The following is a 57,671-nucleotide window of genomic DNA, read 5'->3' as shown; positions in this document are numbered from 1 at the left end:
TAACATTTACTTGTTCTTTTTCAAAAATTGGTAACCAATATTTTAGTCTCAGTTCATTTATTTCATCTTCTTTAAATTTAGTATTCTTCTTTTTATTCTTCATATGAATTTCCATGAAATAAGCTAGTGAGCGAATAAGAGGAAGAAATTTTATTTTTTGAGTTTTGTCTGCTTGGCAAAATATAACACGCAAAACTTCATACAAATTCACGATTTGAAGTGATTCTGAATTTGTTCTTTTGTTGGTAAGATAATTTTCTATCATCGGAAATGATAAATAATTGTGAGTAAAGGAACTCAATAATTCTCTCATGTCAGGAAGAACATCAAATAAAAGTTGAAAATTTTCTTCTTGCGTAAAATAAGCATACAACTCTTTAGGATTTTTGCCCATTGAAGAAATAGTAACAGCCAAATTTCGCTTATTACTAACAGCACCAGTAACTGAAATCACATAAGCTAGGGCAGTAGTAAGCAAGATAAATCCAGTAAAAGAAAGCAATCCAGTGACTACTTGTCCAAAATTAGTATTGGGCTTGTAGTCTCCAATTCCGACGGTAGAAAGAATATAACAGGTATAATAAAATCTATCTAAAAAAGTAGCAGGCTGATTGGTAGTCGAATTTACAACCATCGGTTCATTACTACTAAAAATAAATAAACACCCTACCAATAAAATAATAAGCCATAAATTAAGCGTAGCAGTAACATGTATAAAACCTGATATTTTACGTAGCCATTTCCAATTCAGTCCTAATATAATTTTGGAGAGAAGATTATTAAAATATTTTGTTAGAAAGCCAGAGCCATTTCCTGAAAGTGTAGTATAAAAAAAATCTATAAAAATGGCTATAATGAGAAGTAATCCGATAGGAAAAAATGAAAAATGGAGCATAAAATTTTTATAGAAGAATTATAAAACCAAAAATAAATTCAAAAATTCTAACCTTATAATTACTTTTTTGTTTAATTATAAAATGTTTTTGAGTGGTAATAACACACAAACATTTAACATAGAAATTAGCTCTCATCATTTGTAGCTATTATTTTTTAAACTTTTATTTTTCTCTAAATTTTATTTGATTATGTTTATTTTAGAAGTCAAAAACAATATTGAGGTCGAAACACCTCGTGGAAAAGGTAGAATCTTATATATTACAGAATATGGAATGGAAGTCGAAAAACTTTTTACTGTTGCTATCGACGAGAGTGGAGAGATTTGGGAATTTACCAACCGAGATATTCGTGTAGTTTCAAATCTTACTTTTGGAAGAAAACTTCCCAAACGTTCGCCTGATTTTTTTCAAAAGCAAGGCACAGTTTTTCCATCTCCAACTATTCATAAAAATCAGTCATTAAATGTAGATAGAGAAATTCCTATTCAGGCTAATGGCTTAAATGGACAAGCCAAAAAACAGGTTTAAAAGTCTAATATAGTGCATAAAAAAACCGTTTTTAAGCTATTTTTTTTTAGTTTAAAAACGGTTTTTTCTTAATATTACTTAGAAACTTTATAATTAAAAAACTCTACGTTTCTTTCTCCAATCACTCATTCCACTAGAATTATTATTGCCGTTGTTGGTATCTCCACCAACGACATTATTCTTACCTTTTCCATTTTCTAAAAGCTGACTTACAATAGCCACAGCAATTTCTTCTTCTTCTTTTGAAGTTTCAGCCTCTAAATATTCGGGTTTGAAATGATTTTCTACGAATTTTGTACTAAAATTTCCACTTCTAAAGGCTTCATGTTGCATGACAAACTTACAGAAAGGTAGTGTTGTCTGAATTCCAGAGATTTTGTATTCGTCTATTGCTCGTATCATTCTGTCCATTGCTTCTTCTCTGTCTGCTCCAAAAGTGATAAGTTTGGCAATCATCGAATCATAAAAAATAGGCACTTCCATTCCTTGCTCAAAACCATCATCTACACGAACTCCCAACCCTTTTGGCGTTTGATATTCTACTACTTTTCCAACATTCGGCAAGAAATTATTAGCTGGGTCTTCTGCATAAACACGCACTTCAATCGAATGACCATTTATTTTCAAGTCTTCTTGTTTGAAAGAAATTTCTCTTCCTTCTGCAATTTTGATTTGCTCTTTTACCAAATCAATTCCTGTAATCTGTTCTGTAATTGGATGTTCTACTTGCAGACGAGTATTCATTTCTAAGAAATAAAAATTTAAATTTTCATCTACAATAAATTCTACCGTTCCTGCACCATAATAATTACACGCTTTAGCTACATTTACAGCAGCTTCTCCCATTGCCTTACGCATTTTTTCATCAACAACAGCCGAAGGAGCTTCTTCTACTACTTTTTGATGGCGACGCTGGACAGAGCATTCTCTTTCGAAAAGATATAAAATATTTCCGTGTGTATCTCCTAAAATCTGAATTTCGATATGACGAGGCGAACCAATATATTTTTCAATAAAAACAGCACCATCTCCAAAAGCAGATTGTGCTTCACTAACAGCACGTTTCATTTGCTCTTCAAACTCTGACTCATTTTCTACTACACGCATTCCTTTTCCCCCACCTCCTGCGCTTGCTTTTACCAAAATTGGATAACCAATCTGTGCAGCTTCTTTTTTTGCTTCTGCAATATCCTCAACAGCATGATTAATTCCTGGAACCATTGGAATATCATATTTTGAAACAGCATTTTTGGCAGCCAATTTACTTCCCATTACCTCTATAGCCTCAGGAGAAGGAGCAATGAAAATAAGTCCTGCTTCTTTTACTTTTCGTGCAAAATCAGCATTTTCAGACAAAAATCCATAACCAGGGTGAATGGCTTGTGCGCCTGTAGTTTTGGCTGCTTCGATGATTCTATCTCCTCTTAAATAAGACTCGGACGAGGGAGACGCACCTACACAAATGGCTTCATCGGCAGCACGAACATGAGGAGCTTGTCGGTCTGCTTCACTAAAAACAGCTACCGTTTTGATACCCATTTCTTTGCAAGAACGAATAATACGAAGAGTGATTTCGCCACGATTGGCAATAAGAACTTTGGTAATGTTAGTAATATTCATGAGGTAGGCTAAAGGTCTTTTTTTATGTTGTAAATTTCTAGTTTTACAAAAGTCGACAAATTATTTAATAATTTAAAAAAAACTACGTTAGTTTTTCTTATTCTAAATGCTAAGCTATATCAGATTCGGTATTTCTAAATAAAATGTAGTCCCTTTTCCTAGTTCTGAATCTAGTTTTATTGTAGAATTTATTTTTTCTAAAGTTTCTTTGAGAATATAAAGTCCTAAGCCTGAGCCTTTACTGTTTTCACTAGCTCTATAAAACATTTCAAATATTTTTTGTTGGTGTTCTGTAGCTATTCCGATACCATTATCTTGAATTATAATATGAGCTTTATCTTTGTTTATATCACCTTTTATTTTGACAAAAGAATATTCTTTTTGTTTATCTGAATATCTAAAAGCATTTGATAATAGGTTATTAAAAATAATTCCTATTCTATACAAATCGGCATAAAACTCTTCTTCTTCTTGAGCAATAGCAATTTCTACTTCAACATACTTTGCTTTTGGTAAATACTCAAATTCTTTAGTAAGCTCAGTAATATATTCTTGCCAATTTATTTTTTGAGGAGTTACTTTAATACGAGAGTTACGGGAATAATCTAAAATATCTTTGATAAAAGAATCTAATTTTAAAAGACTTTTTTCTTTTAATATTTCATAATATTTAAGTTGATTAATATCACTCTCTGCTTTAGAAATATTAATCAAACCCAAAACAGAAGAAATAGGCGCACGCAAATCATGACTTACACTATAAACAAAGTTATCTAATTCTTGATTGGTTTTGGATAGCTCTATATTTTTAGATAAAAGAATTTTTTCAGATTCCATAAGTTGATTGAATATATCTTGATAAGACTTAATCAGTACCCAAGTTACGACAGGTAGAATAATAAATAAGAGCAACATATTTACTTTTCCAAACATATTCTCATAATAATCATCTATTTGTGGGAGGTGAGGAAAAATATCATAATCATATAACACTAAAATTAATGCAAATAATAAAGGAAAAATAGTATGAAAAATAACATATCGTTTGGAGCGAATATTAAGGATAGAAGGAATTAAAAGAATAGATACAAAAAACAAAAAATGAATATTACTATTTCTTCCTACACTACTTGAAAAGTAAAATACCATTATATTAAATCCTAATAAAAACCAATGAGCAGCCCAATCTGTTCCTAAATATACTTTTATTATAATGATGCTTATGAGATAACAAAAGGGAATTAACCAATACCATAAATTTTCCCATAACCCAAAATAAATATCAGGTACAAAGCTCAAACTCATTGAAACAAATAAAAAATACACTAAATAATTAATATTTTTACTGCGCTGTTTTTTTTCATTTTTTAAAAAATCCTGAATTGCATTTTCCATTCTCTTATAAAATATATTTATTAAAATAAGTCAATTTAATATTTTCATGGCATTTATAGTTTTCAATAGGAAATTAGGAATAAAACATTGATAATCAAATTTCTGTGAAAGCAAATTGGAAAAATTAAGGCAATAATAAACAACAAATTGTTTCGTGTTGGCACTAAAAAAAGTCAAAATTAAATATCTCTATACACTACAAATGATAATCTTTATGTATATTGCTTTTCAATTTTAAGAAATAAAAAATAGACAAAATGCACGCAAAAGGACTGAATATGAATATTGTTTTACTTACTGATTTTGGCTATCAAGATGGTTTTGTGGGAGTGATGAAAGGTGTTATCAAATCACTTTCTCCTCATGTAAACTTGATAGATTTGGCACATTCTGTTCCAGATTATGATGTTTTGCGTGGAGCTTTACTTTTAGAAGCACATTATAGTTATTTTCCGAAAGGAACAATTTTTTTGTGTGTCATTGACCCTGGAGTTGGGAGTGATAGACAGCCGATTATCGTCAAAAGTGGAGGGTATTATTTTGTAGCTCCTCATAATGGAATTTTGGATTTAATAACAGCCATTGAAGATATAGAACAATGTATCGAAATCACAAACAAAACCTATATGCTTGAAAGTGATTCGAATAGTTTTCATGGTAGAGATATTTTTGCGCCAGTAGCTGCACACCTTGCCAACGGAATTTCGATGGAAAATATGGGAGAAGAAATTCAGTACGATTGGTATCTCAATTATCCATTTAGCACTTACAATGAAGAAGAAAAAACAGTAACAGGAGAGATTTTGTCTTTTGATAAATATGGAAATGCCCTAACCAATCTTAGAGCAAGAAAAGGAATAAAGTATGGAAGGATATTAGAACAAGATGCCAAATTCTGTGATTTTTTCTTACAAGGAAATGAAAGAATGCCCAACCTTATCAATGGCTCTTTTGGTAGAGTAGAAATATTTGTTCCTGAAAAAAATGCAGAAAAACAGCTTCGTTTGAGAAAAGGGGATGAAGTAACTTTATATTTGAAATAGAATAAGGCTGAAAAATGAATTTTCTTCAAAAAATAAAAGAATTAAAATGGTTACAAATCTTCATCATTTATACTCGTTATTTGATAGGAGCAACATTTGTATTTGCTAGTTTGATAAAAATAAAAGGACATCGCTTTACTAGAGATAGTGGGGCAGATATGCCTGTTGATTCGGCTTGGCATTTTTTCGAAACGATGTATCAATCAGGTCTCTATTGGCAGTTTTTAGGTTTTGGACAGCTTGTAGCAGGTTTTTTCTTGATGACTCAACGCTATTCAAAACTTGGTGCAGCAGCTTTTTATCCAATAATTTTGAATGTTTTTGTGATTACTGTTTCGTATAATTTTGGAGGAACAATTTATATTACAGGAATGATGCTTTTAGCAAATACACTACTTATTCTTTGGGATTGGAATAGTTTTAGAATATTTTTTAATCAACCTCTTATTCAAGACAATAAAGACCGATTAGAATATGACTTGATTTGGCAAATAACAGGGCTGATTTTGTTTGTTTTTACAGCTTCTTACAGAATTTACACAGATAATTATGATATTTTATTTTGGCTAGGAACTTGTATTTTTATTGGATTAAGTGCTTTCCTAGTCTGGATTTGGAAAAATAGAAAAAGAACGTCTATTATAAAAAAACAGTTACAAAATTGAGTTTTTTATAAAATCTCTGTACCTTTGTGAACTTAGTCTGCCGATTAATCAATTCATAATCAGCAACTTACCAATTACAAAAAATACATTATACTATACAGAACAGTAGGGAAAGATATTCTTAGATTAAATCCTAAGTCTTTTTAAGACTCTTAAATTTTGGAAAACAATACTGTTCGTACTAAATTCATATACCATTTATGTCAATTTCCTCTTCTTCCTCTCGCATTTATTTAGACAATGCAGCGACTACACAATTAGATAAAGCTGTTTTAGATGAAATGATGCCATTTTTGACAGAACATTTCGGAAATCCTTCTTCTACACACAGTACAGGAAGAATTGTAAAATCTGCTGTTGAGAAAGCTCGCAAAACGGTTGCAAGTCTTTTAAATACATCGCCTGCCGAAATATTTTTCACGTCTGGAGGAACAGAAGCCGATAATACGACTTTACGCTGTGCTGTTCGCTCGCACAATTTAAAGCATATCATCACTTCGCCTTTGGAGCATCATGCTGTTTTGCATACCGTTGAAGAATTAGAAAAAAGAGGAGAAGTAAAAGTAAGTCTAGTAAATATTGATAAAAGAGGAAATGTTGATTTGAATCATTTAGACGAACTTCTCAGTAATCTTTCTACCAAAAATGAACGTGCTTTAGTTTCACTCATGCACGGAAACAACGAAATAGGAACAATCCTAGACTTGAAACAAACAGGAGAAATTTGCGAAAAATATAATGCTATGTTTCATTCTGATACTGTCCAGACGATGGGATATTATCCAATGGATTTGCAAGAATTACCTATTCATTATTTGGTAGGTTCGGCACACAAATTTCATGGTGCAAAAGGAATAGGATTTTTATACATTCGCCACGATGCAGGTTTTTGTCCCTTCCAAACAGGAGGAGCGCAAGAGCGCAACATGAGAGGAGGAACAGAAAATGTAGCTGGAATTGTCGGACTTGCAAAAGCCTTAGAAATTTCAATTTCAGAAAGAGATGCTCACAAAAAACATATTCTTTCTCTAAAAAGCAGAATGATAGACAAACTAAGAGCTATTTTTGGCGAAGATGTCAATTTTAACGGAGAATCTGGAAATCTTGAAACAGGACTTCCAAAAGTATTGAGTGTTCAGTTTCCAAAATCAGATATGGGCGATATGCTTTTATTCAATTTGGATATTCAAGGAATTTCGGCATCGGGTGGAAGTGCTTGTTCTAGTGGTTCAGAAATTGGCTCACACGTTTTGACAGCTCTCAAAAATGACCCTTCTCGTCCTTCTGTTCGTTTTTCATTTAGCAAATACAACACAATTGAAGAAATTGATTATGTTGTAGAAAAAGTAAATGAGATTTATGCGCCTGTATTAGCAAAATAGGGCGAAGTAGATTTTTGATTTTAGTTTAATTTTGAAACTCGTAAAGTATTGTGCTTTGCGAGTTTTTTTGTCTAAAAGATATATAAGTTCTTAAAGAAGAAAAACAATGAACCAAGAAAAAAATATTTGTGTTGAATGTGAATCAGAATACTATAAAGATAGTTCTAAAATGGCATGTTTATGCCCAGACTGTGCCTATCAACTATATCAATATCCGAATTGTCTTCACAAATTTGAGAATGGCAATTGCGTTAAATGTGGTTGGAATGGACAAACATCTGAATATCTAAAAAATAGAACAAAAGAAATGGAAATTAAAACACACAAAATAAACACTACACAAATAGCCGAGCTTATTTCAGATGCTATTCTTATTAATAATGATGAAGATAGTTTGAATTTATTAGGCAATTTATATTATCAAGGATTTGACAAAATGATTTTACATCAAAAAAATATTACTCCTCATTTCTTTGATTTAAAAAATGGAATGGCTGGAGAAATTCTTCAAAAATTTTCTAACTATAGAATGTCTTTGTTAATTATTGGAGATTTTTCTGAATTGACACAGCAAAGCAAAAGTCTGAAAGATTTTATTTATGAAAGTAATAAAGGAAAACAAGTTAATTTCATAAGTTCGATAGAAGAAGCAGTTGAAAAACTAGCAAAATAATATTCTCTTGGGTAAAAGCAAATACACATTTAGGGCATAAAAAAACAATCAAATTCAATATCAAATTTCTAAATCTGAATAATTTACTCTACTTTCGCTGTTTAATTGTTTTCTCAGTATATTTGAGAAAATGGATTTAAGAATTTGCTTTGCCGTTGTTGGTGTTTTCATCAACAACTCCTATTATAAAACTTTAATTGAATTATGGATTATTTGAGAGGATTGTTAGGAATGTTGGTTTTGCTAAGCGTGGCTTATGCGTTTTCTAGTAATCGAAAAGCTATAAATTGGAAATTAGTTGGAATTGGTATTCTTTTACAAGTAATTTTTGGAATATTGATTACTCAAGTTCCTCAAGTAGCACAAGTATTCCGAAGTGTAAGTGAAGGATTTGTGAAATTTTTGAGTTTTGCCAACGACGGAGCTAAATTTTTATTTAGTGATTTGGCTGATGTTCCCAAAAGTGGTTTTATATTCGCCTTCCAAGTTTTGCCTACTGTTATTTTCTTTTCTGCCGTAACAACAGGATTATATTATTTAGGAATTCTTCAAAAAGTATCTTATGGAATTGCTTGGCTGATGGCTAAAACAATGGGGCTTTCAGGTGCAGAAAGTCTTTCAGCAGCAGGAAATATTTTTTTAGGACAAACAGAAGCTCCTCTATTAGTTCGTCCTTTCATTGCCAAAATGACCACTTCTGAGCTTATGTGTTTGATGACAGGAGGAATGGCAACCATTGCAGGAAGTGTTTTGGGAAGTTATGTTGCTTTCCTTGGTGGTGCAGATTTAGTCAAACAAGCTGAAGTAGCTGCTCAACTTCTTAGCGCATCAATTATGAACGCTCCAGCAGGAATTGTATTTGCCAAAATGCTCATTCCAGAAACAAAACCAGAACTCATTGATTCAGAATTAAAAGTAAATAAAGAAACTTTAGGTGCAAATGTTATTGATGCTTTGGCAATTGGTGCAGGTGACGGATTAAAATTAGCTCTCAATATTGGTGCAATGCTTTTGGCTTTTATTGCTGTTATTGCTCTATTGAATTATATGCTTGAAGTAGTTGGAGATTATACTACATTAAATGCTATCATTGCAGAAAGTACAGATGGAGTTTTTAGTAAACTTTCTATGGAATATATTTTAGGACAAGTATTTCGTTTGGCAGCCTTTGTTATTGGTGTAGAGTGGGCTGATACACTTCAAGTAGGAAGTCTTTTAGGACAAAAAACGGTTATTAACGAATTTGTAGCCTATGTAAGTCTTGCAGACCTTCAAGAAAAAGGACTTATTTCCCCTAAATCTATTACGATTGCTACATTTGCGCTCTGTGGTTTTTCTAATTTTAGCTCAATCGCTATTCAGATTGGAGGAATTGGAGCAATGGCACCTAATCAACAAGCAAATTTATCTCGTTTGGGATTGAAAGCCTTATTAGCTGCAACACTTGCCTGTATGATGACAGCAACAATTGCAGGAGCTTTATTGTCATAAAGTTTTAATTTTAAAATTACATAAACATACTAGAGTACTGGACATGAATCTGTCAGGAAACTTTTAAAGTGTCAGACAATTCGTATATTTAACTGTCTTGACACCTTTGAGGTGTCCGACAGAGCAGAAAAAAAACATTTTATCTAATGTCCAGTACTTTATAAATATACACCCCTTAACTAATACTGTTTACAATTTACACAACAATTCAACTATTATGAATTTAATTAAAATTTCTGTATTTGCTATCCTTTCTTTTTTAGTAACTTTTCAAGCAACTGCCCAAATTCAATTTGGAGTTAAAGCAGGCTTAAATATTAGCAATATTGGTTTTGTCTCTGAAAATGAGGATGATGAATTAGATACAAAAATGTTATTTCGTTATCATGTGGGTGCTACAGCTAACTATGATATAAATGAGGCTTTGAGTTTACAACCTAGTTTATTATTTAGTGTCAAAGGGTTTAGAGTAAATGAATCTGCAAAAGATGATTTTTCTGAGTCTACACTGAAAGGTCATGGTAGTTTTTATTATTTAGAAATTCCTATTAATTTAGCATATAAAATTAATAATTTTCAAATATATGCAGGTCCTTATGCAGCTTTTGGAATAGGAGGAAACGGTAAATCAGAAACTACTCAAAAAATTAATTTTGGTGGTCTTGTTTCAGAACAAACTATAACGGATAAAATTACTTATAAACCTTATTACCGAGAAATTACTCAAGATGATGACTTTAAAGAAAGTGAAAATCCCTATAGTGGACTTGATTATGGTCTTAATATTGGAGTTGGCTACAAGGTAAATAGTCTTTTATTTAATGTAGGATATTCGTATGGGTTAGGAAACTGGCTTCCTAAAGTAGAAGGAAACAATGATTATAGAAAAGACAATAAAATTCAGAATCGTGTAATTACACTTTCAGCTAGTTATTTCTTTGGAGAATAAAAAAAACAAATTTTAAGAGCCTATGAAACTTACATTTTCATAGGCTTTTTTATTTTATATAAATTTTTATGTAAAACAATAGTAAATTTTATATCTTAGAGTATTCGTATGTACTTTGTGCATTATTTACTATTTCATTACTCTAATAAAACTATCCACAAAATGAATTTTTACTCTACTTTTAAAACCTCACAACTACCTATTTGGATATTCGTTTTGGGTTTTATCGGATTATATAGCATTTCAAACTCTTCATTTTCTCAAAACAATAATTTAGCAGAAGATATAGAGTTCTCCAAAAAATGGGAAGCAAGACTAAATCAAGCTCTTTCCCCTACTCATTCTCATACTAATAGAGGTGATAAATCTCATCGTTCTTGCTTATCTATGGTTCTTTTGGAAGGTAAACAGAATAAGCACAAACTCACAGAGCGTCTTCAGAAAGTTTTAAGAACACATGCTATACGTCCAGATCTTGATTTTTCGGTAGATTCACGTCATTTTCGTTTTCATTATGACAAAACAGGAAGCAATGCCGTCTCTTCTACAGATAATAACAATAATGATATTCCAGATTATGTAGAGTTTATGGCTTCTGAATTTGAGAGTGTTTATAAAAAAGAAATAGAAGAACTAGGTTATGTAGCTCCTCCAAGTGATGGTGATGAAGGAGGTGGAAATGGTTTTTATGATATTTATATTCAGAATCTACAACAAGGGTATTATGGTGCAGTAAACTATGATCAAAAAGTTGGAGATAATCCAAATTCCTCTGTAGTAGAAACAGAAGCTGCTACAAGTTGGATGGAAGTGCGTAATAATTATGATGGTTTTGGTTTGCAAAATGATGCACTTAAAGTAACGGCAGCACATGAGTTTTTTCATGCTATTCAGTATGGTTATAACGGTAGTGATTCGCCTTCTTATTTTGCTTTTGAAGGCTCAGCTTCTTGGATGGAAGAAGAAATTTATCCTCGTATAGACGATAATTTTCAATATCTAGATGGCGTTTTTGATGCTCCTGATGTAGCTATAAACTATAATGAAAAAGATGAAAATGACCCAGACTATTTTGACTTGCGAATAAACTGGTACGGCTCGTGGATATATTTCCAATATATAGGAGAAAATTATGGGAAAGAAGTAATCAGAACATTTTGGGAAAATTTGCGTTCTCAGTCAGAGTTAGAAGCTCTTAATGCAGCTCTTATTACAAAAGGAACAACTCTTAAAACTGCTTGTGAAGATTATTTCATAGCAAATATTGTTCTGTCTGCCAGTTCTGTTTCTCAACCTTTTACATATAAGAGAGCTGCTGACTATATCAATTATTTGAGAGAAAATACTGATTCTGAAAGAGTAAGAGTGGAAGGACAACTAGATTATTCAGGACAAAGTAAAGTATGGGATAGTAAGCAACAAGGAAATAGACGATTGATGAGATTTTCAGCCGATTATATAGAACTTACCACACAGCAAAGAGATTTTAAGGTTGAAATAACAACTACTGAAGGAATAGGTAGTGAAATAGGAGTACAGTTTGTGGCTTTGAAAGCAAATGGAGAAGTAGAAGTTATTAAAGATTATCCTAGTGTAGGAGAAGAAGCTAAAATTGAAGTACAAGATGTAAATCAGAATGATAAAATGTATTTGATTGTTTACCGATTAGGAAAATTAAATGATGATTTTACTTCTAAGCAATACAAATTGCGTATAGCAAATATCAATGAACCTTTAGGAATAGAAGATAATTTAGGAGAAAATAATTATTTCAAAATTGCATCAAATCCTATTTCAAATAATTTGCGTTTTATATATCAACTAGAAAATCAAAATCTAAAAGACTATAAAGTAAATATAACTGACGTTTTAGGTAGAAAAATGACTCAAAATAACTCAATTGAGAAGACTATTCCTACTTCAAAATGGGCAAAAGGAACTTATTTTGTTACCCTTTTGTATAATCAGAAGCCTGTTGCTGTTCGTAAAATAGTGGTTCAGTAATTCAAAAATAAATATATAAAACTACTTCCTGTTAAAAAGTCAGTTTAAATTCATATTGTTTTTTAAACTGACGTTTTGTCATTTTTTAAAAAATATGTATTTTATTTTACTTTCTTTTTAAATTATTTTTTGTTTAAAAAAATGTTTATTATTTATTTGTTTTAGCTGATAAAGAGAAAATTAAAGTTGGTTTGAGTTTTGATTATATTGTAGTAATCAAACAAAATTTAGATAATAAGCTAGTCTGAACTATTACCAGATACTAAAAATAGATATAATTATGATGACCATAGATAAAACCTTAACCAAAAAACTTGCTTTACAATCACAAGCAGAAAATATAGCTAGTGGAGGAACTGTTGCTACAAAGATGTTTCTTTCAGAAGAAGAAAATGGATATTTACTTCGTTTGACAGCAGCTTCTGTAAAGCCAAATTCATATAAAATAGAAATTCGTCAAGGACATTTAATTATTATGTCTCTAGTCAAAATTAGTGAATTTGAAGGTGTACCTCGTTTTATGCAAGCCTTTCCAATTCTGCCTCATGTAGATTCAAATGGAATTGAGGCTCGTTATACCAACGGAGAACTTCATATTTTTGCTCCTTTTAGTGAAGATAATGATAAAGGAGAAAACAGAAAAATTGACATAGATTTTTGAGTCTAAAACAATAACATATATAGACAAACCTTGCTTTTTTAAGAATATTCTTTAAAAGGCAAGGTTTTTTAGTTGTTTTGATAAAACAATTTGGAAAATGACACGACAACAACAACTTATTGCATGGACAGAATCTATACTAGACATTACTCAAAGATGGAAAAACAAAAATATACATGTCAAAATATCTCTAACAGATAGAGATTTTGATAGACACGGAACTAGTTTTACCCATTTTTCTATGATTTTCAACTCTTTTTATATCCGAACAAGTGGAGTAAGAATGATGTTTAGTGGAAAAAATAATGAACTTGTAGAAGTTTCAACAGATTTTTTGACACAAGTCGAAATCATAGAAAACAACTTAGAAAATCTAATTATTTTCACAGAAAAATTAGGCGAAAGTGAATTAAAACAAACTATCTTTAGAAAGACTACTTTGCTTTTACTATAAAATTTGAATTGATAATTATTTTTTAATTTTTTCCTTTTTATTGAAAAATATTGGTGTTAGTGTATATCCAGCTTCTTTCAATAGATTTACCATTCCTTCTTCACCTCCCAAATGACCAGCACCAACGGCTGCAAAAATAATATTTTTCTTACTCTTTTTATCTTCTTTAGTTAGTTCTTTTTTCATTTGTTCTTCCATTCGTTTTACCATCACAATATTTCTTCTAATAATAAGCGATTGATAAGATTCCTTTTCAAACTCACCTGAAATTTGGTTGTGCAAAAGCTCTATGTTTTCACTCAAATAAAGTGAAATTAAGGTTTCCATTGGGTTAGGAGAGTTTTTTAATTCGACTAAAGTGGTGTCATTTTCTTCTATAACAGCGACATCAATTTCTATATTTAGAGAATCTTGAACATCAAGATTTTGCTTTGCTTTATTTTTTTCTACAATATAATTATATAATTCTCTTGCTTGTTTATTGATTGGTGTAGAGTTCAGAGCAGTCATTTGTTCCTTTACAGTTTCTAATCCAATTACTTTTTGTTCATTTTTCCTTGCTCGGTTTTGTAGGTACATATCTAAAGCTGGAAATTTCTCTATTGTGGCATTTTCTTTAGTGGTATTTGCTGATTGTGCAAGTTTTTCTTGCTCTTTTTCTTGCAACATTGCCATAATAAAAATAGGACGAACCATATCTAAAAAGGGAGCTAATTGTCCTATGTTTTCTGCTAGATAAGGCTTTATTTCTTGATATTCTTCTTTTGTGAGTAGTTTGGAAAGTGTCGAATCTGATGGTGACATAATATAACCAATCGCCAAAATAGAAGTCATAAAATTCAAATCTAGCTCGCCAGCTACTGTCAGAGAATTATCCATATAAGGATAAACATTAGAAGCATAATCAATTACTCTTTCGTCACCTACATGCACAGTTCCAAAAAGATAAGATTTTTGTTTGAGGTTATTTCCACTTATTTCCCAAAGAAGTTGAGCCTTTACAAATGTAGAAGTAAAGAAAAATAGGATAGAAAAGAGTAAACCAATTAGATAGGAAGAGTTCGGCATAAGTAGAGATTTAGATTTGTAGTAAACTATTAAAGTTCATTATAAACTGACAAAAAAATAATTCTGTTTTTTTAATAGAACGGATAATTATGTTTTGTGTTCCCTACTTTTTTAAAAATAATGTTGATTTTGTTTTTCTACAAGTATAGATTGGTAAGTTTATAATGCAGTTAAGGAATATCCATAAACTTATGTGTTTGTAGTGATACTTGCCACCTAGGATTGTTTTTTACAAATTCTATCAAAATAGGTAAGTTTTTACTACTCTTACTCCATTCTGGTTGAATAAGTAACTTACAAGTATCAGAAACTTTTTCGGCTTCTTCTTGTGCCCATTCCAAATCACTGAGTGCATACACCACCATTTTTAGCTCATGTGCTTTCTGATAAATGTCCTCTAACGGTTTTTTGAATCTTTTTGGAGAAAGAGTAATCCAATCTAGAGTTCCTGAAAGTGGATGCGCTCCCGAAGTTTCAATATGAACTCTAAAACCTTCTTGTTTTAATGCTGCTGTCAGTTCATCTAAATTGTGCATTAATGGCTCTCCTCCTGTAATAACTACTAAACGAGCAGGAAAAGAACTAGCTTCTTTTACAATTTGAGTAATAGATTGTTGTGGGTGTGCTTCTTTGTCCCAAGATTCTTTTACATCACACCAAAAACAACCTACATCACAGCCCCCCAAACGAATAAAATAAGCTGCATGTCCCATAAAAACACCTTCTCCTTGAAGTGTATAAAATGCTTCCATTACTGGAAGAATAGAATCAGAAGGAGCTATGGATGGCTTTTGGGAAGTGGATAATGATTCAAAGTTTGGTTTAATCTGTTTTTTTGATTTCAAAATTGAATTTGATGGTTTTGATGAAGATATAGTACGCATTTTGATTTCGTAATTTAGAATGATAAAATGAAATAGAATACGGCGAAGGTGTGCAAACTCCACAGCGCAAAAAGAGTGCAAAGGTAGCTTTTTTTTTATAAAAAATTAAATAGTATTACTTACAGTCTCATAATATAGTTTTATATTTGTGTTATATTCTAGTTTTTTTAGCAAATAATGCTGTAGTAAAAATCCCTAATCTTAAAAATTAGGAATAATCCTAAGGGATAATGTTATTTATCAATATATATTTGTAATAATTATTCTATAAGAATTATGAACTAATTGCAAATTTTAAATTATTGATTATCAGTTTATTAAAAGTAAATAAATTACTACTACGAAACACTCAAATATTTGATAATCAGTGGACTCAATTCGTGATTTTTAATTAGCTTCGCTGCTTTAACAGGTTGTAATTGTTCCTAAGGTATATAATTTGTTAGAGCTAATTATAAGATAAATTTGATAATTAAAACAGATAAAATTTTATCTAAATTAAAGTATTACTGACCGAGATAAATTAGATTTTAATCGTAAAAAACAAACTCTATACGTAACTCTACGTATTTAAAACTAATAAAGGCATAAAATTTGGCTATTATCTATATAAATTAACTAATATAAATCTTATTGTTTATAATCAAAAATAAATATATAGTAATTTGATTTTTAATTAAAAATAGATTTTGATGAATTGCAAGAAGTGTAAAAAACAGAGAAATATATTTAATAGAAAAAATAAATCATTTATTTTAACCATGCTAACAACCTTACTTACAACCATTCTTATTACACTTTCTTCTTTTGCTCAAAACATACAAGAGAATGATGCTACCCTTGCCTACAAACAAGGAAAGCAACAGGAAAAAAGTGCTTCTACAACAGCACATTACGAAAAAGCATTTCAATTATATGAAAAATCTGCTGCTCTAGGCTATGATTCAGCACAGGTTGCACTGGCTCAGTTTTATGAGCTTGGTATAGGCACAAAAACAGACTTCTTGAAAGCTGCCGATTTGTACCAACGTGCTTTAGAACAAGGAAATGCACAAGCAGCTTTTCGCTTGGGAAATCTGTATGAAAAAGGAAATGGTGTTGAACAAAATATGGCACAGGCTGCCCATTGTTATTTGCAAGCTTGGGGAGGAAAGTATCCTCGTGCTTCGGAAGCTCTAGAACGCATAGATGCAAAACGTTGGTTGTCTTCAGACTTGCCTACCTATCGTTTTTATTTGGCCATGAATAATGATGAAAAAGCACAATATGAATTAGGAAAGATGTATTTGGATACAAAAACAACAGCAAAACCAAATTGGATAAAAGCAAAGTATTGGTTAGAAAAAGCAGCAAAAAATAATTTGGTAGAGGCTCAACTTCTTTTAGCAAAAACGTATGAAGAAGGACAAATTATAGAAAAAAATACTGATATAGCAACTAGTTATTATAATCAAGCTGCAAGACAGAATAATAAAATAGCTTTATTATGGCTAGAAAATCAGCAACTTCAAGAGAGTACTGAAAATATTAGACTTACAGCTACTACAAATAACTCAATTCAAAATGAAGTTGTAGTAATTAATCATTTTGAAGAAGGTGTAAAAGCGTGGAATACTAAAAATAATAAAGTTGCATATACTCATTTCCAAAAAGTATCTTCTAAAAAACAACCTCAAGTTTTGAAATATTTAGCCATTATGCATAAAGATAATTTGATTGCAACAGCAAATTTATCAGAAGCAATTTTGTATTTGAATGATTATACAGCAATTTATCCAGAAGATGCAGAAGCTTACAAACTCTTAGGAGAAGTTTATCTTGCCAAAAAGCAAAAATCAGAAGCAAAATATTATTTTGAAAAAGCAGAAGAAAAAGGAATCACAATAACAAAAGATGTTTGGGCTTCTTTAGATTAACAAACTAAATTGACATAATCCTTCATAAGAAATAAAAGCCGTTTTATTGATGTTTTTCAATAAGACGGTTTTTTATTTTTTTGACTTAGAAATACCCTTCTTTTTTACGATCTTCCATAGCTGCTTCCGAACGCAAATCATCTGCTCTTCCTGCTCGTTCAGTCAGACGCATGGCTGCAACTTCAGTCACTATCTCAGAAATAGTAGAAGCAGGAGATTCTATTGCTCCTGTACAAGTAGCATCACCTAATGTGCGAAAACGTACTTGCATCATTTTCTTTTCTTCCTCTGGGCGAAGTTCCATAAAATCTGTAACTCCCATAATTACACCATCTCTGACAAAACACTCTCTTTGATGAGTAAAATAAAGTGAAGGAAGTTCTAAATTTTCTCGTTCTATATATTGCCAAACATCTAATTCTGTCCAATTGGAAAGAGGAAATATTCTAAAGTTCTCATCGTATTGTTTTTTTCCATTAAATAAATTCCATAACTCTGGACGTTGATTCTTTGGATTCCACTCTCCAAAACTATCTCTATGGGAAAAAAAACGCTCCTTTGCTCTTGCTTTTTCTTCATCTCTTCTTCCCCCTCCAAAACAGGCATCAAGTTTTAATTCTTCAATGGCATCTAAAAGCGTGATACTCTGTAATTTATTTCTACTTGCATTATAACCTGTTTCTTCTTTTGCTTTTCCTTGATTGATAGAATCTTGAACATAGCGTACAATAAGTTTAGTATTTGTTTTCTTAACTAAATAATCTCTAAAATCAATCGCTTCTGTAAAATTATGTCCTGTATCGATGTGCAATAATGGAAATGGAATTTGGGCAGGATAAAATGCTTTACGAGCTAAATGAAGAAGTGTAATTGAATCTTTTCCTCCTGAAAAAAGCAATGCTATATTTTCAAATTGAGCAACTGTTTCACGCATTATATAAATTGCTTCTGCTTCAAGTTGGTCAAGGTGAAAAAAGTTATAATTCATTGTAAGAAAATTAAAAATGAGATTAAATTAGTTTGCTGAAATAACATGTGCGTTGATGTCAAAAAAGCCGTATGGAGCTGCTGGATTATAAGCCAACTCATCTTCATCTTTATTAGTAGAAATTTGAAGGGGAGGTAAAATAGCATCTACCACATCAAAAAACTTTTCAGGAGTTTCTCCTAGCCAAAAATACATATCGTATTCTCCTGCACGAAAAGGTGTATTTTCTAGTACAATAGAAAACGAAATGGTATAGTCTTTTTCATTTGGACGAAGAAAGACAGAAACATCTTGTTTTCTTGTATTGGTTATAATTTCTCCAGTAGGAGACTTGAAAATAAAAGATGCAAAAAGCAAAGATAAAGGTTGATTAATTTTGACTTCAAAGTTAAATTTAATATCCTGTCCACTCAAAAAATTAGGTGATTCGATGTTGTTTGTATCAGTAATTACAATTTTACTAAAACGAGCATTTCCATTTCCTCTTCTGTTCAGACTATTATGGATTTCACTATTTTCATCAAAAACTTGATCGTGCATAGAAGATAAATAGTTATTGATTACTTCACTTGTTGAGCCTGTCTGTTTAATTTGTCCTTTATCTAACCAAATTCCTTTATTACAAAGACTTCTAACAAATGTTGTGTTATGGCTAACAAACAAAATAGTTCTGCCTTGACTAGAAACCTCTCCCATTTTGCCCAAACATTTTTTCTGAAATTTACTATCTCCTACTGCCAATACTTCATCTACAATCAAAATTTCGGGTTCTAAGTGTGCAGCTACAGCAAAAGCCAAACGTACATACATGCCTGATGAATAGCGTTTTACAGGAGTATCTAAAAATTTTTCTATTTCAGAAAAATCAACAATTTCATCAAATTTAGATTTGATTTCTTTTCTGCCCATTCCTAAAATAGCCCCATTAAGAAAAATATTTTCTCTACCAGAGAGTTCTGGATGAAAACCTGTTCCTACTTCCAAAAGACTGGCTATACGTCCTTTGATAGAAATACTACCTGTTGTTGGTTCTGTAATACGGCTCAATACTTTCAAAAGAGTAGATTTCCCAGCCCCATTACGACCAATAATTCCTACTCTATCTCCTTGTTGTATATCAAAACTAACATCTTTTAATGCCCAAAATTCTGCAAAATCATCTTTTTGTTTTTGTTTAGAAAAAACAGATTTTACCTTATCTGTAATTACATCACGTAAAGACTGATAGTTTGCTTGTTGGTCATTTCCTATGATATATTTTTTTCCTAAATCTTCTACACGAATAACACTTTGACTCATTTTAATTTTGATTTTAAGAACATAAATTCTTTGATTCGTTTGATTCTACGCCTATTTTTGTAAGATAAAAATGTATGTGTAGATTAATTCTGATGTACAAAATCTGACTTTAATTTAAATTACATCTGCAAATGTTTTTTCTGTTTTTCGGAAATAATAAATTGCATAAGTCAAAATAAGTAAACACATAAGAATAGAAACACTAAACATACTCCAGTTCATCTGAGCATTACCAATAATAGACCAACGAAAACCATCAATAACTCCTACCATTGGATTAAGAGCATAAAGAGTAACCAGATAATCAGTTAGCCAAGCCAGATCCATTTCTATCATTTTTTTGCCTAGCTTCTCATAAACAATATTGCTACTAAATCCAACAGGAGAAACATAAACTCCAAACTGAATAATAAAAGGAATAATATACCTAAAATCTCTGTATTTTACATTCATAGCTGTCAGTAAAAGTCCTACACCAAAAGCAGCCAAAAATGCAACAAGTAAAAATAAAGGTAGAAAAATGATTTTCCAACTTGGAACATACTGATAAACAGCCATCAGAATGAGTAGAAGAACAAATGAAATCAGAAAATCTACACAAGCTGTAATAATGGAGGCTGTTGGAATAATCAAGCGAGGAAAATAAACTTTAGAAATTAGATTAGCACTACTAACCAAACTATTACTACTTTCTGAAAGTGCATTAGCAAAAAATTGCCAAGGTAAAAGACCTACATAAACCATAACTGCATAAGGAGCATTTCCCTCAGAAGGAAGACCAGCCACACCACTAAAAACAATTGTAAATATTATCATAGTAAGAAGTGGACGAATCACACTCCAAGCAACACCCAAAACAGTTTGTTTATAACGAACCTTTAAATCTCTCCAAGTTAGGATATAAAAAAGCTCTCTGTATCGCCAAAGATCTTTCCAATAATTCCCTTCTGTCTGACCTGCTTTAATAAATAAATCGTAATCTGAGGAGTCGTTTTTTTTCACAAGAAATATATAAAAGGATAAATGAAAGAGTTTGATAGACTCTTGTTAAAAACACTAAAAATAGATGAAGAACAATTTCATTATATGAATTATCTCAAAAATAGATTGCAAATATACAAAGGTTGATTGAAAATAGTAATAATTCAGAAAAATCAATTTTATTTTCCACCTTCTCCAATTATGAAAAATTATTGAACAAAGTAACTAGAAAGACATTATATACGTATAGAAATTAATTAATCTTTTCTGAAAAAAAGATGGTTTTTTGATTTAATTCTTAATGATATAGATATACTAATTTTAAAACAGATCAATTTTATCTCACTTTTTTATCGAAAAAATAATTTTTGTCTATAATTTTTAGTATTTTTGGGTTCAAATTTATTTTTGATCAATTTTTAATAAAAATTCCAAAAAGAAATAAAATGTTTTGGGAAAATCATTCTGATATAAAAACGAACTATTTCGTGTTTTGATGAAATTTTCTTGAAAAATCTTTTTAAGAGTAAAAACAAAGTGTAAAAACAGCAATTATTTTTTATTCAGAACAAATTTTTATTACTTTATTTTTTTATGTAAATTAACCTATTAATCTACTGTATTTCTTGCTCTATTTGACTTGTCAGCCAATAATCAAACATGGTTAGATAAGTTGAATTTGTATAGAAATAGAGACAAAATAGAATTCAATAGCTTTATTCATTCAAAATAAGTGAATAAAATTTGCGAAAAATCAAAAAAAATGCTTTCCTTTGCAGCAAAGTTTTCTATTTTGGAGAAAATTTATTTTTTTCGAACAAAATCCGTTATCTTACAACAACAACCTTTTAAATTATGAAAGTACCCTTTAACATTGAATTCTCTTTGAAACGTTCAATCCGTGCTATCGCTACTGCAGTATGTGCAGTTGTATTAACTTCAGGCGCAGCCTTCGCTCAAGACGGAGCTGGCGAAACTGAATCTAAACTTATGGTCGGCTTTAAAGCTGGTTTTAATCTTGCTGATATTCGTATTGGTGCTGATACAGAGTATTGGCAAGGACAAGAGGGAGCTGGAAAAAACTTCGGTCCTCAAATCCATGCATTTGGTCGTTATAACTTTACTAAATGGGTAGGTGCAGAATTGGAATTAGGCTGGACTCAAAATGCCTTCACTACTTTCACTGATAAAACAACTACTTACCGTACAAACAATTTTCAAGCAAATGCTTTATTGAACGTACGTATTCCTGTTCTTTCTGTATATCACCCACGTATTTACATTGGACCTTCTTACAACTACAATGCTTATACATATAGCCGTACAACAAGTAACGTATATGGATACAATGTTGATCAAACATATGATGTAACAAACAGCTTTGCACCTCATGATATTGGTGCGATAGTAGGTTTAGGTTTACAGTTTGATGTAAAATTTGCTACTTTATTAGTTGATGCTCGTTACCGTCACGGATTCTCAAAATCTGTACGTAGAGCAGGTGATATTACTAGTGTTACTCCATTAGTTCGTCAGGCAAGTTTTAGTGATGTTGCTTTTATGGTAGGTTTAGGTTTTGGTCTATAATCTAACCATTTATATCAGATTGATATAACAATAAGAATTTATAAAAATCCTGTTTGAGTAATCAGACAGGATTTTTTGTGTTATATAAAATTAGCTAAAGAAGGTTTATACTCAAATATATGCTATATAATTTTTATATCTTTGTAAACTATTTCAAATTTATACAAATTATTTTTCTGTATTAGTAATGACACTTTCTCATCGTAAAGCTGCTTTAATCGCACTTGGTAATTTTATAGACTCTCTTTCAAAAGAAGAAAAACAACCTATTTTTCATCAAGCCTATAGTCATAATAATTGGTTTACACCTGAAAATACAGAGTTTGCATTAGCTTCTATTCGCAGCATGCTTACAAAAGAAAGTTTAGAGGGTTGGCTCAAAGACTATGATACCGATAAATTAAATAAAATAGGAGTAGATTTTCCTGCAAAAAATATAGGATTAATACCAGCAGGCAACATTCCTTTTGTAGGTTTTCATGATATTCTGTCTGTACTTTTGAGTGGACATAAAATATGGATAAAGCCAAGTCAAAAAGATACAATTCTGATAGAAAGTTTAATAGAATGGGCTTTCGAAGTAGAACCAAAATTTAAAGACTATATTTCTCTTCGTCCAAATCTAAAAGGTGCTGATGCCTACATTGCAACAGGAAGTAATAATACTGCACGTTACTTTGAGTATTATTTTGGAAAATATCCAAGTATTATCCGTAAAAATCGTTCATCGGTTGCTATTATAAAAGGAGATGAAACTGGGGAAGAGTTAGAACGTTTATCAATAGATATCTTTCAATATTTTGGTTTAGGCTGTCGCAATGTATCAAAGTTATATGTGCCAGAAGGGTATGATTTTGGAAAGCTATTAGATACTGTTTATTTACAATGGAATTCTATGAAAAATCACAATAAATATGCTAATAATTATGATTATTACAAGGCTATTTATTTAATGGAACAGATTCATCACTTTGATGCCTTCAATATTCTGCTTACAAAAGATACTTCTATTTCTTCGCCTACTGGAGTTTTGTATTACGAAGTTTATCAAGAAATAGAAGAAGTAAATCAAACCATAAGAGAAAAAGAAGAGCAAATACAGGTAGTGGCTTCTGCAAATGCTTGGTTTGAAAACAGTATTGATTTTGGTCAAGCACAACATCCTAAAGTGTCAGATTATGCTGATGGTGTAGATACAATGGATTTTTTAATAAAATTATAATAATAAGATAGTTTAATATAAAAATACTTATATTTTTGTCTTACGTGTTTTAAATAACTTTTTTTTGTGAGAGTATAAGAGTAATATTAATCATGTCTAAGTCTAAAATTTTAATAAAATCTTTAAATATTTTCCAAATAAAATTTAAGTATTATAATAAACTGCTACACAAACATTTCATATACTAATTCAAACCCTATTATTTTACTTTTTATGAAAAAAGAAAAATTAATTATCTCGTTTATTCATTTTTTATTTATTGTTTTATTTGTATTTTATTCTTCCCTACTCTTTGCTCAAAAACCACAAACCTCTACAAATACAGATTATTGTCATTTTAAAGGCACAATAAATGGAAATTTATCTATCATAATGGATTTAATCCAAAATGGAGATTCTTATTCAGGAAGCTATTATTACACAAAATACAATTTACCAATAAATTTGGAAGGCAAAGTTAATGATAAAGGTGAACTAGAATTATTTACAATGGATAGTGAAGGGAAAAAAACAGAATTTATAACAGGAAAGATAAATCAAAATACTTTTGTTGGAAATTGGAAAAATCAAGACAAAACCAAAACACTACCTATTTCTTTAGTAGAAGATTATTCAAAAAGTATTGCGTTTGATTTTGTTGCTATAAAAGACAGTGTAAAGTTATTCAAAAATAGAAAAGATACACCTCAAGCTACTTTTTCAGATATAATTGTAGAAGTAAAACAAGTCCCACAAGGAAGTAGTTTAGCCAAAATCAAAGAACTTCTAATAAAACATCAATCAGTACAGAATGAATCATCTTCCCAAACAGCTAAACAAATAATTGAAAATAATAAAAAATCATTCTTTAAAGAGTATTTGGAAGTAAATAAAGACCAAGATGAAGACTATTTATATGCAGCAAATTGGATCAATCAAAGTGATGTAGAAGTCGTTTTTAATGATAATTATTTTGCTACTATTGCATTTTCTAATTATCAATATTTAGGAGGAGCGCATGGAATGTTTGGAGAAACCTATCTTGTTATCGATACAAAAAGTGGTAAAGAATTAAAGTTGAGTGATATTTTTGACAAACAAAATCTTGCCATTTTAGAAAAAAGAATGATAAAAAAAGCCTACGCATATACAGGCTTTGAAAATCCTGTTTCATTACAAGATGCTGGTTATTTAGTAGAGAAAATAGAAGTTACAGATAATTTTTCATTGACAGCCAAAGGAATAACTTTTGTTTATCAACCTTATGAAATTGCACCGTATGCAGCAGGAATGCCTGCTTTTTTGTTTACTTGGGAAGAATTAAAAGAGCTTATTAAATCAGATTCTCCTGTAAATTTATTACTTAAGAAGCAATAAAACGAATTATTTTTGAGTATTTTGGAGGGATTAAAATTTCTTTACACTTACTTACTCCTATAATTATGAAAAAAAATAATTCTTTGCTTGTTTTCTCATGTCTTGCTGTTTTTCTCTTTGCTTCTTGTGGTGGAAACACAAATGCTAAAGCAGAGGAAAATAATGTTGATTCTGTTACAACACAAACAAATCAGAATATCGAAACAGATAATAGTATCAAAAAAATAGCTTTTGAAATCTTTGTAGATAGTGGAACAATCGAACTTGCAGCAGGAGAAGAGGATTCGCCTTCAGCTCTGTTCAAAGAAGAGATTTTGGTAGTTACAGAAGTGCCTAGTCAGACTAATTTGGAAGAAATTCAAGCTATTTTACAGAAAAAACAGAATTATAGTGGAGATGCAAAACAAGCCTTAGCCAAAAAGAAAAAAGAATATTTGGAAGGCTATGTAGATGCAAATTCAGAAGAGGTAATAGGAATGTCAGCAGAGTGGGACAGAGATTTATCAGTCCAAGTAATTTTTAATGATGATTATTTTACTACCATTGGTTTTTACCTTGATGAATATGGAGGTGGAGCGCATTCTTATTCTACGGCTTCTTTCGTGATTTTGGATTTGAAAAATAGTAAGCAAATTACTTTGTCTGATATTTTTGATGAAAAAGGACTTGCTTTACTCAAACAAAAAATGTTAGATAGGGCTTTGGAAATAGCAAAGAATAATAATGCATCTTCTTTAGAAGAGTATGATTTTTTTGTAGATGCAATTGAGCCAACTGAAAGTTTTACAATTACAGAAACTGGTATTGAATTTTCTTATGACCGTGGGGAAATAAGACCTTATAGCAGTCCTGCACCGTCTTTTTTCTTTAAGTGGAATGAGATAAAAGATATTATCAAAACCGATGCTTCGGTTCGTTCTTTGATTGTAGAATAAATTAAAATATCATCTTTGATAAATCCTTTTTTTGAAAATTCTTCTTTCAAGAAAAGGATTTTTTATTTCAATCAATTAAGATTGATATTTGTATGATTTAGGCAAACACAGATAAAATCAATTAGTAATGAATAAAAGTCAATTTATAGACGGAATAATTTACCTCAAAACGCTTACTTTCAGACGTTTTTGGAATGGTGTTTTGCTATTGTTTAGTTATTACCTTTCCAAAATCACAAAGAAAAACTATCAAAAAGGATTTCCGATAAGTATTGCCTTTGAGCCTACAACAACTTGTAATCTGAAATGTCCTCATTGTCCGTCTGGACTTAGACAATTTTCTCGTCCTACTGGAAATGCTACAAATGCTATTTTTGAAAAATTATTAAATGAAGTTTCGCCTTATCTGACCTATCTTATTTTTTATTTTCAAGGAGAACCGTATATCAATAAACACTTTTTGGATTGGGTAAAACTAGCCAACGAAAAAAATATCTATACAGCTACTTCGACAAATGCTCATTATCTGACAGAAGACGTAGCAGAAAAAACGGTTCTTTCAGGTCTTTCTAGGCTTATTATTTCTTTAGATGGCGCAAATCAAGAAACCTATCAAAAATATAGAATTGGAGGAAATATCGATAAAGTTTGGAAGGGAATTGAAAATGTAGTTGCTTTTAAGAAAAAACACAAAAGCAAAACGCCTTTTATTATGCTTCAATTTATTGTCTTCAAACACAACGAACACGAAATCGAACAAATAAAAGCAATAGGAAAAGAATTAGGAATCGATAAAGTGGCAATAAAGACAGCACAGATTTATGACTATGAAAATCAAGCTGATTTTATTCCAGAAAATTCAACATATAGCCGTTATAAAAAGGAAGAAGGTAAAGTAACTCTAAAGAATAAGCTAGAAAATAGCTGTTGGAAAATGTGGCATTCTTGTGTCATTACATGGGACGGAAAAGTAGTTCCTTGTTGTTTTGATAAAGATGCAACCCATCATTTGGGCGACTTAGAGAAATATTCTTTTAATGAAATTTGGCAAAATGAAACCTATGCAGCCTTTAGAAATTCATTATTACAATCAAGAAAAGAAATTGAAATTTGTAAAAACTGTACCGAAGGAACGAAGGTTTGGGCATAAAAAAACTTATTCTATTTTGAAACCCATTACTAAAATATCATCTATTTGATTGTAGTTGCCTTTCCATTTTTCAAATGTTTCTTCCACATGTTTATGCTGTATTGCAGAAGGCAAATGATTAGTTTTGTAGAGTAAATCATATAGATTTCTGCTGCCAAATTTTAAGTTTTGTTCTCCTCCAAACTGGTCTTGATAGCCATCAGAAAACATATAAAACTGTGTGGGAGTATCTACTTTTATTTTGTGAGTAGTATAGTTTCGTTCTCTATCTATCATTAATCCACCAATAGGCAAATTGTCGCCTTTTATGATGTGAAACATGCTTTTCTGTACATATAAAAGTTTGTTTTTCGCTCCTGCAAACCAAACTTCTTTTTTGTCCTTGTGATGAATACAAATTGTGGCATCCATTCCATCTCTATTATTAGTTTTCTTTTGTTTGAGCGTTTTGACAGTTCCTTTATGAAGCAAATCTAATAACTGAGCAGGATCTTCAATAGTATTATTTGTAATGATAGCTGAAAGTAAATTAAAAGCAATCATACTCATCAAAGCACCAGGAACACCATGACCTGTACAATCAATAGCTGCAAGTATGGTTTTTTCTTTTGTGCTATGCAAGAAATATAAATCTCCTGAAACTACATCTCTAGGTTTGAAAAATACAAAAGCATCTGAAAAAGTTCGTTCGATACTTCGTATATCAGGCAACATGGCTTCCTGAATGCGCTTTGCGTAGGTTATACTATCAATAATTTTGCTCTGTTTTCTTCCAATTAATTTATTGATAGAATGAATTTCTTGTAGTTGATTTTGTAATGTTTTTTTATGATTATCAATTTCCTTTTTTTGAAATTCAAGCGCATTATTTTTTTCTAGAACAGATTTATTGGTTTGCTCTAAAAGGTCTCTTTGAGAAATTATTTTTTCTTGTTGCTGTTCTAATTCTGTGTTTTTTGAAAGTAAATCATCAGCTTTTTCCTGAATGTCTAGCATATATTGCTTCAACGAATTAATAAGAAATTGAACATCTTTTGAAAGTTGGCTTAGTTCATCGTTACCTCTAAGAACTACACTCTTACTTTCTCCTTCAAAATTATTATTTACTAAAGTATTAATCAGTCTAGATAATCGGCGAATAGGTCTACCCATTTTTTGAATAACTAAACCAGCCAAAAGAGCATTTACTAATAGAGCAACCAATAAAATAGAGCCTAAAATAACTCTCATTCTATCACTTTCTTGTTCACTTTTTTTATTTAATTGTTCTCTAGTAGTATCTAATTTGGTGTTAAGCTGTTCGGATATTTGATTGAGTTTGCCCTTTAATCCTGTAATATTGGTATAGCCTATAATTAGTTCTAGCTCTGCCATTTCTCCAAAATGATAAGCATACTGGTCTAACCATTTTATATAAAGCTCTCTTTTGTCTTTATTATAGACTTGTTGTTGTATTGTATTTTTTAGTAGCTCAACAGCTTGAGCATGTGTAGTAATATACTTTGTGTTTTTTCTGATAATGAAGTCTTTTTCATGTCTTCTTATCATCAATATTTTATCTAATGGAAGAGTAGGATTTTGAGCATTTTCTATATAATGAATTAGTGTTCTCATTTTTCCTGTTATACCAAAATCTTCAAATCCTTTTTTATAAATGAGCTTAGAAGCCGAATCAAATGTATTTTGATATTTTTTTGTTTGGATAAGAAGTGCTTCTAGTTCTGAATCTATCTCTTTTTCTTTACTAATTAGCTCTGTGTTTTGGACTTTTTTTATATTTTCTTCAAATTCTTTTATTAGGAAATTATTATCTGTCAAGAACTTACTTTTTCCACCAGAATCATAAAAACGAGGATTAATAGATTCATAACTAAAGAAATCTCTTTGTAATTTATCTATTTTTTGGAGTTTTAATTGAGCATTATTTAAGCTCATCCTCAAATCTGTTAAGCTATTTATCTGCCTGTCATACCAAAAAATGCCTATCAAGATAGATAAACTAGTAAGAGCCAATAAAATAATAGAAAATATGAGTTTTGACTTGATAGAAGAAAACATAATGTAAAAATGCTAAAAAATAGAACTTGATAACTTTTTTGATAGTCATCAAGTTCGCATTCTGTTTCTTAAATGATTTGATGTTAGTTATTCTATAATAGAAAAACAGAACATTTTGTTTTATATAATTTAAGACATAATTTTCTTTTTCATGCGTTCATATTCTTCGTCTGTCAAGATTCCTTTCGCTTTTAGGTCATTGAGTTCTGCAATTTTGGCTTCTTTTAAAGCCTTTTCTTCTTCATCTTCCTTTTGTTCTTTCGATTCTCGTATAGATTCATTTTTAGGAGCTTTCGTTTCTCCTGCTTTGTTTTGAAACTGATGTTCATATTTTCCGTCTTTGGGTGCATTTGGGTCAGTTTCCATGGCTGGCTTACCTTTTTTACCTAAATCTGTGTTTACTTTGTTCTCTTCATTATTCATAGAATTTTTTGCTTTGTCTTTCATTTCAGCAGCATATTCTTTTCCTTGTTCGAATTTTTCTTTGTAGAAATTTTTGAATTTTTCGGTATCAATATCAAATAAATCTCCTCCAGATTCAAAATGCTGAACAAATACACTTCCAATGGCATAAGTAGAAGCTCCTGATAAAACGACCATTGCGCCACCCCCTAAAAAAGAACCAATAATAGGAATCGTTTTGACTGCTGATGCACCCATTCTGACAAGCGTACCACCTGCAAGCATTGAAATAAGGGATTTTCCCATATTTTCGCTCATTTCAAAACCATATAAATTAGAAATTTGCTTTAACATTTCGTACTGCATAGCAGAAACAGCAATCGTATCTAAAAAAGGAATTGGAATTGCGCCCATTCCCATAGACCATAAAACATGTTTTTGAACGATTCCTTCGGCTTGAACTTTAACTTGACTCATAATATTTTTGTGATTGATAATTTTTTGATGAAATTTTTTATTGACAGTATAATAAATCCTTAACGGAATATAAGCAAATGATGTTTTGCTTTAATGAAAAAAATGAAAAAGCATATCTCTTTTCCTTAAATATCAATTATTTTATAAACTGATGTTACGCAACGATAAAAATTCTTGTATAAAACGAAACCCACGATTTTAACCGTGGGAAAATAAGCACAGAATAGTAAAAAACAGCATGTTTTTATTTTCCCATAACTAAAGTTATGGGTTTCGTTTTTGTCGTTGTGTGTGGTTTACTGGCGACATTATCACCTAATTATTTAAATAATTTTCTATTTTCTCTTAAATATTCTTTTGCTTCTTTTTTGGTTGGGTGTTTACGGTCTGCATGGTCTTTTATTTTTTCGTAATAACCTTGTGCAGCTTTGTAATCTTTTTCTATGTGTGCAATTTGTCCTAAATATGACAAAGAATATAAGTAATAACCTGAATCTTGTGCATCCGAACTTTCTCCAAATTGTACAGCTTGTTCCAAGTATTTTTTGGCTTCTTCATAATTTTTCAATGCTCTAAAATTATGTGAACCTAAAAAGAAAGCTGCGTAACGTCCGATTGTACCTTCATATCCAAAAGCTTTTTGTTCGATAAGTTCTAAAGCATTTTTAGATTCCTCAATGGTTTTGTTTCCATCCCCTGTCATATATAAAAGTTTTAAGTATTGACGATGAAAAAATGCATTTTTTGGATAACTTTGATGTAAATATCCTGCTAAATTCAATGCCTTTTCTCTGTATATTGGATTTTCTTTTGCTTCGCCATCATAAATACGAATCAGAAAAGTTTGTGCTTCTGTTTTGGTATAAAATCCTTCTGCTGTTACTTCTTCTAATTGTTTTATTCCTTTTGCTTTATCACCATCTTTGAAAAACCAAAAGATAGGTTTTAGTTCTCCATAATTTTCTGGAATCCATTCTACATAATAGTTGTATAAACCATCTCCAAAGAGTAATTCTGGACTCAAATCACCATATCCTCTAGCATCTTCTAAGTAATTCAATGCTCGTTTTCCTGCAATGGTGGCAGCCGTCCAATTTCTTCTATTCGATTCTAAACGTCCTTTAAAGGCATAAGCAGCTGATAAAAAGAAAGCCGCTTCTATCTGTTTTGGAGATTTTTTTTCTGCATTATCATATATTTTTTCTGCATAGGTGATTGTAGTATCCATATAGTTATTAAAAACACCATCATAACTTTTGTCGTCTTCATTAGGCATCATTTTCCAAAAATTACTTAATCCCATCAAAAAATAGCCAAGTGGATGTTTGGGATAATGTCTTTTAATCCATTGAAACTGACTTTCAGCACTTCTAAAGTCAAAATTGTACATATCATTTAATCCTTGCGTTGCTTCTATCTGAATCGCCATGCTGTTGATGAGCATTTCGACACTATCTGGGTGAGGCAAATCTTGTGCTTTTGCTTGTTGCAAAGAAGAACTGAAAAATATTGAGAATAATGGAATGAGAATATAGAGTAAATTTTTCATTGCTTGATATTAGTGAGTGAGATAGGAATTTTAATATAAATTGTTTTTACTTAAACTCTAAAAAAGAACTTTAGATAAAGTAAAATCATTATTTATAACTACTCTAAATAACAAAATCATACCAAGTTTTTCAGTTAGTAATTATCAGTTACCAGTAATTAGTAGAATAAAATATAATTTTATTTATATTTATTTTTAACTCCTATTGCCCATTTTAATCCTAAATAATAAAGAATCAGCATTGTAATATAAATAAAAATTCCTAGCAAAAGATGACTTTGAGAATAGTCAATATAAGGAATCAAAAGAGGTAAGAATTTTATTGAAATAACGATTCTACCCGTATTTGCAATGATGGTAACCAGCCAAGCCAAACCAAAAACAGCCATAAAAGAATAGAAAAATTGCCACAAATTAGTTACTTTTTTGTACAAAAGAAAAGTTCCCAACAACAAAGCCATCAGCCAAAAATTAAGACCTGAACAGCTTTTATCAATAATTGTAATCGGCAGAGTGTGAGTACAGACATAGCCTTCATTCTGCAAAAAATCAAAATTTAGTCCTGTAATTTGTTCTACCCAAATCGTCGTAGGTTTCAAGAGCCAAACCGAATATTCTACATCAAGATTTGTAAAATACCACTTGAAAGCAAAACCAATACAGAAAACTGTGAATAGGAAAGTTAATCGTAGTTTTTTCATCTTTAAAATGAATCTTCTTCTTCGATAATATTTATTTCTGGTTGAGTTAAAACTTCTTTGCGAACCTCACTCAAATCTTCTGTATGTAAAATTTCATAAACCTCATGAATCCATTTCTCAAATATTTTATCTTTAAATGTATATCTTCTCATATCTCCACATAAAATACGATGTCCATTTCTAGCAGCCCAAACTCTTGGAGTAAAATTCATATTATGAATTGAGATAAAATATTTTTCATCTTCTAAGGTAAAAGGTTCTTTCATTAAAATTACTGTTTTCTAAAATTCAAAAGTATTTCAATACTTTCTTTCTTATTTTCATGATAAATAGGCTGATGAAAATCATTAAGACGATTCAAAAGTAAAATAAGCTGTCGTTTTTCATCTTCTTGCAAATCTCCCACAATAAGTTCTCCTATCTTTTGCATTCTTTCTACATGAGCAAAAAAGATTCCTCTTCCTGCTTCGGTAATGAATAAAGACTTGCTACGCTTATCTGTAAGTGATTTTTGTTCTGTTATAAAACCATTCTTTTTGAGGCGTTTCAAAATTTCTATCCCTGTTGTTTTTTCGTGAATATGATAATCAATAATTTCAGTTTTAGTGCTTCCTGCTTTCAAAAGAATACTTCCCAAATAGGTAAAATCATCTAAAGTAGTCAAAAGACTATCTTCTAAGGCTTTTTTTGTATAAAATTTTGCAAAACGATACATAAAACCAATAAACTTTCCGATGATACTATCTAAGGTTTCACCTGTTGGTTCTAGTTTTATTTCTTCTTTAGACACATGGCTGTGTGTCTTTTCATATAACCACTTTGAGAAAATAGCTAAGTCATTTTTTTCTAATTTTTGCCCTGTTTGGGTTTCGTATTCTTGAGCTTGATTTATAAGCTGATGTAAAATATCGTAGTTCATTTTTTTTACTGTGTATATCGCTCGTGGGGACACCATAGCCGTCAAGCTATTGTTTATTCTACCATTATCAACGTCTTGTTATCTTCGATAACTGACGATTGCTAAGGTAAAATAAACAAAATCAGCACTTTTCTCCCTTAGCAATCGTGTATTTTCGAAGAACTTTTAAGTCGGCGAAGCCAAAATGGACGTTGATAATGGGAAAAATAGAGTACAGTTTTCTTGACTTGACGGCTATGGTGTGGACACTAGCAATGGATAAGTCTTTTTCTGCTTTTCCAAGAAAAGCTAACCCTACCGTTGCTCGTGTCTCTAATTAGTTAACTTTAAAATAAAATTTAGTATAATAACGTACTAAATTGAAAATAGTTTTCTATAAATTTAAGAAAATAATTATTCAAATCTAAAACAATTCTCAATTATTGAGGTTAGATTTGCATTCTGAAAATAAAACACTTTCTGCAATTCTCTTATTTAATACGTAAACATACTATAAATTTAAAACTATTTTTTTATTTTATCAAAAATTCGAATGACTACTTCAAAATTTTACTATTTATTTTTTGCACTATTTTTTAGTGTTTGTATTTCTACTTTTGCACAAGACAATTCAACAGAAAATATAGTTGAAGAAGAAGACCCAACTAAAAAACAGAAATCAGTAAAAAAAGGAATTGTACAAGGAACAGTTAGAGATAAAGACACTCAAGAACCACTCATTGGCGTTTCGGTTATTGTTTTGGGAAGCGATCCTATTATTGGCGTAGTTACAGATTTGGAAGGAAATTATAAATTAGAAATTCCTGTTGGAAGTTATAATTTGGAGGCTTCTTATGTCGGTTTTGCATCGCTCAAAAAATTTAATATCGTTGTCAGTACAGGTAATGCAAATAATGTCAGTTTTGAGCTTTCTGAATCAGCTTCTAATTTGGAAGGTGTCGAAATTGTAGCACGAAAAGCGACTTCGGCTTCTCCTACAACCGTTGAAAGTCCACTTTCAACACAAAGATTGACGACAGAAGAAATAAAAAGCAATCCGGGAGGGAATTTTGATATTTCTCGTGTTGTACAGGCTCTTCCAGGGGTGGGAAGTACAAGTGGTTCGGTTGGTGGTTTTCGCAATGACATTATTATTCGTGGTGGTGCGCCAAATGAAAATGTTTATTATTTAGATGGAATTGAAATTCCTGTAATCAATCATTTTGCCACACAGGGAAGCGCAGGAGGACCTACTGGAATTTTGAATGTGTCTTTTATTGAAGATGTAACGCTTAGTTCGTCGGCTTTTGAAGCTCGTTATGATAATGCGCTTGCTTCTGTCTTTACATTCAAACAAAAAGAAGGAAATGCGGAACGTTTGCAAGGAAATATCCGTCTTTCAGGAACAGAACTAGCAACTACTTTTGAAGCTCCTTTAGGAAAAAAAACGACTATGCTTTTGTCTGCTCGTCGTTCGTATTTACAGTTTTTATTTGAAATTATTGACCTTCCTATTCGTCCAAACTATTGGGATTTTCAATATAAAGTAACCCACAAATTCAATGAAAAAACTACACTTACAGCCATTGGAGTTGGTGCGATTGATGAATTTACCTTTGAAGAACCAAGAGAATCTACACCAGAAAATGAATATGTTTTGCGTTCAAACCCAAGTATTAATCAATGGAATTATACGACAGGTTTTGCGCTTAAAAGATTGGTGAAAGATGGTTATGTAAATGTAGCCTTGAGTAGAAATATGTTTGATAATCGCCTTGACCAATTTGAAGACCGACAAGAAACCGAAGAGTTTAGAACGCTACTTTTAGAATCTCAAGAAATTGAAAATAAATTGCGTATTGATGTAAATAAGTCAAAAAATGGCTGGAAATACGCTTATGGTTTGGTAGGTCAATATGTAAAATTTAATAATGATATTTTTAGTAGAATAAGAAAAGAATTGAGAGATTCGACAGGAAATATCATTCAACCACAAGTTTTACTCAATTATAATTCTGCGATTGATTTCTTTAGATATGGAGCTTTCGGACAGGTTTCCAAAACGGTTTTGAATAATAAATTAGGTTTATCTTTTGGCGTTCGTACTGATATGAATACGTTTACAGAAACTGGAAATAATCCTTTCGAAACTTTGTCGCCTCGTCTTTCTGCTTCCTATTATATCAATGATGAATGGTCAATTAATGGTTCGGTGGGGCGTTATTTCAAAATCCCAATTTATACGGTTTTGGGTTTTCAGAATGAAAATGGCGATTTTGTTAATAAGTCAAACAAATATATTTCTTCTACGCATTATGTTTTGGGAACGGAGTTTTTGCCACGAGCAAGTACACGTTTTACAGTAGAAGGTTTTTATAAAAATTATGCAAACTATCCTGTTTCGGTGCGTGATGGCATTTCACTTGCCAATCAAGGTGGAGGTTTTGGCTCAATAGGAAATGAAGAGGTAGTAAGTATTGGAGAAGGAAGAGCCTACGGATTTGAGTTTTTATTTCAACAAAAATTAGTGAGCAAAATCTTTGCAGTCTTTTCTTATACATTTGTTAGAAGTGAGTTTTCGGGAACAGATAGCGAGCTTATTTCTTCAGCTTGGGATAATGGTCATTTGATTTCAGCTATTTTGGGACGAAAATTTGGCAGAGGTTGGGAAATGGGTTTGAAATATCGTTTTGCAGCAGGTGCGCCTTATACTCCCTTTGATTTATTAGAATCAAGAAGAAATTATTTAGGAACTGGAACAGGTGTTTTGGATAATTCTCGTCTGAATTCTGACCGATTAGGTAATTTTAGTCAGTTTGATTTCCGTTTAGATAAAAAAATCAATTTCAAACGATTGACTTTAGATTTATATATTGATATTCAGAATGCTTTTGTACAGGCTTCTCCTGCTTTTCCTCGTTATACATTTGCCAGAACAGATGATAATTCAGGTTTCCAAACTACCGACGGACAACCAATAAAAAATGACGGCTCAAATGCAATTCCTACTATTTTAGAAAATAGTGATCCAAGTGTTTTGCCTACGATTGGATTTATTTTGGAATTTTAGATAAGTCGTCGGTGGAGACACCGACAACGGCAAGAAAGTAATTTTAATAAGGATAAGGCTTTTGCTTTGTCCTTTTTTTACTATTTAATTTTATATTTGTCATTCTTAGAAAAAGAGGACTAAATATAACTAATGGTAATAGAATGACAGATAATATAATTTTGAAAACTCATTTGTATAAAATAAAAGTCAAATGCATGTATCCCAGTATTGAGGAAGCTAGAAAATTGGTTCAATTTTTTTACAAACATAGAATAAGAGAAGGAGAATATAGAGATTTAGAATATGAGGCAAAATATTTATCTTCAAAGTATTCTATTAAAGGAGTAAATAAATGGACTGCTAACATGGCTATTTCCGATAATATCTATATTCCTATAAAACTATTTAATTATCTTGTCCATCATCACATATACGTAAATTATGAGCTTAGATTAACTGATACAGATATACAAGAAATTCAAAATCTACAATTAAAAAAAATAAAAATTTTGAGTATTTGCCCTATTAGAACACTAGAAAAATGAAAAAAAGATATATTGTCCTGCTATTATTTATTTTAGGAATTGGCTTTTTTATTTACACAAAAATATATTGGATTCCATTCAACATAGATAGAGTAGAGAATAATCAGTACAAATATGAGAAAAATGGATTCGTCTTTGTCTCTAAAGATAGACTAACAAATTTCTTCTTCCCTAAAGGTAGATGGAATACTCTGCATTTACTAAAAGGAAAAGGATACTCCGTTTTTCATAATTATCCAAGTTTAGGAAGTTCTGGTATTCCTTCTTTAGGAGAAATTCTTAATCAAGAAAAACGTTCATCTCTATCAAAATATACATTGAATGAGTATCTAGGTCAAAAAGCTGATTCAATAGATTGGAGTAGCATCAAGCCTGTTATAATAAAAACTATTGTAAATAATAAAGACAGTATAGATTATAGTTTTCAAGTTTTAGTTGGAGTTGATACTGTAATAGTACCAATAGAAATTAATCCTGTACAAAAAAAATGGTTAAAAGAATTTGAGTTTATAGTTGATTCTGTAGATAATTGTTTTCGAAGAATTGCATACAAAGAACAAGATTCAGTTATTAAAATACAATGCTATTTAAGATATTCTAGTGATTCTGTCTATAAAGATGGTCTTATAGCATTAGAAAAAATAGATGATAGTGATGTCAAACTAGAGGAATTATTAAAAATAGCAAAATCTTTTAGAATAGTTGATTACTCTAAATCGCTTGAGTTTGCAAATGAGTAAATAGCTATCTTTTACATTCTTGGGTTCAAATTAGATGAGTACAAAAAAATAACATGATAAACCTAAAAAACGATAATGAACTCTCGTGGTCATCGGTTGTAGCGAATAACACAATGAATAGAAAAAGAGTAGCTTTAGGTGTGAACAGCTATGAGAAAGACATCAAAATTAATATTGAATCATATTTGAAAGGAATTAAAAATGAGCAAGAAGTTCGCTGGATAGATTTATGTTGTGGAGAAGGAAATGCGTTATTAGAAGTTGCGAACGTTCTTAAAAAAGAAGCAAATAGTTCTAGGTATAAATTGGAAGGAGTAGATTTGGTTGGATATTTCAACCCATCTGTTTTCGAAGTTGAAAATATATTAGAAGTCAGCGAAACAAACTTGTCAGATTGGACAACAGATTTCAAATATGATTTGATTACCATTGTACACGGCTTGCACTACATTGGAGATAAAATGAAGTTGATAAGATACGCAGCAAGTAGATTGAAAAGTGATGGAATATTATTGGCTAATCTTGACATAAAAGATATAGAAATTACAAATGAAGCAGATAGTAAAAAGGCAATTCAAGAATATTTTCAGAAAGAAGGTATAGATTACAATTTGAGAACAAAACTTATGAGAATAGAAGGAAATAAAAACATGCAACAGGATTTTGTATATCTATGAGCAGATGATGGAGCTGGAGCAAACTATACAGGTCAAGATGTCGTAAAATCATACTATAAAAAATAAAATCAATCAAAGAATAAAACTAATATTGGTAGTAGTGTTATTTTAGTAGCAATGAAATAAATTTTAATGAGAGAAACAGAAACATATTATCCACAAACCAAACAGCAATGGAGAGAATGGTTAGTTACAAATCATATTCAAAAAGATGCTGTTTGGCTTATTTTTTATAAAAAGAAGACAGGAAAACCAACTCTAACTTGGAGCGATGCTGTAGATGAGGCTTTGTGTTTTGGTTGGATTGATAGTGTCAAAAAAACGTTAGATGAAGAAAGGTATATTCAATATTTTTCTAAACGAAAACCAAAAAGCACTTGGTCTAAAGTCAATAAGGAAAAAGTAGAGCAGCTTATAGCCAAAGGATTGATGCTGCAAGCAGGCTTGGACTGTATAAAAATTGCAAAACAAAATGGTAGTTGGGAAATTTTAGATAATGTTGAAGCATTACTTATTCCAAAAGACTTGGAAACAGCATTACAATCAAATGAAAATGCAATGAACTTTTTTAAGAGTTTAAGTAAATCAGTTAGAAAAACAATGTTATATTGGGTTGTATCTGCCAAAAGACAAGAAACAAGAAATAAGCGAATTACTCAAATTGCAGAACTTGCCAGTAAAGGATTGAAACCCAAACAGTTTTGAGAATAAAAATTTAATCTACAACTATTTGAAATAGTGTAATAAAAGATTAAAATTTGCCAACTAAAAAGGCTTAGTCATATCACTAAGCCTTTTCAATTCAATAATAGAATAGGTAACTTTACTTTTTAACGACTCTGTATTTTCCCTAAGAAACTATCTAAAGCAGCTTTCATTTTATCAATAGATGCTGAAACTGCTTTTTCGATGGTATCTTCTTGAGCTGAAACAGCAATAGGTTGTCTGCCTTCAAACCTCGCTTCTAATAAACATTTTATATCGTTTAAACCTTCTTTTTTGCCATTTTCATCAGACAAATGAACTTCTACTCTAGTAATATGAGAATCATATCTATTAAGTTTTTTTGAAATCATATCAGAAAAGAACGCTTCAAGCCTTGCGTCTCCGTCAATAGTATTGTCTGTGTTAAATTGAACTTTCATGGGAGTATTTTTTAGGTTAATAGTAATTAATTTTATTTGCTTTACAATCTAATAAATTAGCGACATAATCCAAGTTGTATATCATTCAAAGTACAGAAATGGAAATATTAATCAAATCAATTTAATCTCTCTTTTTCTTTATCTTTTTCCAAAAATAGCACTTCCGACACGTACAAGTGTTGCTCCTTCCTCTATTGCTATTGGATAATCGCCACTCATTCCCATAGAAAGCTCTCTAAAGGCTATATTTTTTGTTGTATTATTTTTATTAAATGAATCTTGATTTGCTTTTACTTTATCAAAAAGAGATTTTAGTTTTTTAAATTCTGAGCGAACTTGATTTTGATTATCTGTAAAAGTAGCCATTCCCATCAGTCCGACTAGTTTTATGTTTTCAAAGGTCTTTACTTCTTCATTTTCTAAGATTTCATAAAGTTCCTTTTCGTCCAAACCAAATTTTGTGTCTTCTTCTGCAATGTGCATTTGTAAAAGACATTCAATGACTCTTTTGTTTTGCTTTGCTCGTTTATTTATTTCTTTTAAAAGTTTAAAGCTCTCTACTGAATGAATCAGCGAAACGAAAGGTGCAATATATTTAGTTTTGTTGGTTTGAAGTGTGCCTATTAAATGCCATTCTATATCTTGTGGAAGTTTTTCTTGCTTTTCGGTAAGTTCTTGTACTCGGTTTTCTCCAAAAACTTTAAAACCCAAATCATACAAAGTTTGTAATTTTTCTAAAGGATGAGTTTTGGTAACAGCAATTAATTTTGCTTCTGTATTTTCTAAGTTTGATAAAATTTCATCTAAGTTTTCTTTGATAGATTCTTTCATTTCTAATTCGTAATTTTTAATTAGCTTCGCTGCTTTGGCAGGTCGTAATTGATTTTTATTTTCCATATTTTTCTAAAAAATCTTCCCAATCTTTTGGAATGTTCTGTTCGATGGCATCACTTTTTGTAGCTGGTGAAATATGTAAAAAATTAAGTATAAATTCTACTTCATTTTTATAATCAAATTGCAAATCTGGGTGTAATTTGATGATTTTTTTCAATACAAAGTCAGTTCTTTTGCAGACATAGCCTCCAAACTTATCAGCACGATAAGCATATTTTTTTAGAAAATCGGTTTGTTTTTTGAATGTTTGAGAAAGCAAATATAAAGTGAGTTCTATTTCTCCTGTCTTGTCTTTTGTGATTTTGACATGTTTGGTAATTGCTCCGTTTTCTGTTCGCATTGCCATCATGAGCCAACCTGGTGTTCCATGATTGAAACTTGTCATATTGTCAATGTCTTCTTTTATCTCTTCAGCTAATGCTTTCGTTTCGTTTTCATCTCCGAAAAGCTCATGTTCTAGTCTTGCAATAAGCATTTGGTCTTTTGCAATCAGACGAAGTAATATCTTATCTTTTTCTTTTTGAGGCATCTGACAAATTGCCTCCTTTAATTCTTTTGCGATTTTTGCCATATTTTTAATAGTTCTTTATTTTTCTAATTGTTTTACATGCGTATTCCAGCCAAAATCACATCATCAGTTTGTGATTGTGTGCCTTTCCATTCTAAAAATTCTTTATCTAAAATTGCTTTTTGTGTGCTCATTGGAAAATTAGAAATTTCTATGAGCTTTTCTCTGAATATTTTGCTCATATATTTCATTCCATCTTTACCTCCAAACTGGTCTTGAAAACCATCTGAATAAAGGTAAAAAACATCTCCTTTTTGATAAGTAATTTCATGCATAGAAAATGATTTTACCTTTTTTGAAGTGCCTCCAATAGCAGATGTAGAGCCTTTTGTAAGCAAATGTTCGTTTGCTCGTATATGAAAGAGAGGATTTTTTGCACCTGCAAAATAGGCTTTATCTGTTCCTTCTTCAAAAACCAAAATTACAATGTCCATTCCATCACGGATTTGCCTTCCTGTACTTTGGCGTTGTGTGGTGGCTGCCGTAATTCGTTGGTCTAGTTTGTAGAGAATTTCATGAGGCTGCCATATTTTTTCATGTCCGACAATTTCTTCTAAAGAATCGACACCCATAACAGTCATAAACGCACCTGGAACTCCGTGTCCTGTACAATCTGCAACAACAAATATTTTATAGCTTTTTTCTTCTATTGTTATTTTTTTGAGCCAGTAAAAATCACCACTTACAATATCACGAGGACGGAAAAGTATAAAGGCATTTCCCAATTCTTCTTCTAGCTGATTGATATCACCCAAAATAGCAGCTTGTATTCGTGCAGCATACGTAATGCTATCAGTCATTTTTTTATTGGTCTCTTCAAGTTGATGATTCTTCTTGTTGATTTGCTCTTTTTGTTGTTCTATTTCTTGTGTTCTTTCTATTACCTTTTCTTCAAGTTCTTGATTGAGAGTTCGTTGAAGAATTTCGTTTTCTTGAAGTTGAATAATTAGTTTTTCTTGGGCATCTTGTTTTTCACGCTCATTGAGTTTCATTCTATATCCCAAGCCCATTGAAAAAAGCAATATTTCAGCTACAATTCCTACTTGGATAAATGCTCCTCCTACTATTCTTGGTGCAAGGTCTAAAAAATTCATTATGTTTCCTGTTGCTGCACCCACAATCAAAGCAAACGAACCAGCGACAAAGAAATACATTAGTTTCTTATTAACTTTTTTGTTTGTTTTCTTATTATTTAGAATAATTAAAACCCAAATTAAAAGAATCAAAATAAATAATGCTTGTAAACCAATAGAAAGGAAATAAAGAATAGCAATCAGCTTTATATCTTTTGTAAAATGATACAGCATTACAAAAGCAACTACCACAAATTGAACATAAATAGCTACTTTAATTGCCTTATCCATTTTTGGAAATAGCTCATCTGTCCTTAGAAAAGAACGCATAAAGAGAAAATAAAACGCTACACACAATCCTGCAAAATACCATATATAATGAAATAATTCGCCATTGATTCCATCTAAAGCAAGGCTACTCATGACAGCCAAGAAAAGACCTGTTCCAAGCAGATACAAAGAATAATAAAGATAAACTCTTTCTTTATTGAGTATAAAAATCAAGAAGTTATAGAAAACCATTATCCAAATAAGACCTTGAAAAATACCTTGAGAAAGGTTACGGTATTTTACCTCTTGTTCAAATTTATCTTTTTTTATCAATTTTAAATCTACCTTTATCGGACGATTATTGATATTTTGATAGCGAATAAATAATGTTTTCTTTGATTTAGGTAAAAAATTTACTCTTACTTTGGTTTGAGAAACTATTTCATCAATATTTCTTTCAGAGGGAGGAACAAAAATGCCATTTATTTTATGAGAATATTCATTGAGAGCAGGAAGAGGGTCAAAAACATCGACCAAATTCAAATCTTTACCTAGATTCAAAACCCATTCGTGTTCGTGAGGAAGCGTATTATTGATTGTTATTTTGACCCAATAAATACAATTAGGACTCCAAGTAACTGTATCTGAATAGGGTATAAAATCATTTTGTAGATTTATGATTTCTTGAAAAGGCTTGTTCTTGCTACAATCTACATATAAGTAAGCATAATTGAGCAAACTATCGTGAACTACTTTTTCATTTTTTATGTCAAAAATAGCCTTTGGTGTTGCATCAAAAGAAGCATCAATAATTACCTTCTCTATTTTCTCTTTTTGTGAAAAAGCAAAATTGAGAGTGAAAATTAAAATGCAAGAAAAGATTAATCTAAACAAGGTCATTAAAAGAGAAGGTAATTCTTAATAATAGAAAGATACGATACTTATTTATTACTGCAAAATCAAAAAAAAAAATTAGTTTTGTACTTAATTTATAATCTAGTGTGCTAATTTTTTGTTTTTGCTTATTTTATTGAGTTTCAATAGTTTTATTCTATGTCTTATTTTTCATTTATTATTCTTACTTTCAATGAGGAACTACACTTACCTCGCTTATTAGAATCCATTAAAGATTTGAATGCACCCATTTTTATATTGGATTCAGGTAGTACAGATGCAACTTTATCAATTGCAGAAGGCTATCAAGCAAAAATTATTTATAATAAATTTGAAAACCATCCGAAACAATGGGACTTTGCTTTAAACAACTTTGATATTCAGACAGAATGGATTATTGGACTTGATGCAGACCAAATAGTAACTCCAGAACTAAAACAAAAATTAGTATTATTCGATGAAAATACAGTTTCTAAAGAAGTAAATGGAATTTATTTCAATAGAAAAAATTATTTTAGAGGTCGTTGGATAAAACATGGAGGTTACTTTCCAAAATATTTACTCAAAATGTTTAGAAAAGGATATGGACATTCTGACCTCAATGAAAATATGGATCATCGTTTTGTTATTGAAGGTAAAACACAGATTTGGAAAAAAGGTTTTTTGATAGAAGAAAACACAAAGGAAAATGACATTTCTTTTTGGCTTGCCAAACACAACAAATATAGCGACCTTGTAGCACAAGAAGAAGTAGAACGTATTCAAAAACTACGTTCTCAACACACTACACGCAAACTTTCTGGTAATCCTGATGAAAAAATTGCATTTTTGAAAAACATTTGGTGGAAATTACCTCTTTATTGGCGACCTTGTATTTACTTTATCTATCGTTTCTTTTTTCAACTTGGTTTTTTAGATGGAAAAGAAGGACGAATTTTTCATTTTCTACAAGGTTTTTGGTTCAGAATTATTGTAGATATTAAAATTGAAGAGTTATTGAGAAGTAAAAAATAATTAAAAATAGGCTTATGTGTGGAATAAATGGAATTATAGATTTTTCGCTGCAAAATAATATGCACAGAGTGGCTGCTATGAACAAAGCTATGGCACACCGAGGGCGAAATGATGAGGGAATTTGGCAAGATGAAACCACAAATAGTGTAACATTAGGACATAGAAGATTATCCATTATTGACCTTTCTAATGCAGGACATCAACCAATGCACTCTCATGATGGGCGTTATACATTAGTTTTTAATGGGGAAATTTATAATTATAAAGCACTCAAAAAACAGCTTGATTATCCATTCAAATCAGACTCAGATTCAGAAGTCATTTTGGCAGCATTTGCAGAGTGGGGAATAAATTGTATCAAAAAATTTGAAGGCATGTTTGCCTTCGCTATTTGGGATAATTTAGAGAAAAAACTTTTTTTAGTACGAGATAGATTAGGTATAAAACCGTTGTATTACTATAGAGATGAAAATAAATATGTTTTTTCGTCTGAAATGCGTGCCATGTTAGCTTCTGGATTTATTCCAAAGAATTTAGATCACCACGGCTTAGAAGATTTTTTACGTTATCAGACTGTACATGCACCTCGCACAATGATTGAGAATGTTTGTATGCTTTTGCCTGCTCATTATGTAGAAATTTCTGATACAGAATGGATAGAAAAATGCTATTGGCAAGCACACCATACTGAACAAAAAATAGGAACTACCTATAAAAAAATAAAAAAAGATATTTATGAAAGATTAAATGAAGCAGTCGAAAAGCGTTTAGTGGCTGATGTTCCTTTTGGAGCTTTTCTTTCTGGTGGAATAGATTCTAGTATTATAGTTGGACTAATGAGCCGAATGTCTAACCAAAAAGTAAAAACATTTTGTGTTTCTTTTGAAGAAGAAGAATTTAGTGAAGCAAAATATGCTCGTTTGGTTGCCAATAAATTTGGAACAGAACATCACGATATTCATCTTAATCCAAAAGATTTTTTAGAAATCATTCCGAAAGCTCTTTCAGCTATGGATCATCCAAGTGGTGATGGAATAAATACCTATATAGTTTCGAAAGTGACTAAAGAGAAAGGAATTGATATGGCTCTTTCAGGCTTGGGAGGAGATGAGCTTTTTGCTGGCTACGACCTCTTTACAATGCTCAACAAGCTCAATAATAATAAATGGATAGGAAAATTACCTATTTTTTTGAAATCTAATGTTGGCAGGCTACGACAAAAATATCGTCCTTCAGTAGCTTCTGACAAACTTTTTGGCTTGCTTTCTCAAAAAGATTGGAAATTAGATTATACGTATCCACTTATCAGACAAGTATTTTTAGATGAACGTATAAAATCGTTTTTACGTAAAGATGAATTGACTGAAAACAGAGTGCGCTCAGCTTTCAAAAGTTTAGCAAGACAAAAAGATTTTAAAAAACTTCCTTTTTTATCTCAAATTTCGGTAGCAGAGCTTTTTACATATTTACAAAATATTCTTTTGCGTGATTCTGACCAAATGAGTATGGCGCATACTTTAGAAATTCGTGTTCCTTTTTTAGATCACAAATTAATTGAATACGTTCTTCAAGTTCCAGATTCTTTCAAATTTCCTCATTCTCCTAAAAAGTTGTTAGTTGATTCAGTGGGTAATTTACTACCATCTGAGGTTGTCAATCGTCAGAAAATGGGCTTTACTCTTCCGTGGCAAATTTGGCTTAAAAATGAACTTTTTAGCTTTTGTGATGAGCGTGTCCAAAATTTAGCAAGTCGTCCAGAGTTTAATGAAGAAGGAATTATGAGAGTTTGGAGACAATTTTTAGACAATGACCCTAGAGTATCGTGGGCAAGAGTTTGGAATTTGGTTGTGCTAGAAAATTGGTTGCAAGAACATCAAATTTCGGCTTCTCCTGTTTCGCTTATTTCTTCTTTTGATTCTAATTTGGTTTAAAAAATAATAAGAGAAATTTGAAAGTCATTTATTTACATAGAAAACCTCGTCAGTTTGGAAATTTTAGTATCGAATCTTATTTTGAAGATATTCGCTCTTATCTGCCTTCTATTTCAAAGAAAGTAGAACCAATTGTTTATCAATCTCCTTTTTTTAGTGATGGAATTTTGCCACGAATAAAAAATATTCTTGATGCAAAGAAACAAACTCAAAATCTCAAGAGCGACATAAATCATATTACAGGCGATGTACATTTTCTGACAATGGGATTAAATCCTAAAAAAACAATTCTGACTATTCACGATTGTGCTTTTTTAGAACAACACACCAACTCTGTAAAGGATAAATTAAAACGAAAATTTCTGAAAACCTTTTGGTTAGATATTCCTGTCAAGCAATCTCGTTTTGTAACAGCTGTTTCGGAAGCAACAAAAAATGAAATCATAAAGCATACAAATTGCGACCCTAATAAAATAATTGTCATTCCGACAACCATTTCACCAAAATTTGAAGAAGCATCAAAAAATTATATTCCTAAAGAATTTAATTCAGAAAAGCCTATTATTTTACAATTAGGGGCAGCTTTTAATAAAAACTTAGAACGTCTTTTTGAATCTTTAGAAGGGATTAATTGTAAATTACATATCATTGCTCCACTTTCAGAACATCACTTCAAATTACTCAAAAGATATAAGATTGATTACAAACATGAAGACAAAGTAAGTTTTGAGCAGCTCATTTTGGCTTATAAAAATTGTGATTTAGTTTCTTTTGTCTCTACCATTGAAGGTTTTGGAATGCCAATTATAGAAGCACAGACTTTATCAAAACCTATCATTACAAGTAATATTTCTTCGATGCCTTGGGTGGCAGGAAAAAATTCATTTTTGGTAAATCCCTATTCTATTACAGAAATCAAAGAAGGAATTTTGAAGATTATAAATGATGAAAATTATAGAAATGAACGAGTACAAAATGGACTAGAAAATGTAAAAAGATTCAATCCAAAAACAGTTGCTAGTCAGTATGTTGAATTGTATGAGAGAATGGAAGACAGGAAATTGGGAATTAGAAGTATCTCTTCCTAGCTGTTGTTGTTGTCTCCCCAACGATTATACAACATCCTGTTTGAGTTGATTATACAAATAGGCTTTTGCTACATTCCAATCTCTTTTTACAGTTGCAGGCGAAATTTGTAGTGCATCGGCAGTTTCTTCAATAGAAAGTCCTGCAAAAAAACGACATTCTACTACTTTTCCTTGTCTTTCATTTAAGTTTTCTAGTGTAATCAAGGCTTCGTGAAGTCCTAAGATATGCTCTCCAACTTGCTCATCAGGGATTATATTTTCTACTTTCTGAATATCTACATCAATATCCTTTCCCCCTCGTTTTTCGGCTGTTTTCATTTTGGCATAATTTACCAAAATATGACGCATTGCCTTTGCAGCCACAGCAAAAAAATGTCCTTTACTTGAATAGTTTTTACTGTCTTGGTCAGCTAGTTTTATGTAAGCTTCATGTACAAGTGCTGTCGTATTGAGCGTGTAATTTGCTTGCCAACGCACCCTCAAACTATGTGCAACCTTGACAAGTTCATCATAAACCAAAGGAAAAAGTTTTTCCATTGCCTGTGTATCGCCAGATTGTGCAGCTGAAAGAAGTTGAGTAATAGGAGGTTGATTATTCATATTGTATCAGTATACTTTCTATTTTTAAATAGATATAATTAAATTTTACGTTGTTTTATCTATTTTATTAACGATAAAACTTTTAATAATGATACTATGAAAGAAGATGAAATAGTATTTTGTTTTCATGTTTTTTGAAATAAAATGCTATTTCTAGCAATTTCATCTTCTTTAATTATTTCTAAATTTATCTAATCTTTGTAGGCATGTTACTGTGAAACCTTCAACAAATTATGATTTTAATACCTACTATAAAATCTTCTCATATTTCCTGTGAGTTGGTCATAAATAGGCTTGAATAATTCTACAAATAAATCTTGTGGTGGTGGTGGTGCAACAGGGCGAACTTTAACAGCCTTTTCTTGATCATTATCTAAAGCACGTTTGTCGCCTTGGTATGTTCCCCATTCATTTCTCCACACAAATTCTCCAGGGTATTTATCTTGCATCAAAATTCTGTTTGTCTTTGCGTCAATGACACGCACATCTAAACGTCCATTTGAAACTACATATTGCTCATGATGTGTATAATCTGCTTTTACAGCATCTGTAATAGTTTTGGTAGCACCATCATCAAGACGAACTGTACGTCTAACACTGTCTACTGCAGTTGTGGTTTTTTCCTTCATAAATACTTGTCCAACCGTAAATTCATCAAAGCTCATCATTAAAAGCTGGTCAGCACAACAATAATTAGGTGTTTCCCAAGACAGATAAAAAGTTACAAACTCATTCATTCTACGATTTGTGTTTAGATACTCCATTACTTGACTTTGCACAAAGTCTCTTCCCAAACTAAATGAGTTTGGAACTTGAATAGGCTGAACCAATACCTTTAAAGTAGCTGCATCTTTAGCTGTCGGAATCTGAACAGCAACATCTTTATAATTTTTGACCCATTGATTGGCTCTTACAAAATGATAATAGGCTTTTTTTGCATCTTCTCTATTTTTTAAACCCATTAGCTTTATTCCTTCATTATAATTTGCTTCGGCAGCCTTGTCTTTCGCTTTTATTTCTTCAGATAAATAACTTGTTGGGTTTTTGACAATTTTTAAAGCAGCAGGACTTTTACGAATTTCGTTACCCATTTCGTTGATTCTGCCATAGCTTTCTGCTACTTTTTCCCAATTAAGAGGATTTACTTTTGTATCTAATGTACGTGTTGTTCTCAAATTCTCTTCTACTGCTCTATAATAAGCCTCTCCAAGTGTATGACGTGCTTTTTTGTTGTTTGGGCTCTGACGCAGTCTATCAACAGCTTTTAGAGTTGCGTCGTAATAATCTCCTCTTTGTAGAGCTTTCTTTCCAGAAGAACAGGCAGAGATTACAAGTAATAAAATAATCAAAATAGATAAAGAACTATAAGTAGATAGTTGCCTTGTTAATTGATTGAGTAGTAGATGAGGTTTCATGATTTTGAATAGATTAAATGAATGATAGTTAAATTAGTGATTATAATGTGTCTTTTACTTTTGTAAAATATAAGTTAATCATTTACAAAACTTATTCAAAAATCTGTGCCAAAATGTACTTTTAGTTAAATAAAATAATTATTTTAACAAAAATAATTATTTTTATTCTCCAATTAATAAAATACCTGCCCAATAAAAAGGATTTTTGAATTTCTCAGATTTTGATAATTTCTGTTTGGCAAGTTGCAGAGATTCTGAATAAGATTTGCCTTCAGAAACAGATTCATAAAAGAATGTCATAAGTTCTTTAGTAGCTAAATCATCTATTTGCCACAGCGAAAAAAGAACATTTTTTGTTCCTGCGTTCAGAAATGAACGAGTAAGTGTAATTACGCCCTCTCCTTCTACTACTTGTCCTACACCTGAACGACAGCTACTCAAAACTACTAGTTCGTTAGGAAACGACATTCCATACAAATCACTTGCATAAAATTTTTGTGGAGTTTCTTTATCTTTTGTAATAGAATCTTTTCCAAATAACCAAATATGAGAATTGAAAGGTGTTTTTGTAAAAGTCTGGCTATGTGTAGCTAGATGCAATCTTCGTGTTTTGGTTGCATAGCTTTTCAAATTTTCTTGATTTGCTTTTAAATTTACAAAAGCTAAAGCATTTTTCTCTTGATTAGTAAACAAATTGGCAATTTCTTCTACTTCTTTCTTGCTGTATGGCAGAGAACTCAAATTACTTCTATTACTTGCCACTAAATTACTATTGTTTTCTTTTTGGTCTTCGAAAACAGGAGCAAAGCCAACAAATTCATATTCATAGTTTATTTGATTTTTGCTTTGTCTTTGAGCTGCCCAAAGTGAAGATGAATAATGAAAAGAAATTTCCTTTTTTAATAATGGATAATTGATATTTTGATTAGATAGGTTACTCTCTTGGTTAGATGTACTTAATAATGTAGAAAAAGGAATTTGTTGTAAAATAGCATCAGGAATAATAATTAGTTTTTGACTTGTTTTGATATGCGATTCGATAGGTTGAATTAGGATTTTATAGAGTGCATCACTTTGCACTACAAATTTTTCTATGCTACAATCTTTAGCTAAACAGTTTCTATATTTTTTCAGTGTTTCTTCAAAATCAATTGGCTTTATTCTATAAAATAATTGTTTGTCTTTACTAATGATTTGAACAAATAAATAAGGTTCAAACCATTGATAAACAATCATTTGTTCGTTTTCTTTTAGATTTTCTTTAATAGTTTGGGTAGTAGCTAATTGATTAGGTTCTTGAAGGTTTTTATAACTTTTGAATTTCTCTGACAATTCATTTTTAAGTTTTTGATTTTTATTTCTTGTTTCTAAAATTTGCTGATTGTAATACGCTAATTTAGCTATTTGACTTTCTGATTTTTCCTGACTATCTGTATTTTCAAGTTCTTCTATTTCACGCTGATAATAATCAATTAGCGAACTATAATTTACATCTAACTTTCTCAAATTTTCAGGAACTTGTGTCATTACAAGAGCTTCTTGAGTTTGTTTTCTTAGCAAAGATGCACGATTTTTTTCTGCAAAATAAAAGGCATCTTCATAAATTTGTTCCTCTACAGTTTTCATTTTTGTAGCTTCAAAACAAGTAGAAAGAGCCTTTCCATAAATTTCTGTTGTCAGTTTGCTGATAAGTAATTGGTCATTATCTGTATGCAATTGAGAGCGCATTTTATCAATTATTTCATCTGCCTTTCTGTAATAGTTTAGTTGTTGAGCAAAAGGAAACTTATTTAAGGTAGCTAAACCTTTGTAAGAATCTAAAGCAATTTCTATATCTGCATACTCTTTTCCTAATACGTTTACTTCAAGTGATTTTCTATAATTATTTTCGGCTTTAGTAAAGTCTGAAATGGCTGCAAAACAGTTTGCTAAGTTATTCAAAACATTTGCACTCGTCCATGTTTTTTCATTGTTTTGTTTTTCTATCAATGCTTTTTGATAATAATAAATAGCTGAATCATAATTTTGATGTTTTTCAAAAGCATATCCTAAATTATTATAGGCTCTTCCTATATTAGCATGATTTCTGTTTTTTTCGGGTAAAGTATTTTCAGCAGCCAAAGACAAATGATAATAATGGTAGGCAGAATCGTACTTTTCAAGACTTCTATAAACTATTCCCAAACTACTATATGTTTGGGAAAGAATATAAAATCTGTCTTTCAAAAATAGTTCTTCTAATATTTTTTTAGCTTGCAAAGAGTGAAAAAGAGCTTTTTCATTTTGTTCTAGTTTTAGATAAACCCTTGAAATAACTTGATGAGAACGAGCAATAGCTGTCGGAAAATTTTTCTGTTCTTGTGCTTCATAAATTTCAATTGCACGTTTAGAATACTCTACCGACTGCTGTAAGTTATTTTGTTCACTATAAATACTGGCAACTAAAGAGTAGACATTTGCAACTTGTACATGACTTTCTCCTAATGCTTTCTTTGTTAGCTCTAAATATTTTTCAGCATAAAAAAAAGACTTATCATAATTATTTATTTTTGAATAGGCAATTGCATTGATTTTATATACATCAATTTCAAGATAAACCGAAGCAACAGGATTTTGAAGTATTTTATCTGAATAATCAACTGCTTTTTGATAGAAATTTTGATAAAAATAAAGAAGTGATTTGTGAGCATAAAGCTGTTGAACTTGATGTGATTCTTGAGAATATAACTTTGAAAACTGTTCTATATATTCATCTAATAATTTTTCTTCTTCATCCCATTTGCGAGTTTCCAAAAGCATAGCACTTCGCACCCGAATATGGTCTTGAAAAACAGAATTAGTAGCAGGCGTTTTCTGACAAAGTACCCAAACAGAATCACTAATTTCTACGACTTCTTTCATTTTGCGCTCAATAAATAATTTGGTCATAGATAAGACATGAAAACGTAATTCTAATTCTGTTTGAGGAGCATATTTAGCCACTTTTTCTTGAATTTCATCTAAATAAACTTGACTTTCTCTTACTTTTAACTGATAAAGCAACAAAACTTTTGTGTAATGAATTTGAGCATCTACTTTTTCAATTTCATTGGCAGTTTGTGGAAGATAATCAATAGATTTTTGAGCATAAGAAAGGGCTTCTGTAGGCATTCCGTAGGAAGTGAAAAGCTGGCTAAGAAGCTCAGTTTGTTCGGATGCTGTTTCAAATTTGGAATCTTCAAATGTCTCTATTTCTAAAAAATCTAAATTTATATCTGATACGTTTGCATACCGATTGGCTAACTGATAACTTTTGAGTTCTTGATAATTTGGAATCTGTTTGAATAAATTAACTGCTTTTTGATAGAATCCTTTCCAATACAGATATTTTGCTTCTTGAAATATAATCTGATGAGCTAATTCAGTTTCTTTTTTATCATTTAATTTTAATTCTTTTAGCTCTTGAATAGATTTTTCTACGACTTCTATGTTTCCAACTAAGTAAGCTATTTTGAGTCGTTGTATTTGAAAATTGATATAGTTACTTGTTTCTTTTTTTGGATTCAACTCTGCTAAATATTCGCCATAAGCAATTAAAGTGCTATCTATTTGATTGTTTTGCCAAAGGGAATTTATTCTACTCTGATAAAAAATATCACTTTCTGAGTTGTTTTGAGCTTTTGAGAAAAATGAAAAACTAAAAAAAACTAAAAAGAAAAATAATAAAACAGAATAGATTTTAATTTTCATAGTAGAGTTGTTTTTTTGTAGATATTATAATCTTTGAATAAAACAAATCTAATGAAAAATTATATTAGATGGAATGAAAAATAGTATTTTTTCTAAGGCTTGATATGCGAAATTACATTCCATGTTGCATAAAACAATGATGCAAGCCATTTTAAAATAATGAAAGGTGTTGGTCTAGTTTTTTTATGAAAGTCATTTTGTATTGGTAAATATCAGGGGCGAAAAGGATTTGAAATATATTTTGAGCTTGAACTTATTTGTGGAATTTTACTTTTAAAGTCTTTTAGAATTTCATTTGTTTTAGCTATTTCTTTACTTTCTGTATTAGCATCATAAATTCTATCTTTCGAAAAATATAAAACTCCCTCATGATGAGAATTAAGAACCCAGTTTAAAGTTTTATCCCAAATTATTTCATCAGAAGCGAAAAAAATGCCGTCCCAAAATTTGATTATCATTTTCCAAGTCAATACAAAGGCATGATTTTTTGAGCAAGTCCAAATTACTTTTGTATCGAATTTAATTCCTCGTTGATAAAGCCATTTTTTCACCTCTTCACGTGTCTTTGCATCTGCAAATATACAATCTGTTTCTTTGAAATAATCACTATTATCCAAGAATAAAAATTTTTGAGAGAATTCAAAATCCCATAAAAAAGCAGACGCTTTATCGTTCAATGGAATAATTTGGTCTTTAAATTCTTTATATAGTTCTCGTTCATCTTCTAACTCAAATTTCCATTTCAAGATATGAGTAGAAAGAGGAATAGCAAATTCTTCAATATTTTCTAATGTTATCTCTTTATTCTTCATAGTATTTTTTTATTCTTCGATTTCAAAAACTCTATTATAGCCTTCATTAAAGTTTATATAAACACTATCATTTGCTACATTAATATTTTGTATATCCTTTTTTTTTAAGTGTTTATATGTATCACGTTTAGTAAATTCCACATCATTTCCTTCACTTATAACCTTTACAGAATGACCAGAATAAAAATATCCAATTCTAGTTTTAAAAATAAAATAATTTTTGTCTAAAAAGTAATAACCAGATTCAATACCACCACCACAACTATTAAGAAAACTCAAAACACCTTTCTTGTCATAATTGTAAATTTCATAATCAGACTGTTTATATACAGGTACATGTGTTCGTAATGGCTCATAAAAATCATACGGAAATACGAGAGTAGGGTGTTTATCAGTAGTAAAAATAATATAGGAAATCAACAAAGCAACAGCAATATAAAAGGTAGAATACAATCTTACTAAAAGTTTAAGTACTGGTTTGACATTGAGAGCAAACATTGAAATGCCACTTCCAAAAAGAAGAATTAGCAATGTCATTTTTGCATAGCTATTCAATCCAAAATTATAGCCATCAATGATAAATAAATTTACCACTAAAATAAGTAGAATGATGAAGTGAAATTTGATGAGTTTATTTTTCATAAGTGTTTCATAAAACGAACGGTTCGCTCAAAGCGAACCGTTCGGTACGGTAAAAATATTAAATCACAATATTTACAATCTTCTTAGGAACTAAAATAAAACGCTTCGGAGATTTTCCTTCTAACCATTTCTGAACTATTTCAGCATCCAAAACTTGTTTTTCGATATCTTCTTTTGGAGTTTCTAAAGCAAAGGACATTTTAGTACGAACTTTTCCATTTATCGAAATTGGATATTCAAATTCATCTTCTTTCAAATAACTCTCATCATAAACTGGAAATTCTGCTTTTACAATAGAAGTTGTTTTTTCTAAAGCAAGATGCCAAAGTTCTTCTGTAATATGTGGCGCAAAAGAAGAAAGAATAACCAAAAAAGGCTCTAAAATCTCTCTTTTGTAGCATTTCATAGCTGTAAGTTCGTTTACACAAATCATAAAAGCACTTACAGAAGTATTCAGAGACAAACGTTCGATGTCATCTTCTACTTTTTTGATGGTTTTGTGAAGTGTTTTGAACTCTTCTTTTGTTGGTTTTTCGTCATTCAAAACCAAATCGCCATTATTGTCATAGAATAAACGCCAAACTTTTCTCAAAAACTTCTGAACGCCATCAATTCCACTTGTATCCCAAGGTTTTGAATATTCCAAAGGCCCTAAAAACATTTCATACAAACGAAGAGCATCGGCACTATATTCTGAAACGACATCATCAGGATTGACAACATTATGAAGACGTTTAGACATTTTTTCTACCTGCGAACCACAAACAAAATTGCCGTTTTCTTCTTTTATAAATTCTGCATTTTCTGTTTCTGGTCTGAATTTTTGATATTTTTTAATATCCAAAATATCATCTTTTACCATACTTACAGGAACATGTAGAGGACTAATACTGATTGCTATATTTGCTGGAATAGCTTCATGTCCTGCAACTTGATTGATTCCTTCTATTTTTTCGGCATCAGAAGTTAATTTTTCTACTTGGTGATAAATTCCTTCACTCAAATATACTTGGAAACCACTAATACGATAAATCAAACTAGATTTTCCTTGAATCATTCCTTGGTTAACCAATTTTTTAAATGGCTCATCAAAATTCAAAAATCCTTTATCGTGTAAAAACTTTGTCCAAAAACGAGAATACAGCAAATGACCTACTGCATGTTCTGCTCCACCAATATACACATCAACTTGATTCCAATAATCTACGGCTTCTTTTGATGCAAAAACACGCATATTTTGAGGGTCGGTATAACGCAAGAAATACCAAGAAGAACCTGCCCACCCCGGCATTGTGGTAAGCTCATAAGGATATTTTCCTTGATAAGTAAATGCTTCTGCACGTCCTAGAGGTGGTTCGCCTTCTGCTGTTGGCTTGTAACTATCCACTTCTGGAAGCATTAAAGGCAATTCAGAATCTGGTAATGTGTGAGGAATTTCATCTTTATAATAAATCGGAATCGGTTCTCCCCAATATCTTTGACGACCAAAAGCTGCATCACGCAACCTAAAGTTTATTTTTCCTGTTCCAGCTTTTTTCTCTTCTAATTTTTTGATAGCTGCTTGAATGGCATCTTTTATAGATAGTCCATCCAAAAAGTCAGAATTCATTATATGTCCTTCTTTTTCTGTGTAGGCTTCCAAAACATTTCCGTTTTCGTCTGTTTGAGTTTCTTTGATGACTTGAATAATATCCAAACCAAAATGAGTAGCAAAACGAAAATCACGTTCATCAGATGAAGGAACACCCATCACAACACCAGTTCCATAACCCGAAAGAACATAATCAGCCACCCAAATAGGCGTTCTTTTTCCAGAAATTGGATTGATTACATAACTTCCTGTGAAAACTCCTGAAACTGTTTTTACTTCTGTTTGGCGTTCACGTTCCGAACGGTTTTTAGCAAATTTTACATAATTTTCTACGGCTGCTCGTTGCTCTTTTGTGGTAAGCTCATCAATGATTTCAAGCTCAGGTGCAAGGGCAATATAAGTAACTCCATAAATAGTATCAGGGCGAGTAGTAAAAGCGATGAGTTCTTTTAATTCTTCACTCTTTCTATTATTTGGATTTTCTTCAATTTGAAAACTAAGTTCTGCACCATACGATTTTCCAATCCAGTTTTTTTGCATTTCTTTGAGCGCATCCGACCATTCTACTTCTTCCAAGCCTCTCAAAAGACGATCTGCGTAGGCTGTTGTACGCATCATCCATTGAGGCATTTTTTTTCTTTCTACTGGATAACCACCACGTTCTGAAAGTCCGTCTTTGATTTCGTCGTGAGCCAAAACAGAACCTAATTCTGCACACCAGTTTACGATAGCTTCCGATTTATACGCCAAACGATATTTTAATAAAACGTCTGATTTTTCTTTTTCTGTAAAATTATTCCATTCCTCTGCTGAAAAAGAAGGTGTATCATCATCACAAGCTGCATTTATTTTTTTGTTTCCCTCTTTTTCAAAAATGGTAATTAGTTTTTGAATTTCTTCTGCTCTTTCTGTATCGTTATTATAAAATGATTCGAAAAGCTGTTTGAAAACCCATTGTGTCCAACGGTAATAATCAGGATTTGAAGTGCGAATTTCTCTTGACCAATCAAATGAAAAACCAATTTTATCAAACTGTGATTTGAATGTTTGAATATTTTGAGCCGTTGTAATGGCTGGATGTTGTCCTGTTTCGATGGCGTACTGCTCAGCAGGTAAACCAAATGAATCAAAACCCATTGGATGAAGAACATTAAAACCCTTCAAACGCTTAAACCTACTCAAAATATCTGAAGCAATATAACCGAGTGGGTGACCAACATGAAGCCCAGAACCAGAAGGATAAGGAAACATATCTAACACATAATATTTTGGTTTTGTAGTATCATTTTCAACTTTATAAACCTCTTTTTCTTCCCATTGCAATTGCCACTTGGGTTCGATAAGGCGTGGATTGTATTCCATTTTGTCGTATTTTTTCTGTTTGTTAAGAGTAAATGTCGTTGGTGAGGACACCAACAACGGCAGGTAAAGATTATTTTACCTTATATACCTCAAAGGTACTAAGATTTTCAAACATACGAGTTTTTGTTTAGATTCGTATGGTAATAAAAGACAACAAAAAAAACTGTTACTTTTTACAAAAAGTAACAGTTTTTTTAGATTTATTTATTGAATGGTTACTATTAATTACCCTTACAACACTCATATTCAGGACTACCTGGCTCTGGTTGATATAAATAATTTCTTTTAGGACAAGCGACATAAGTGCAATTATAATATCCACCTTTAATTTGTTTTACTTGTGCTGTTGAAATAGCAAATTTTCCGAATTTTTTCTTGAGATTTTTCATTAATACTA

The 57,671-nt window shown here is 31.0% G+C and carries 50 protein-coding genes (1 of these 50 cut by a window edge); 25 read left to right on the top strand and 25 right to left on the bottom strand.

Features of this window, described 5'->3' with window-relative positions:
* A protein-coding gene (locus V9L05_RS05300) for a potassium channel family protein (protein WP_338814661.1) crosses the window boundary here: on the bottom strand, positions 1–895 show its 5' portion. The gene continues 119 nt to the left of window position 1, outside the view; only the first 895 of its 1,014 coding nucleotides appear in the window; it begins with the start codon at positions 893–895; the stop codon falls past the left edge of the window.
* A 190-nt stretch (positions 896–1,085) separates the two neighbouring features.
* Here V9L05_RS05300 and V9L05_RS05295 point away from each other — a divergent pair, with 190 nt between their 5' ends.
* The gene (locus V9L05_RS05295; protein ID WP_338814660.1) at positions 1,086–1,424 is read left to right on the top strand and encodes a hypothetical protein; all 339 of its coding nucleotides are present in this window, start codon (positions 1,086–1,088) and stop codon (positions 1,422–1,424) included.
* Between the two features lie 93 nt (positions 1,425–1,517).
* Here V9L05_RS05295 and accC read toward each other — a convergent pair whose 3' ends face one another.
* A complete protein-coding gene (gene accC, locus V9L05_RS05290; RefSeq protein WP_338815414.1) occupies positions 1,518–3,038 on the bottom strand; it encodes an acetyl-CoA carboxylase biotin carboxylase subunit in 1,521 nt (506 codons plus the stop codon).
* 120 nt (positions 3,039–3,158) lie between these two features.
* Positions 3,159–4,439, bottom strand: a complete 1,281-nt coding sequence (locus tag V9L05_RS05285) for a HAMP domain-containing sensor histidine kinase (RefSeq protein ID WP_338789962.1) — start codon at positions 4,437–4,439, stop codon at positions 3,159–3,161.
* 257 nt (positions 4,440–4,696) lie between these two features.
* Here V9L05_RS05285 and V9L05_RS05280 point away from each other — a divergent pair, with 257 nt between their 5' ends.
* The 9 genes from V9L05_RS05280 to V9L05_RS05240 all read left to right on the top strand — a co-directional run bounded on the left by V9L05_RS05280 (position 4,697) and on the right by V9L05_RS05240 (position 13,761).
* Positions 4,697–5,482, top strand: coding sequence for an SAM-dependent chlorinase/fluorinase (locus V9L05_RS05280; RefSeq protein ID WP_338814659.1), 786 nt, complete (start codon positions 4,697–4,699; stop codon positions 5,480–5,482).
* Positions 5,483–5,496: 14 nt separating this feature from the next.
* Positions 5,497–6,147, top strand: coding sequence for a hypothetical protein (locus tag V9L05_RS05275; protein WP_338814658.1), 651 nt, complete (start codon positions 5,497–5,499; stop codon positions 6,145–6,147).
* 200 nt (positions 6,148–6,347) lie between these two features.
* Entirely contained in the window at positions 6,348–7,529 is a 1,182-nt protein-coding gene (locus V9L05_RS05270) for a cysteine desulfurase family protein (RefSeq protein WP_338814657.1), read from the top strand.
* Between the two features lie 106 nt (positions 7,530–7,635).
* Entirely contained in the window at positions 7,636–8,202 is a 567-nt protein-coding gene (locus tag V9L05_RS05265) for a DUF4180 domain-containing protein (RefSeq protein WP_338814656.1), read from the top strand.
* 204 nt (positions 8,203–8,406) lie between these two features.
* Entirely contained in the window at positions 8,407–9,693 is a 1,287-nt protein-coding gene (locus tag V9L05_RS05260; RefSeq protein ID WP_338814655.1) for a nucleoside transporter C-terminal domain-containing protein, read from the top strand.
* Between the two features lie 217 nt (positions 9,694–9,910).
* Positions 9,911–10,642: a porin family protein gene (locus V9L05_RS05255; RefSeq protein ID WP_338814654.1), complete on the top strand. Its 732-nt coding sequence runs from the start codon at positions 9,911–9,913 to the stop codon at positions 10,640–10,642.
* A 162-nt stretch (positions 10,643–10,804) separates the two neighbouring features.
* Positions 10,805–12,646, top strand: coding sequence for an MXAN_6640 family putative metalloprotease (locus tag V9L05_RS05250; RefSeq protein WP_338814653.1), 1,842 nt, complete (start codon positions 10,805–10,807; stop codon positions 12,644–12,646).
* Positions 12,647–12,926: 280 nt separating this feature from the next.
* A complete protein-coding gene (locus V9L05_RS05245; protein ID WP_338789970.1) occupies positions 12,927–13,307 on the top strand; it encodes an Hsp20/alpha crystallin family protein in 381 nt (126 codons plus the stop codon).
* 97 nt (positions 13,308–13,404) lie between these two features.
* Positions 13,405–13,761: a hypothetical protein gene (locus V9L05_RS05240; protein ID WP_338814652.1), complete on the top strand. Its 357-nt coding sequence runs from the start codon at positions 13,405–13,407 to the stop codon at positions 13,759–13,761.
* 15 nt (positions 13,762–13,776) lie between these two features.
* Here the strand turns inward: V9L05_RS05240 and V9L05_RS05235 are convergent, their stop codons facing one another.
* Both V9L05_RS05235 and V9L05_RS05230 read right to left on the bottom strand, forming a co-directional pair.
* Positions 13,777–14,829 carry a TraB/GumN family protein gene (locus V9L05_RS05235; protein ID WP_338814651.1) on the bottom strand — a complete coding sequence of 351 codons (1,053 nt, stop codon included), beginning with the start codon at positions 14,827–14,829 and terminating at the stop codon, positions 13,777–13,779.
* Between the two features lie 170 nt (positions 14,830–14,999).
* A complete protein-coding gene (locus tag V9L05_RS05230; RefSeq protein ID WP_338794197.1) occupies positions 15,000–15,581 on the bottom strand; it encodes a 7-carboxy-7-deazaguanine synthase QueE in 582 nt (193 codons plus the stop codon).
* Between the two features lie 893 nt (positions 15,582–16,474).
* Between V9L05_RS05230 and V9L05_RS05225 the strand changes: the two genes are divergently transcribed.
* On the top strand, positions 16,475–17,629 hold the full coding sequence (locus V9L05_RS05225) for a hypothetical protein (RefSeq protein WP_338814650.1): 1,155 nt from the start codon (positions 16,475–16,477) through the stop codon (positions 17,627–17,629).
* Positions 17,630–17,714: 85 nt separating this feature from the next.
* On the opposite strand, the gene cysD is transcribed toward V9L05_RS05225, so the two are convergent.
* The 3 genes from cysD to V9L05_RS05210 form a co-directional block, all read right to left on the bottom strand.
* Positions 17,715–18,617 carry a sulfate adenylyltransferase subunit CysD gene (cysD, locus tag V9L05_RS05220; protein WP_338814649.1) on the bottom strand — a complete coding sequence of 301 codons (903 nt, stop codon included), beginning with the start codon at positions 18,615–18,617 and terminating at the stop codon, positions 17,715–17,717.
* A 27-nt stretch (positions 18,618–18,644) separates the two neighbouring features.
* Positions 18,645–19,916: an ABC transporter ATP-binding protein gene (locus V9L05_RS05215; RefSeq protein WP_338814648.1), complete on the bottom strand. Its 1,272-nt coding sequence runs from the start codon at positions 19,914–19,916 to the stop codon at positions 18,645–18,647.
* Between the two features lie 114 nt (positions 19,917–20,030).
* Complete coding sequence (locus tag V9L05_RS05210; protein ID WP_338789976.1) at positions 20,031–20,918, bottom strand: ABC transporter permease; 888 nt, start codon at positions 20,916–20,918, stop codon at positions 20,031–20,033.
* An 834-nt stretch (positions 20,919–21,752) separates the two neighbouring features.
* Here V9L05_RS05210 and V9L05_RS05205 point away from each other — a divergent pair.
* From V9L05_RS05205 to V9L05_RS05185, 5 genes are all read left to right on the top strand, one after another.
* Positions 21,753–22,484 (top strand): porin family protein, encoded by a 732-nt coding sequence (locus V9L05_RS05205; RefSeq protein WP_338814647.1) that lies wholly within the window; start codon positions 21,753–21,755, stop codon positions 22,482–22,484.
* 187 nt (positions 22,485–22,671) lie between these two features.
* Positions 22,672–23,706 carry an acyl-CoA reductase gene (locus V9L05_RS05200; RefSeq protein WP_338814646.1) on the top strand — a complete coding sequence of 345 codons (1,035 nt, stop codon included), beginning with the start codon at positions 22,672–22,674 and terminating at the stop codon, positions 23,704–23,706.
* Between the two features lie 213 nt (positions 23,707–23,919).
* A complete protein-coding gene (locus tag V9L05_RS05195) occupies positions 23,920–25,062 on the top strand; it encodes a DUF3298 domain-containing protein (protein ID WP_338814645.1) in 1,143 nt (380 codons plus the stop codon).
* 65 nt (positions 25,063–25,127) lie between these two features.
* Positions 25,128–25,997 (top strand): RsiV family protein, encoded by an 870-nt coding sequence (locus V9L05_RS05190; protein WP_338814644.1) that lies wholly within the window; start codon positions 25,128–25,130, stop codon positions 25,995–25,997.
* 127 nt (positions 25,998–26,124) lie between these two features.
* The gene (locus tag V9L05_RS05185; RefSeq protein ID WP_338789981.1) at positions 26,125–27,147 is read left to right on the top strand and encodes a radical SAM/SPASM domain-containing protein; all 1,023 of its coding nucleotides are present in this window, start codon (positions 26,125–26,127) and stop codon (positions 27,145–27,147) included.
* A 6-nt stretch (positions 27,148–27,153) separates the two neighbouring features.
* Here the strand turns inward: V9L05_RS05185 and V9L05_RS05180 are convergent, their stop codons facing one another.
* From V9L05_RS05180 to V9L05_RS05155, 6 genes are all read right to left on the bottom strand, one after another.
* Entirely contained in the window at positions 27,154–29,205 is a 2,052-nt protein-coding gene (locus tag V9L05_RS05180; RefSeq protein ID WP_338814643.1) for a SpoIIE family protein phosphatase, read from the bottom strand.
* Between the two features lie 129 nt (positions 29,206–29,334).
* A complete protein-coding gene (locus tag V9L05_RS05175; protein ID WP_338814642.1) occupies positions 29,335–30,084 on the bottom strand; it encodes a DUF697 domain-containing protein in 750 nt (249 codons plus the stop codon).
* Positions 30,085–30,403: 319 nt separating this feature from the next.
* Positions 30,404–31,633: a tetratricopeptide repeat protein gene (locus V9L05_RS05170; RefSeq protein WP_338814641.1), complete on the bottom strand. Its 1,230-nt coding sequence runs from the start codon at positions 31,631–31,633 to the stop codon at positions 30,404–30,406.
* A 179-nt stretch (positions 31,634–31,812) separates the two neighbouring features.
* Positions 31,813–32,334 carry an exosortase K gene (xrtK, locus tag V9L05_RS05165; protein WP_338814640.1) on the bottom strand — a complete coding sequence of 174 codons (522 nt, stop codon included), beginning with the start codon at positions 32,332–32,334 and terminating at the stop codon, positions 31,813–31,815.
* 2 nt (positions 32,335–32,336) lie between these two features.
* Positions 32,337–32,600, bottom strand: a complete 264-nt coding sequence (locus V9L05_RS05160) for a hypothetical protein (RefSeq protein ID WP_338814638.1) — start codon at positions 32,598–32,600, stop codon at positions 32,337–32,339.
* Positions 32,601–32,605: 5 nt separating this feature from the next.
* A complete protein-coding gene (locus tag V9L05_RS05155) occupies positions 32,606–33,253 on the bottom strand; it encodes a MarR family winged helix-turn-helix transcriptional regulator (RefSeq protein ID WP_338814637.1) in 648 nt (215 codons plus the stop codon).
* Between the two features lie 197 nt (positions 33,254–33,450).
* On the opposite strand from V9L05_RS05155, the gene V9L05_RS05150 reads away from it, so the two are divergent.
* From V9L05_RS05150 to V9L05_RS05125, 6 genes are all read left to right on the top strand, one after another.
* On the top strand, positions 33,451–33,573 hold the full coding sequence (locus V9L05_RS05150; protein WP_338814636.1) for a hypothetical protein: 123 nt from the start codon (positions 33,451–33,453) through the stop codon (positions 33,571–33,573).
* Positions 33,574–33,785: 212 nt separating this feature from the next.
* Positions 33,786–36,302: a TonB-dependent receptor gene (locus tag V9L05_RS05145; RefSeq protein ID WP_338814634.1), complete on the top strand. Its 2,517-nt coding sequence runs from the start codon at positions 33,786–33,788 to the stop codon at positions 36,300–36,302.
* A 143-nt stretch (positions 36,303–36,445) separates the two neighbouring features.
* Positions 36,446–36,829 (top strand): hypothetical protein, encoded by a 384-nt coding sequence (locus V9L05_RS05140; protein WP_338814633.1) that lies wholly within the window; start codon positions 36,446–36,448, stop codon positions 36,827–36,829.
* Positions 36,826–37,569: a hypothetical protein gene (locus tag V9L05_RS05135; protein ID WP_338814632.1), complete on the top strand. Its 744-nt coding sequence runs from the start codon at positions 36,826–36,828 to the stop codon at positions 37,567–37,569. Before V9L05_RS05140 ends, V9L05_RS05135 begins: the two co-directional genes overlap by 4 nt.
* A gap of 53 nt (positions 37,570–37,622) precedes the next feature.
* A complete protein-coding gene (locus tag V9L05_RS05130) occupies positions 37,623–38,246 on the top strand; it encodes a methyltransferase domain-containing protein (protein WP_338814631.1) in 624 nt (207 codons plus the stop codon).
* A 132-nt stretch (positions 38,247–38,378) separates the two neighbouring features.
* Complete coding sequence (locus V9L05_RS05125) at positions 38,379–38,951, top strand: YdeI/OmpD-associated family protein (RefSeq protein ID WP_338814630.1); 573 nt, start codon at positions 38,379–38,381, stop codon at positions 38,949–38,951.
* Positions 38,952–39,076: 125 nt separating this feature from the next.
* Here the strand turns inward: V9L05_RS05125 and V9L05_RS05120 are convergent, their stop codons facing one another.
* The 4 genes from V9L05_RS05120 to V9L05_RS05105 form a co-directional block, all read right to left on the bottom strand.
* Positions 39,077–39,391, bottom strand: a complete 315-nt coding sequence (locus V9L05_RS05120) for an HPF/RaiA family ribosome-associated protein (protein ID WP_338789993.1) — start codon at positions 39,389–39,391, stop codon at positions 39,077–39,079.
* Positions 39,392–39,529: 138 nt separating this feature from the next.
* Complete coding sequence (locus V9L05_RS05115; RefSeq protein ID WP_338815413.1) at positions 39,530–40,222, bottom strand: YggS family pyridoxal phosphate-dependent enzyme; 693 nt, start codon at positions 40,220–40,222, stop codon at positions 39,530–39,532.
* Between the two features lie 55 nt (positions 40,223–40,277).
* Positions 40,278–40,856, bottom strand: a complete 579-nt coding sequence (locus tag V9L05_RS05110; RefSeq protein ID WP_338814629.1) for a hypothetical protein — start codon at positions 40,854–40,856, stop codon at positions 40,278–40,280.
* Positions 40,857–40,888: 32 nt separating this feature from the next.
* Positions 40,889–43,090, bottom strand: a complete 2,202-nt coding sequence (locus V9L05_RS05105; protein ID WP_338814628.1) for a 7TM diverse intracellular signaling domain-containing protein — start codon at positions 43,088–43,090, stop codon at positions 40,889–40,891.
* A gap of 159 nt (positions 43,091–43,249) precedes the next feature.
* Between V9L05_RS05105 and V9L05_RS05100 the strand changes: the two genes are divergently transcribed.
* The 3 genes from V9L05_RS05100 to V9L05_RS05090 are packed head-to-tail and all read left to right on the top strand — an operon-like array spanning position 43,250 to position 47,123.
* Positions 43,250–44,104: a glycosyltransferase family 2 protein gene (locus tag V9L05_RS05100; RefSeq protein ID WP_338814627.1), complete on the top strand. Its 855-nt coding sequence runs from the start codon at positions 43,250–43,252 to the stop codon at positions 44,102–44,104.
* Positions 44,105–44,118: 14 nt separating this feature from the next.
* Positions 44,119–46,035, top strand: a complete 1,917-nt coding sequence (gene asnB, locus V9L05_RS05095) for an asparagine synthase (glutamine-hydrolyzing) (RefSeq protein WP_338814626.1) — start codon at positions 44,119–44,121, stop codon at positions 46,033–46,035.
* 17 nt (positions 46,036–46,052) lie between these two features.
* Positions 46,053–47,123, top strand: coding sequence for a glycosyltransferase family 1 protein (locus V9L05_RS05090; protein WP_338814625.1), 1,071 nt, complete (start codon positions 46,053–46,055; stop codon positions 47,121–47,123).
* Between the two features lie 24 nt (positions 47,124–47,147).
* Here the strand turns inward: V9L05_RS05090 and V9L05_RS05085 are convergent, their stop codons facing one another.
* From V9L05_RS05085 to V9L05_RS05055, 7 genes are all read right to left on the bottom strand, one after another.
* Positions 47,148–47,723 carry a sigma-70 family RNA polymerase sigma factor gene (locus tag V9L05_RS05085; RefSeq protein WP_338790001.1) on the bottom strand — a complete coding sequence of 192 codons (576 nt, stop codon included), beginning with the start codon at positions 47,721–47,723 and terminating at the stop codon, positions 47,148–47,150.
* A 239-nt stretch (positions 47,724–47,962) separates the two neighbouring features.
* Positions 47,963–49,138 carry a hypothetical protein gene (locus V9L05_RS05080; RefSeq protein ID WP_338790002.1) on the bottom strand — a complete coding sequence of 392 codons (1,176 nt, stop codon included), beginning with the start codon at positions 49,136–49,138 and terminating at the stop codon, positions 47,963–47,965.
* Between the two features lie 162 nt (positions 49,139–49,300).
* Positions 49,301–52,867, bottom strand: coding sequence for a CHAT domain-containing tetratricopeptide repeat protein (locus V9L05_RS05075; protein WP_338814624.1), 3,567 nt, complete (start codon positions 52,865–52,867; stop codon positions 49,301–49,303).
* A 212-nt stretch (positions 52,868–53,079) separates the two neighbouring features.
* The gene (locus V9L05_RS05070; protein WP_338814623.1) at positions 53,080–53,679 is read right to left on the bottom strand and encodes a hypothetical protein; all 600 of its coding nucleotides are present in this window, start codon (positions 53,677–53,679) and stop codon (positions 53,080–53,082) included.
* A gap of 9 nt (positions 53,680–53,688) precedes the next feature.
* Positions 53,689–54,321 (bottom strand): hypothetical protein, encoded by a 633-nt coding sequence (locus V9L05_RS05065; RefSeq protein ID WP_338814622.1) that lies wholly within the window; start codon positions 54,319–54,321, stop codon positions 53,689–53,691.
* A gap of 58 nt (positions 54,322–54,379) precedes the next feature.
* Entirely contained in the window at positions 54,380–57,274 is a 2,895-nt protein-coding gene (locus V9L05_RS05060; RefSeq protein WP_338814621.1) for a class I tRNA ligase family protein, read from the bottom strand.
* A gap of 221 nt (positions 57,275–57,495) precedes the next feature.
* Positions 57,496–57,663 carry a hypothetical protein gene (locus tag V9L05_RS05055; protein WP_338790008.1) on the bottom strand — a complete coding sequence of 56 codons (168 nt, stop codon included), beginning with the start codon at positions 57,661–57,663 and terminating at the stop codon, positions 57,496–57,498.
* Positions 57,664–57,671 lie beyond the last annotated feature (8 nt).

This window comes from Bernardetia sp. Wsw4-3y2, from assembly GCF_037126295.1.
GTDB lineage: Bacteria > Bacteroidota > Bacteroidia > Cytophagales > Bernardetiaceae > Bernardetia.
Note: the sequence above shows the minus strand (reverse complement) of the source record. Positions and strands in the feature narration are given on the sequence as shown.

Bases quoted from the DNA above. Each gene is read 5' to 3' on its own strand.
- V9L05_RS05065 (WP_338814622.1), bottom strand. From the start codon at position 54,321: ATGAAAAATAAACTCATCAAATTTCACTTCATCATTCTACTTATTTTA.
- V9L05_RS05240 (WP_338814652.1), top strand. From the start codon at position 13,405: ATGACACGACAACAACAACTTATTGCATGGACAGAATCTATACTAGAC.
- V9L05_RS05110 (WP_338814629.1), bottom strand. From the start codon at position 40,856: ATGGCAAAAATCGCAAAAGAATTAAAGGAGGCAATTTGTCAGATGCCT.
- V9L05_RS05150 (WP_338814636.1), top strand. From the start codon at position 33,451: ATGGGAAAAATAGAGTACAGTTTTCTTGACTTGACGGCTATGGTGTGG.
- V9L05_RS05245 (WP_338789970.1), top strand. From the start codon at position 12,927: ATGATGACCATAGATAAAACCTTAACCAAAAAACTTGCTTTACAATCA.
- V9L05_RS05180 (WP_338814643.1), bottom strand. From the start codon at position 29,205: ATGTTTTCTTCTATCAAGTCAAAACTCATATTTTCTATTATTTTATTG.
- V9L05_RS05115 (WP_338815413.1), bottom strand. From the start codon at position 40,222: ATGAAAGAATCTATCAAAGAAAACTTAGATGAAATTTTATCAAACTTA.
- V9L05_RS05270 (WP_338814657.1), top strand. From the start codon at position 6,348: ATGTCAATTTCCTCTTCTTCCTCTCGCATTTATTTAGACAATGCAGCG.
- V9L05_RS05155 (WP_338814637.1), bottom strand. From the start codon at position 33,253: ATGAACTACGATATTTTACATCAGCTTATAAATCAAGCTCAAGAATAC.
- V9L05_RS05280 (WP_338814659.1), top strand. From the start codon at position 4,697: ATGCACGCAAAAGGACTGAATATGAATATTGTTTTACTTACTGATTTT.
- V9L05_RS05125 (WP_338814630.1), top strand. From the start codon at position 38,379: ATGAGAGAAACAGAAACATATTATCCACAAACCAAACAGCAATGGAGA.
- V9L05_RS05230 (WP_338794197.1), bottom strand. From the start codon at position 15,581: ATGGAAGCATTTTATACACTTCAAGGAGAAGGTGTTTTTATGGGACAT.
- V9L05_RS05195 (WP_338814645.1), top strand. From the start codon at position 23,920: ATGAAAAAAGAAAAATTAATTATCTCGTTTATTCATTTTTTATTTATT.
- V9L05_RS05295 (WP_338814660.1), top strand. From the start codon at position 1,086: ATGTTTATTTTAGAAGTCAAAAACAATATTGAGGTCGAAACACCTCGT.
- V9L05_RS05255 (WP_338814654.1), top strand. From the start codon at position 9,911: ATGAATTTAATTAAAATTTCTGTATTTGCTATCCTTTCTTTTTTAGTA.
- V9L05_RS05170 (WP_338814641.1), bottom strand. From the start codon at position 31,633: ATGAAAAATTTACTCTATATTCTCATTCCATTATTCTCAATATTTTTC.
- V9L05_RS05190 (WP_338814644.1), top strand. From the start codon at position 25,128: ATGAAAAAAAATAATTCTTTGCTTGTTTTCTCATGTCTTGCTGTTTTT.
- V9L05_RS05060 (WP_338814621.1), bottom strand. From the start codon at position 57,274: ATGGAATACAATCCACGCCTTATCGAACCCAAGTGGCAATTGCAATGG.
- V9L05_RS05080 (WP_338790002.1), bottom strand. From the start codon at position 49,138: ATGAAACCTCATCTACTACTCAATCAATTAACAAGGCAACTATCTACT.
- V9L05_RS05135 (WP_338814632.1), top strand. From the start codon at position 36,826: ATGAAAAAAAGATATATTGTCCTGCTATTATTTATTTTAGGAATTGGC.
- V9L05_RS05085 (WP_338790001.1), bottom strand. From the start codon at position 47,723: ATGAATAATCAACCTCCTATTACTCAACTTCTTTCAGCTGCACAATCT.
- V9L05_RS05055 (WP_338790008.1), bottom strand. From the start codon at position 57,663: ATGAAAAATCTCAAGAAAAAATTCGGAAAATTTGCTATTTCAACAGCA.
- V9L05_RS05285 (WP_338789962.1), bottom strand. From the start codon at position 4,439: ATGGAAAATGCAATTCAGGATTTTTTAAAAAATGAAAAAAAACAGCGC.
- V9L05_RS05175 (WP_338814642.1), bottom strand. From the start codon at position 30,084: ATGAGTCAAGTTAAAGTTCAAGCCGAAGGAATCGTTCAAAAACATGTT.
- V9L05_RS05260 (WP_338814655.1), top strand. From the start codon at position 8,407: ATGGATTATTTGAGAGGATTGTTAGGAATGTTGGTTTTGCTAAGCGTG.
- V9L05_RS05215 (WP_338814648.1), bottom strand. From the start codon at position 19,916: ATGAGTCAAAGTGTTATTCGTGTAGAAGATTTAGGAAAAAAATATATC.
- V9L05_RS05145 (WP_338814634.1), top strand. From the start codon at position 33,786: ATGACTACTTCAAAATTTTACTATTTATTTTTTGCACTATTTTTTAGT.
- V9L05_RS05070 (WP_338814623.1), bottom strand. From the start codon at position 53,679: ATGAAGAATAAAGAGATAACATTAGAAAATATTGAAGAATTTGCTATT.
- V9L05_RS05225 (WP_338814650.1), top strand. From the start codon at position 16,475: ATGCTAACAACCTTACTTACAACCATTCTTATTACACTTTCTTCTTTT.
- V9L05_RS05200 (WP_338814646.1), top strand. From the start codon at position 22,672: ATGACACTTTCTCATCGTAAAGCTGCTTTAATCGCACTTGGTAATTTT.
- V9L05_RS05235 (WP_338814651.1), bottom strand. From the start codon at position 14,829: ATGCCGAACTCTTCCTATCTAATTGGTTTACTCTTTTCTATCCTATTT.
- xrtK (WP_338814640.1), bottom strand. From the start codon at position 32,334: ATGAAAAAACTACGATTAACTTTCCTATTCACAGTTTTCTGTATTGGT.
- V9L05_RS05140 (WP_338814633.1), top strand. From the start codon at position 36,446: ATGACAGATAATATAATTTTGAAAACTCATTTGTATAAAATAAAAGTC.
- V9L05_RS05275 (WP_338814658.1), top strand. From the start codon at position 5,497: ATGAATTTTCTTCAAAAAATAAAAGAATTAAAATGGTTACAAATCTTC.
- V9L05_RS05160 (WP_338814638.1), bottom strand. From the start codon at position 32,600: ATGAAAGAACCTTTTACCTTAGAAGATGAAAAATATTTTATCTCAATT.
- V9L05_RS05100 (WP_338814627.1), top strand. From the start codon at position 43,250: ATGTCTTATTTTTCATTTATTATTCTTACTTTCAATGAGGAACTACAC.
- V9L05_RS05250 (WP_338814653.1), top strand. From the start codon at position 10,805: ATGAATTTTTACTCTACTTTTAAAACCTCACAACTACCTATTTGGATA.
- V9L05_RS05205 (WP_338814647.1), top strand. From the start codon at position 21,753: ATGAAAGTACCCTTTAACATTGAATTCTCTTTGAAACGTTCAATCCGT.
- V9L05_RS05265 (WP_338814656.1), top strand. From the start codon at position 7,636: ATGAACCAAGAAAAAAATATTTGTGTTGAATGTGAATCAGAATACTAT.
- cysD (WP_338814649.1), bottom strand. From the start codon at position 18,617: ATGAATTATAACTTTTTTCACCTTGACCAACTTGAAGCAGAAGCAATT.
- asnB (WP_338814626.1), top strand. From the start codon at position 44,119: ATGTGTGGAATAAATGGAATTATAGATTTTTCGCTGCAAAATAATATG.
- V9L05_RS05185 (WP_338789981.1), top strand. From the start codon at position 26,125: ATGAATAAAAGTCAATTTATAGACGGAATAATTTACCTCAAAACGCTT.
- V9L05_RS05130 (WP_338814631.1), top strand. From the start codon at position 37,623: ATGATAAACCTAAAAAACGATAATGAACTCTCGTGGTCATCGGTTGTA.
- V9L05_RS05120 (WP_338789993.1), bottom strand. From the start codon at position 39,391: ATGAAAGTTCAATTTAACACAGACAATACTATTGACGGAGACGCAAGG.
- V9L05_RS05075 (WP_338814624.1), bottom strand. From the start codon at position 52,867: ATGAAAATTAAAATCTATTCTGTTTTATTATTTTTCTTTTTAGTTTTT.